This window comes from Trichococcus patagoniensis (genome assembly GCF_003051085.1).
Taxonomy (GTDB): Bacteria; Bacillota; Bacilli; order Lactobacillales; family Aerococcaceae; genus Trichococcus; species Trichococcus patagoniensis.
In genome coordinates this window covers 114082-171752 of sequence record NZ_QAOM01000006.1, presented here as the reverse complement: position 1 = coordinate 171752, position 57671 = coordinate 114082, and the positions used below count along the sequence as shown (strand labels likewise).

The following is a 57671-nucleotide window of genomic DNA, read 5'->3' as shown; positions in this document are numbered from 1 at the left end:
AGTGGCTGCAACGCTACAAGTTCCAAGGCGATTACCGTCTTGCCGGTGCCTTCACGAATGATCTGCAGGCTTTCCAAAGAGTGCATCCTAAAGGGCTGTTCCTCCCGTTGCCGATATCATCAGCCAGTTACGAGGAAAGGGGCTTCAGCCAATGCGAAGAGATGCTGAAACAAGCGGGGATCCGCTACGTGAAATTTTTGGAAAACCAGCACGCCGGCGAAAAACAATCCGAAAAAAACAGGCAAGAACGCCTCCAGACAGCGCAACCATTTTTATTGCTGGATGCGCACAAAAAATATCTTCAGCAGGAAATTATTCTTTTTGATGACGTCTATACTACCGGAAGAACGCTCTACCACGCGAAAACCCTCCTGTGCAAGCAAGGATTCAGGTCGGTGCATTCCATCACAATCGCAAGATAATAAATCATAAACATTGAAATGTTAAGGCGCTTACATTATAATGAAGTTAAAGAAATCCCCTATGAGTGGTCCATAGGTGAGGGTTGTCTTTATCTGACGATGCGTCAGACGAAAGGAGAGAGTGCTATGTTTAAGTATAATGTCCGAGGAGAAAATATTGAGGTTACAGAACCGATCCGCAGCTACGCCGAGAAAAAATTAGGCAGACTGGAAAAATACTTTAGCAACGTGCCTGAAACAACTGCGCATGTCAACTTGAAAGTATATCCATTCCCAGCCGAAAAATCTGCTAAGGTGGAAGTTACGGTTCCGCTACCTTTCCTGGTTTTAAGAGCCGAAGAGACTTCCAACGATCTATACGGAAGCATCGATTTGGTCGTGGACAAACTTGAACGCCAAGTCCGTAAGTACAAGACGAAGATTCACCGCAAATCCAGAGAGAGAGGATTTGATATCGGTAACGAGCCGAATCTGATCGAAGAAAATATCGAAGCCGACGAAAATGCGCTTGAAATCGTCCGTACGAAACGTCTTTCCCTCAAACCGATGGACAGTGAAGAAGCTGTATTGCAGATGAATATGCTTGGACACAACTTCTTTATCTTCGAAGATGCTGAAACGAACGGCACAAGTATCGTGTACCGCCGAAAAGACGGCAAATTCGGTCTGATCGAAACTGACTAAATCCGAAAATAACGTCCCCCGCCCATAATAAACGGCGGGGGGCTTTTTGTTGATGGCGAGTAGTTCACATTAATTAAAAGTAATGATAGAATAGTAGAGATAAAAGAATTATTTTTGCAGCAGCAACGAACGACTTATACACGAACGCATACCCAGTGAAAATGATTGCTGGAACGAAATCAGACAGCAAGAGGAGATATAGAATGGCCAACTTTTTAAAGAAACTCATCGAGAATGATAAGAAAGAGCTACGTTCCTTGGAAGGAGTAGCGGATAAGGTCATCTCCTACGCGGATCGAATGGCCGCTTTGGATGATGAAGAATTGCGCGAACTGACCGAATCCTATAAAGAACGCTATAAAAAAGGGGAGTCTTTGGATGACCTGCTGCCTGAAGCTTTTGCGGTAGTCCGAGAAGGCGCAAAACGCGTCTTGGGGCTGTATCCTTACAAAGTGCAGATTATGGGGGGGATCACCCTGCATAAAGGCAATATCGCCGAAATGAAGACCGGTGAAGGTAAAACCTTGACTGCAACAATGCCGGTTTACCTGAACGCCTTATCGGGCGAAGGCGTCCACGTTGTCACCGTCAATGAATACCTGGCAAGCCGCGATGCTGTTGAGATGGGTGAACTGTACCGCTTCCTGGGGTTGACTGTAGGCTTGAACACAAACGGCAAGTCTTCTGAAGAAAAAAGAGAATCCTATAACTGCGACATCACTTACAGCACCAACAATGAATTGGGCTTCGATTATTTGCGGGACAATATGGTCGTCTACAAAAATCAAATGGTGCAGCGCCCGTTGAACTTTGCGGTCGTCGATGAGGTCGACTCAATCTTGATTGATGAAGCCCGTACACCGTTGATCATTTCCGGACAAGCCGAAAAATCGACAGCACTCTATAACCGAGCCGATTTCTTCATCAAAGGATTGAAAGAGAATGAAGATTATACGATCGATTTGACATCCAAATCAATCGCATTGACGGATGAAGGCATCGAAAAAGCCGAAAAAACATTCCATTTGCCGAACTTGTACGATGTGGATAATACCCGCTTGGTGCATCATTTGGATCAAGCTTTGCGCGCGAACTTCATCATGATTGTGGATATCGATTACGTAGTGGAAGACGGAAAAGTAAAAATCGTTGACCAATTCACTGGCCGGATCATGGAAGGCCGCCGTTACTCGGACGGACTTCACCAAGCCATCGAAGCGAAAGAGAACGTTGAAATCGAAAATGAATCGAAAACGATGGCTACCATCACTTTCCAGAACTATTTCCGTATGTACAAAAAACTGTCCGGTATGACCGGTACGGCGAAAACGGAAGAAGAAGAATTCCGGGAAATCTACAACATGAACGTCATCTCGATCCCTACAAACAGACCGATTGTCCGTAATGACTATCCGGATCTGTTGTATCCGTCCTTGAAGAGCAAATTCAGGGCTGTTGTCGGCGATATCAATGAGCGTCATGCGAAAGGGCAGCCGATCCTTGTCGGTACCGTAGCCGTGGAAACCTCCGAACTGCTTTCGCACATGCTGAGCCAAGAAAAAATTCCGCACCAAGTGTTGAATGCCAAAAACCATTTCCGGGAAGCAGAAATCATCATCGGAGCCGGCCAACCCGGAGCCGTCACAATCGCCACCAACATGGCCGGCCGTGGTACCGACATCAAGCTGGGTAAAGGCGTCAAGGAATTAGGCGGTCTTTGCGTAATCGGCACCGAACGCCATGAGTCACGCCGGATCGACAACCAACTGCGTGGACGTTCCGGCCGTCAAGGGGATCCCGGCGAAACGCAATTTTACCTGTCATTGGAAGACGACTTGATGAGACGCTTCGGATCGGAACGCATCCAGCAAGTCTGGAGCAAATTGAATTTGGATGATGAAGCAGAAGACGTGGTCATCCAAAGCAAAATGCTTTCCAAACAAGTGGAATCCGCCCAGAAACGAGTGGAAGGAAACAACTACGATACCCGTAAAAACGTACTGGAATACGACGAAGTCATGCGCGAACAACGTGAAATCATTTATGGACAGCGACTGGAAGTCATCAATGAAACCGAATCGCTGAAGTTTGTCGCAACAGCCATGATCAAACGTGCGATTGCGCGTGTGGTCGAAACGCATACCATCGGTGAAAAGACAACTTGGAATCTGCAGGGGATCCGCGATTTTGCCGGAGCTGCCCTTGTGCATCCCGACAGCATCAGTTTGGCCGATCTGGAAGGAAAGACGGCGCATGAAATCGAGGAATACTTGGTGGAACGCGCAATGGAAGTCTACAAGACAAAAGAGGCGCAACTGAGCCCGGAACAAATATTGGAGTTTGAAAAAGTCGTCATTCTGCGTGTCGTGGACAGCAAATGGACCGACCATATCGACAATATGGATGAGCTTCGCCAAGGAATCGGCTTGCGTTCATACGCACAGAATAATCCATTGACCGAGTACCAAACCGAAGGCTATGATCGTTTCCAAGAAATGATTGCCACCATCGACTATGACGTTACCCGTATCGTGATGAAATCTGAAATCCGCCAAAATCTGCAACGCCAATCAGTGGGACAAGGCTCGAACATCATGCCGACGCGTGAGACAGTCGCTTCCCAAACGGAGCAACAGGAACAAGCGCGCAGAGCCCAGATCGCCGCAATGAGAATGCAAAAACTGATGGAAATTCAAAAAGCCAAACAAGCGGCTGACGCAGCAGAAAAACAAGAGTCGCCTACCGAAGAATAACCGGGAACGATTCAAGCAATCCAAACTTCAACCAGCAAAACCGAGTCAAACACACACTAATCGGATACAACGCCAATCGAGGAGGGTCGGGATAAAAAACAGTAGCTTGTTTTTATCCCGACCCATCCTTCTTTTGTCGAATCTAGGAGGAAATCAAATGGAATTAAGTGAAATCAAAGCAATATTGGAAAGTTCAGAAACAAAAATCTCAAGCTTCAGGAGGTCTCTTTGACTTAGATGGCCTGGAAACGGATATTGCGGAATTCGACGATCGCATGCTGGATCCTGAGTTCTGGAACAATGCCGAAGCGGCACAGGAAGTCATCAACCAATCGAACCAACTGAAAGTAGTCTACAATACGTTCAAGAGTTTGGAAGCGCAGTATGAAGACCTTGAAGTCTTGTATGAAATGGTGAAGGAAGATGAAGATCCGGAATACCTGGAAGAATTGACCGAAAAAACGACTGAATTTACAGAAGCACTGGAAAAATATGAATTGACGATGCTGTTGAACGGACCGCACGACAAATCCAACGCCATTTTGGAAATCCACCCGGGTGCCGGCGGAACGGAATCCCAGGATTGGGGAAGCATGCTTTTCCGCATGTACACACGTTGGGCCGATAAAAAAGGCTTCGACGTGGAGACGCTGGACTATCAAAGCGGGGATGAAGCCGGAATCAAGAGCGTAACGATCCTCATCAAAGGATTGAACGCCTATGGCTACTTGCGTTCGGAAAGGGGCGTGCACCGTTTGGTCCGCATTTCGCCATTCGACTCGGCTGGAAGACGACACACCTCTTTTTGTTCGATCGACGTGATGCCGGAGATAGCTGCGGACGATACGGAGATAGAAGTGAATCCGGATGACATCCGTGTGGACACGTACCGCGCCAGCGGAGCAGGCGGACAGCACATCAACAAAACATCCTCAGCCATCCGGATTACGCATATCCCGACCGGCGTTGTTGTGGCGAGCCAGGCGCAACGTTCCCAATTCCAGAACAGGGACACCGCTATGGGGATGCTGAAGGCAAAACTGTATCAACTGCAGGAGGAAGAGCGTGAAAGAGAACTGGCCGCGATCCGCGGGGAACAAAAGGAAATCGGTTGGGGTTCGCAGATCCGTTCTTACGTGTTCCATCCCTATTCCATGGTCAAAGACCACCGAAGCAGTTACGAAACGGGTAACGTACAGGCCGTCATGGACGGGGATCTGGACGCCTTCATCGATGCCTATCTGAAAATGACGATGGATCAGGAAGAACTGTAAGATCCGCAACGAAATGGAAAATGGCCAGACATGAACAGGAATAGTGAGGATTCAGCTGGATTTCTGATAATTGGGCGAAAAACTCGCTTCTTCAGAACCTAGATGAAAGCCCATTGGCTCTTTGAGCCAAAATTTACATACACATCTTGCAGCAGTATAATCTATGTGGAGGTGTTGATATGAAACTGAAAGGCATCAAAATCAAACTGATACCTTCCGAAAACCAGAAGGATCAAATTGACATCAATCTCAATCTCCGTCGCTTCGTCAAAAATCAAATGTTGGCCATGCAGCAGACGCGTTATACGTACGGCGGCAAGTATCTCGGGAAATTCGCAATGATATACTGCTTAAAGGGATTGAAATCGGAATTCCCGTTTTTGAAACTAGCCGAAAGCACTTGCTTGGAGTATGCCATTGCCGATCTGGATCAAGCCTACCAACGCTTTTTCAAAGGGCAGAACGATAAACCCAATTTCGAAAGCCGCAAACGGCCACACAACAGCTACAAGTCGAAGGGCATCAACAACAATATCCAGGTGGTGGACAACCACTGGATCAAGCTGCCTAAACTAGGCTTGGTGAAAGCCTATGGCTTGGAACGCATTCAGGGAAAAATCAAGAGTGCCGTGATCCGAAAAGAACCGACGGGTGTTTATTCCGCGACGATTCAAGTCGAACACGAACCGAACTCATGGGCTAAAACCGGCAAACAAGTAGGCCTGGACTTAGGCTTAACGGATTTGGTCAGCCAATCCGACGGATACAAACTCAAAAACAAACAATTTGAACGCGCCATGGCCAAAAAGCGGCGCATCTGGGAACGCAAACTTGCGCGTCGTCGTTTGCAGGCCAAAACAAAAATGGAAGAGGCCCGGAAAGCCGGCGTCGAACTCGAACTTTCGGATTTCAAGAATGTTCAGAAAGCAAAGCAGCAAGTGGCGCGCATCAACAAAAAAATTGCCAACCAACGCGAAAACTACCTTCAGCAGTACACAACCAAACTAGTCAAAGGCTTTGACACCATCGTCATGGAAGATTTGAAAACCAAGAATCTTCTGCAGAATCATCATCTTTCACGTTCGATCGCTGACTCTGCCTGGGCGAAAATCAAGTCCATTCTGACCTACAAATGCGATTGGTACGGTAAAGAATTGATTCTGGTCGCTCCACAATACACCAGTCAAATCTGTTCCGCTTGTGGTGAAAATACGGGGAAGAAACCCCTGCACATCCGTGCCTTCGTCTGCCCACATTGCGGAACCCATCACGACCGGGACATCAATGCCAGCATCAACATCTTGAACAAAGCGTTCGCCTGACGTCAAAAGGCAAAGGTACGGGACAGTCTGCTCACATGAGCAGTAAGCCTTGGTTCATAGGAGAAACCGCTGATAGTCAGAAAAACTGACTGTCAAGTATGCTCTGTTCCCAGAAGCTCTGGTCATTTAGGACCGAGCAGTCCCCGAGAAACTATTGACACATACTTGTAAAGAAACTAAAACAGACATACTTACACAACGTGCTATAATAGGGAAGCATTCTTGCGGCCTCTGAAGCTTTCAGAGCGGCAGCAAGGAAAAAAAGAAAAGACAGGTGATAAAATGATTGAAATGCTGAATGTCTCTAAGAAATACAACAACGGCATTACGGCGGTCAATAATCTGAGCGTGAAGATCGAGCAAGGGGAATTTGTGTATATTGTAGGCCCCAGTGGAGCCGGCAAATCAACCTTTGTCAAAATGATGTACCGCGAAGTAAAACCATCCTCAGGAACAGTTCAAGTAGGCAAATATAATTTAACGACCATGAAGGAAAAGGAAATCCCATTGTTGCGTCGTTTTGTGGGCGTAGTCTTTCAGGATTTCAAACTATTACCTAAACTGACCGTATACGAAAACATCGCCTACGCGATGGAAGTAGTCGAAAAAAGTCCAAAAGTCATCCAGAAGCGCGTATTGGAAGTGCTTGATTTGGTTGGCCTGAAGCATAAAGTCCGGATGTTCCCGAATGAACTTTCCGGCGGTGAACAGCAACGGATTGCGATTGCGCGTGCGATTGCGAACATGCCAGGCGTCCTGATTGCGGATGAGCCGACAGGTAACTTGGATCCGGATACGTCGATGGAAATCATGCGCATTCTGGAAGAAATCAATAACCAAGGGACGACAATTCTGATGGCAACCCATAACAGCCAAATCGTTAATGACATCAAGCACCGTGTATTAGCAATAGAGAATGGCCGTATTGTCCGAGATCAACAAGAAGGAGAATATGGATATGAAATTTAGAACATTTATGAGACACATAAGAGATGCGTTCAAAAGCCTGTTTCGGAATGGTTGGATGTCGATAGCCTCGATCAGTGCGGTGGCGCTGACCTTGCTGCTTGTGGGATCCTTTACCGGCATTCTCTTGAACGTGAACAAATTGGCTTCTGACGTCGAAAATGATGTGAGTGTAAAAGTTTACATCGACCTAGCGGCTGATCCGGCCGCACAGGAAGTTTTGAAGACAGAACTGGAGAACATCGCCAATGTGGAATCCATCACTTTCTCAAGCAAGGACGAGGAATTGGATAAGATCATCGGCAGCTACGGCGATGAGTTCGACCTGTTCGGTGGGGATGCCAATCCGTTGTATGATGCTTACGTCCTGAATACGACGGCTCCGGAGCAGACGAAAGCGGTAGCTGAAGCAGCATCCGCCATGCAGTATGTCACTCAGGTCGAATACGGCGGTGCCACAGCGGATAAATTGTTCGAGACGATCGCAACGATCCGTACGATCGGGCTTGTCATCATCATCGGCTTGCTGTTGGTTGCCGTATTCCTGATTTCCAACACGATCCGAATCACCATCTTTTCCCGCAGCACGGAGATCGAAATCATGCGTTTGGTGGGTGCAAAAAACAGCTTCATCAGATGGCCTTTCTTGATTGAAGGGGCTTTGATCGGTTTGGTGGGGGCTTTGATCCCTACAACTTTCCTAGTTTTCCTTTACCGGTTCATCTTTGATGTGAGCGGAGACTACTTGGCCGGTACAAACTTCGGGCTCTTGACTCCGAATCCCTTCCTTCTCTACATCAGCCTTTTGATGGTGGGCATCGGCATCTTTATCGGAGCATTCGGTTCCGTATTCTCGATGCGCCGATTCCTGAAAGTTTAATCGAGCTTAAAATGAATAGATTGTATTCAAACGGGATTGCCTCACTATGAGGCAGTCCCGTTTTTTTTGGTGCGCCCGGCAGTGAGAGGATAGGTTCCCATAGTTTTCAGCGTTGAACTCCGGCGAACGATGGAGTCGCAGGAGTTCAGCCGGCATTTTTATTCCGAACTCCGATGAAACCAGCTACACCGGAGTTCGCGCTGATCATTAACTGTGTTCTCCGGTGAATGGCCGCCTCACCGGAGCTGTGGTTCGATAACATAGATTTCCGTCGGCGAACACTGTAACGCACTGGTTCATTAATTATTTTCCAATTCGAATATATCTCCAAAAACCGCAATAAATCATATATACAGCGCACTTCCTGGATCCAGTTCATCTGAAAAACAAAAAATACCCGGTGAAATCCGAATTGCCGTTTTCCAACATTTTTAGTATGCTAAAACAGAAAGCGAGTCAATCAGGAAGCTGAGGCGCTTAGAATACGGACATTCGTAAAATACGTGGGATGGCATTCGCCATCCTGGACCCCAATCGGTCAGAGGAGGACACATGAAAAAAGTTTTGCTAGTGGATGATGAACCATCCATCGTTACATTGTTGGCTTTCAACTTGGAAAAAGACGGCTACGAGGTGACAACTGCCACGGACGGAGCGGAAGGCTACCGTTTGGCCATCTCGAATCCCTTTGATTTCATCATTTTGGACCTGATGCTGCCGTCAATGGACGGAATGGATATCTGTAAACGTCTGAGACAGGAAAAATTTGATACACCGATCATGATTTTGACAGCAAAGGATGATGAATTGGAGAAGATCATCGGACTTGAGTTGGGTGCGGATGACTATATGACGAAGCCGTTCAGCCCACGCGAAGTATTGGCCAGGATGAAAGCTATCTTAAGAAGGACGAACAAACCGGTTCCGGCAGAACCGGTTGCGGTGACTCAACCAGACTTGATCGAAGATGAAACGGAAAAAATCGAAGTGGGCGAGATCACTATTTTCCCGCAATTGTATGAAGTTCATGTAGCCGGAAAGCTCATTGAAGTGACGCCGAAAGAATTTGAGTTGTTGCTTTACATGGCGAAGCGTGCCAATCGCATCTTGAGCCGGGAACAGTTGTTGAACGCAATCTGGAATTTTGATTATGCCGGAGAAACGCGCATCGTTGATGTGCACATCAGCCATCTCCGCGAAAAAATCGAAAAAGATACCAAAAATCCGCAATACATCCGTACGGTCCGAGGCTTCGGGTACAAATTCGAGGTAGCTAAGCCATGAAGCAACTGCAATTGCGGATGCTTGCCACATTTTTGCTGATCTTCGCGTTATTCAGTGTGGCTTTCGGAATATTTCTGGAGACAGTGTTAGGGAATTACACGCGGAACTTGCAAAGTGAGCTGCTTGTTGAACAGACCCAAATAGTGGGTACACTGCTCCAAAACAGTACGGAGGGCAGTGAGTGGGTTTTTGTTGAAGAAGAGTTGGATAAAATCGATGCTTTCACGGAAGACAGGATCACTTTGGTCGATACTGATGGGGTCGTGCTTTATGATTCGCAGATCACTACAGTTAATCTGGAGAATCATCTGCGACGGGAAGAAATTCAAGAGGTTCTTTCCGGGGAGGCTTACGGAACAGGTCAACGAAAGAGCGAAAGCACCAAACAGGAGCTGTATTATGTGGCTGTACCCATCTATGATGAGGCAGGCACCATCGTTGCGATTATCCGATTATCCAGACCGCTGAGCGCCTTGACGGTCAGCAAACGCATTGAACAGTCCCTTTACGTTTTTATCCTATTGGCTTTGGTGGTAGCGTTCATACTCACTTATGCTTTGACGAAACGTATCGGCAGACCGATTGATGCCGTTATGGATGTTGCCAAAAATCTTTCTGATCATCAATATGATGCGCGGTATAAAGGCAAAGGCTTCGGCGATTTTCAGAAATTGGGAGAAACCATCAATGAGCTTGCCGAGAGTCTGGATAATCAAATGAATGAAATCAAGCAAAATGATGAACGACTTACGGGATTGATCAACCATCTGGTTATCGGCGTGATGCTTTTGGATGAAAATAAGGAAATCACAATGGTCAATGCTGCTATGCAGGAAATATTGAGCGAAAGCGAAGAATCATTGGTCGGCCAATCCTATGTTGAGGCAGTCAGCAGTTATGGGCTCAGCCATATGATTGAACGAGCGTACAATTACAGAGAGCCGCAGAATGACGAAATTTATTTTTATTATCCGAAAGACAGGGTCGTCGATGCCAATATCGTCCCGATCACAAGCAGGAAGCCGGGCGAAATGAACTTGATCGTCCTCCTTTACGACATAAGCGAAATCCGGCGACTGGAGAAAGTCCGGACGGATTTTGTTGCGAATGCATCCCATGAACTGCGGACACCCGTCACAGCCTTGAAAGGATTCGCTGAAACGTTATTGGATGGCGCAATGGAAGATCCCGTCATCCTGAAACAATTTTTGGAGATCATCTTGGCTGAAAGTACACGACTGAATCTTTTGGTGAATGACATATTGGAACTATCGAAGTTGGAGCAGCGGCAAGTGCCGCTTGCGCTGCAGGAAGTGAACATATCGGAAGCGGTGTTGGCGACGTTCCAGTTGGTCGATCAGAAAGTGAAAGAGAAAAATATGACATTGGAATTGGTGGAAAAGGACTTCGTCACCTTACAAACGGACCCGAACCGTTTGAAGCAAATATTGGCGAACCTGATCAACAATGCCGTCGTCTACACGCAAGCCGGAGGGCATATTACAGTCACTGTCGAGAAGACGGCTGAACAAGTCCGTCTGCACGTTGCCGATAACGGCATCGGGATACCGGAAGCCGATCTGGGAAGAGTTTTTGAACGCTTCTATCGCGTCGACAGAGCGCGGAGCCGAAACTCCGGAGGTACCGGATTAGGCTTGTCGATTGTGAAGTATTTGGTCGAAAACATGAACGGAACGGTGACTGTGGCAAGCAAGCAGGGGAAAGGGACGACCTTTACGGTGACGTTGCCCCTATAAAATAGATTCAAATACGAAAGCTTTACAGGCGAGAAACGCGTCTGTAGAGCTTTTTTGCTAGGATTCTGAGGGCTTGTTTACAAAACATTTACAAAAAAGAGGGCAACTCAACAAAAACTTTACACGAAACCGCAAGGAAATTAACAATGGACCGTTAATATTAGGGTTGTGAACAGGCAATGACGTTCAAATAACCTCAACATAAAGGATGGTAAAAAATGAACTTTGGCAAATTATCTAAATTCGCAATGGCTTTAACTATCGGGGCTACATTGGCGGCTTGCGGCAATGGTGACGGCACAACTACAGAAAGCGGTGCGGAAACGGGAAGCACGACTGCAACCGGAAGTGGCACAGTTTTAGTCGATGGATCTTCTACCGTATTTCCAATCATGGAGGGTGTAGCGGAAGAATTTTCAATCGCTAATCCGGATATAAAAGCAACTATCGGTGTATCCGGTACAGGTGGCGGATTTGAGAAATTCATCGCAGGCGAAACAGACATCAGTAATGCTTCACGTCCGATCAAAGACGAAGAAATCGCCTTGTTGGAAGAAGCAGGCATCGAATATACAGAGTTCCAAATTGCTTTGGATGGCTTGACAGTAGTTGTGAACAGCGATAACGACTGGGTGGATCAATTGACTATCGAAGAATTAGCGATGATCTGGACAGAAGGAACTGGCGTAGAAACATGGGCGGATGTCCGTGAAGGCTGGCCGGAAGAAAAAATCGAGTTGTTCAGCCCAGGTACTGACTCAGGAACGTACGATTACTTTGATGAAGTGATCTTGGATGGCGAACAAATCAACAAAGCGGCTTCATTATCTGAAGATGATAACGTCTTGGTACAAGGTGTTTCCGGATCCGCAAATGCTATCGGCTACTTTGGTTATGCATACTTCCTGGAAAACAGTGACATCGTTAAAGCTGTTCCGATCGTAAATGGTGAGGGCGTTGCAGTCACACCTAATGATGTGACCGTTCAAGATGGATCGTATGAGCCTCTATCTCGCCCATTGTTCATCTACGTGAAGAACGAGTCATTGAAAAACGAGAGCGTCTACGCGTTCACAAAATACACGTTGGAAATGGCAGCCGATATGGCAGCTGAAGTTGGTTATGTAGCACTACCGGCTGAAACGTACGAAGCAGCTTTGACTACGCTGGAAGGCTTGAAATAAACAAAACCAAATAAATAACTAAGGGATGTGAGGGAAGCGAGCGTTTTGCTTCCCTTGCATCTCATCTTTATTAGAGGAGAATCAATATGTCCAAATCTGTCAAAGACTTGATGAACGAAAAAAGTTCACGACAAAAATCTTTGCAATTTACAGAAAAAGCAATGCCTCTTTTTTTTCTGGTCTGTGCGATCATTTCGGTCCTGACGACATTCGGGATTGTGTTCACGTTGGCAAAAGAAACAGTCACGTTTTTCAATGATGTTCCGATCCTGGAATTCCTTACCGGAAGAGAGTGGTATCCTTTCTTCAAAAATGATCCCAGTTTTGGGATTTTGCCGTTATTGAGTGGAACATTCTTGATAGCAGGCATTGCGATGCTCGTAGCCGTACCGCTCGGTCTAGCCTCAGCCATCTATTTGAGCGAATATGCAACCGAACGGACCAGAAAAATCGTCAAGCCGGTTCTGGAGGTTTTGGCCGGAGTTCCTACGGTAGTGTACGGGCTGTTCGCCTTGACGTTCGTTACCCCTTTGCTGCAGACAGTTATCCCGAACTTGCCGATATTCAATGCGCTAAGCCCTGGTATTGTTGTGGGGATCATGATCATCCCACAAATCACGTCCTTATCGGAAGAGGCGATGGGAGCTGTGCCAAATGCTATGCGCGAGGGAGCCTTAGCTTTAGGGGCTACCCGTTTGGAAGTGGCGCTGAAAGTCATTTTGCCGGGGTCCTTGTCGGGGATCATCTCTTCCATAGTCTTGGGAATCTCCCGTGCGGTGGGCGAAACGATGATCGTATCCACAGCTGCTGGCTCCACTCCTAAATTTACGCTTGATGTAACAGAATCCATCCAGACGATGACTTCCTACATTGTTCAGGTCAGCATGGGGGATGCCACATATGGTTCAACCATTTACTACAGTATCTATGCAGTAGGGATGACGTTGTTCCTCTTCACCTTGCTGATGAACCTGTTGGCGAATTATGTGTCTCGTCGTTTTAGGGAGGAATATTGATGAAATTAGTAGAGAAGAACAACAACAGAATCAGGAACCGGCTGATGTTGAATAACGTATTCAAGGGGCTTTTCTTTCTGGCCACGTTTTTTGGGATCGTCGTCTTGGCCATCCTGGTCATGCGGATCGTCTCGCAAGGAGCCAGCTATCTTGATTGGGATTTCCTGAGTAATTACGCCTCCAGAAGACCGGAGGATGCGGGCATCAAAGCAGCTATTTCGGGAACCGTTTGGATCATGGCCATTGTCGCTCCAGTATCACTCATTCTGGGTGTCGGAACGGCGATCTATCTTGAGGAATATGCTCCCGATAATAAATTTACGCACTTCATCGAGTTGAATATTTCGAATCTTTCCGGCGTGCCGTCCATTGTTTTCGGGCTCTTGGGGTTGACGGTATTCGTCCGCTTGCTGGAAATGGGTCGAAGCGTTCTGGCGGGCGGATTGACCATGAGCTTGATGATTTTGCCTGTAATCGTTGTTTCCAGCCAAGAAGCGATTCGCGCCATTCCAAAGGAACAATATGAGGCCTCTTATGCGATGGGGGCCACGAAATGGCAAACAATCCGGACAGTCGTGCTCCCAGCGGCAGTGCCCGGCATCCTGACCGGATCGATATTGGCTCTTTCAAGGGCGGTCGGGGAGACTGCACCGCTATTGATGATCGGAGCGATGACCTTTATCGCTTATGTTCCGGAAAACATATTATCCGGGTTCACGGCAATGCCGATCCAAATTTTCAACTGGGCAGGACGGCCCCAAGAAGAATTCCAGGCAGTCGCTGCAGCAGGAAGTATTGTCTTGATGCTTATGTTGGTCATCATGAACTCACTGGCGATCTATATCCGCAATAAATTCTCGAAGCGTTATTAAATTAGGAGGGTACTCATTTGAATCCAGAAGTGAGCTTAAAAGATAAAAAAATGATTTACAGCGTGAAAGATTTCAACTTATGGTACGGAGATACACACGCCCTGAAAAACATCCAACTTGATATTCCAACGAAAGAAGTCACGGCGATCATCGGACCATCAGGATGCGGCAAGTCCACTTTCATCAAAACCTTGAACCGGATGGTCGAGTTGGTTCCGAGCGTAAAAATGACGGGATCGATCAATTATAATGAACAAAACATTTTTGATCCAAGATACAAAGTGGAACAACTGCGCACGGATGTGGGGATGGTCTTCCAAAAACCGAACCCTTTCCCAAAATCGATCTATGAAAATATAGCATACGGGCCTAAGATCCATGGCATCAAAGATAAAACCATTTTGGACGAGATTGTTGAAAAAAGTTTGAAAGGTGCAGCTCTTTGGGATGAAGTAAAAGATCGTCTGAAGCAGAACGCCTTTGGGTTATCCGGTGGACAACAACAACGTTTGTGTATCGCCAGGAGTCTGGCGGTGGAACCGGAAGTCCTTTTGATGGATGAGCCGACTTCCGCATTGGACCCTATTTCGACGTCCAAAGTCGAAGATCTTATCCAGACTTTGAAAAAAGACTACAGCATCATCATCGTTACCCATAATATGCAACAGGCAGCCCGGATTTCGGACCAAACGGCCTTCTTTTTAAATGGAGAAGTGGTAGAATATGATAAGACGGAAATCATTTACTCCAATCCGAATGACAAACGCACAGATGATTATATCTCTGGCAAATTCGGTTAAGACTGGGCTATAATGGGATAAGAGATGCACTGTGATGCATAATGACATGTAACAGGGGGCGAAAAGATGAGAAAGATTTTTGAAGAAGAATTGCAGGATTTGCACGTACTTTTCTCTGAAATGGGGAAAATGGTGAATGAAGCAATCTACATATCTGTTAAAGGTTTTGTGAATCATGATAAAGAGCTTGCTGCGGAAGTGATAGCGAGTGATATCGCCATCAACCAAAGAGAAGCGGAAATCGAAAAAAGATGCTTTGAATTGATTGCGTTGCATCAGCCGGTCACCGGCAATCTCCGCAGAATCGTTACCATCATGAAGGCATGCGCGGATTTGGAGCGTATGGCAGACCACGCCGTCAGTATTGCGAAGTCTACCATCCGTGTAAAAGGGAACAAGCGCAATTCCGATATCGAGGCAGCGATCGCCGAGCAATCAGAAAAAGTGAAAATCATGGTGGAGGAAGTCCTTACTGCCTACATCAAAACGGACATCGAAAAAGCCAAAGAAGTCGCTCTGAGCGATAAACTGGTCGATCAGGCAGCCGAACATATCTACGGACGCGCCATCGAAGAGATGAAGCTGGATCCGGAACTTGTTCTGGGAGCGACCGACTACATCATGGTCGCGGGCTATCTTGAGCGGATCGGTGATTATGTAACAAATATTTGTGAGTGGATCATTTATTTGGGAACAGGGAAAATCATCGAATTGAACACAAACAACAAATTCGAAGACTGACAGATTTATGAATGCAGGATGAGAAAAGATAACGCCAGGAAGAACGCGCAATCGAACCCGATTGTGCGGCATCTTCCCGGCTTTTTTTGTGCGTTCTTGAATCACAGCAGCCAAATGAAGAGCATTGAAAATACTCATGAAAATGTAATATATATTTCTGCACCAGATATAAGACAAGCGTTCCGCCAATTTGTTATAATGTGGATAATCATAGAGTAAATTTACAGAAAAATAACGTAAACTCAACGTTACAATGTTCCATCAATAAAATATGTGGTGGATTTACATAAAATTTACAAAAGAGATACGAAACATTTACAAAAATTCGTTACGATGGATAAGTATGTGTTCAAGGTAAATACATGGGAGGTCAACAATGAAATTAAGATATGTTTCAGCCATAGTCAGTCTCGCTGCCGTTTTTGCGCTGTCTGCCTGCGGACCTGTAGTCGATGAGGAATCCATCACCGCGGTCGGCTCTTCTGCGCTGCAGCCGTTAGTCGAGGCCGCTGGAGAACAATTCAGTGCGGAAAATATCGGGAAATTCGTCAATGTCCAAGGCGGTGGTACCGGAACAGGCTTGAGCCAGATTGCCGCGGGGGCGGTAGATATCGGCAATTCGGATATTTTTGCCGAAGAGAGGGAAGGAATCGATGCCAGCCAATTGGTGGACCATCGTGTCGCCATCGTCGGGATTACGCCGATTGTGACGCCGGGCGTCGGTGTAACCGATCTTTCCATGGAAGAGTTGCGGGGCATCTTTACAGGCAAATACAGCAATTGGTCCGAATTGGGCGGAAAGAATCTGCCAATCGTCGTATTGAATCGTGCGAAGGGGAGCGGTACCAGGGCGACATTCGATAAATGGGTTCTGGCCGGAGAAGAAAGCATCATTACCCAAGAGCAAGAATCCAACGGAACCGTCCGTCAGATCGTTGCTTCAACACCAGGAACCATCAGCTATGTATCGTTCTCTTACATCAACGAGGATGTCGAGGCGCTTTCCATCGACGGGGTAAAGCCGACACCGGAGAACGTTGCGACAAACGCATGGGTCATCTGGGCCTATGAGCATATGTACACAAATGGCGAACCGACGGGATTGACGAAAGAATTCCTGGATTACATGCTGTCTGAGGATGTACAAGGCAATCTGATCGAAGCGTTGGGATACATTCCTTCGACACAAATGAAGGTCGATAGGGACCTAGAAGGAAACGTCACACCAATTGAATAACAGCAACCGAATATTATTGTGATGAAAGGTGGCCGCCTTTTAGGAGGGCAGCGCCTTTCGTTGCGGCTCAAAGTTTAAGAGGAGGGTTTCTCTTGGAAATGACACCAGGAAACTTAATGAAAAAGTCAAGTAAACGCAGATTGGAATCGTTTGGACGCACCATCAGTCTGATCAGCACAGCGGTCATCGTCTTCATCGTGCTGTCCATTCTATATTTTGTCACCAGCAAAGGGATATCCACCTTTGTTACGGATGGCGTATCACTAGGGGATTTTTTGACGAAAAGCATCTGGAACCCCGGTACCGTCGCTGATGACGGTACACCATTGGTCGGAGCCTTGCCGATGATCGCAGGCTCATTTTTGGTCACTTTGATTTCCGCAGCTTTTGCGACGCCGTTCGCTGTGGCTGCTGCCTTGTTCATGACGGAAATATCACCGAAATCCGGAAAAAAAATTCTGCAGCCGGTCATCGAACTGCTTGTCGGTATTCCCTCGGTCGTGTACGGATTCATCGGCTTGACGGTCGTCGTGCCATTTGTCCGGTCCCTTTTCGGCGGTACCGGATTCGGTATTTTGTCTTCCACTTTGGTCCTTTTCGTCATGATCTTGCCGACGGTGACCAGCATGTCAGTGGATGCTTTGAACGCAGTCCCTCGCCATTACCGGGAAGCTTCCCTTGCTATGGGAGGGACGCGTTGGCAGACCATTTATAAGGTGGTTTTGCGGGCAGCGACACCGGGCCTGCTGACGGCAGTCGTCTTCGGGATGGCGCGTGCGTTCGGAGAAGCTTTGGCGGTTCAGATGGTCATTGGTAATGCGACTTTGATGCCGAACAGCCTGGTGACGCCGGCTTCGACATTGACAAGTATTTTGACGATGAGCATGGGGAACACCGTGATGGGAACCTTGGAAAACAATGTCCTCTGGTCATTGGCGACCATCCTCCTTTTGATGGCTTTATTCTTTAATATTTTGACACGCTACATCGGTAAGAAAGGAGCCGTTAAAAAATGAACATGGATCCCAAAAAAGTAGACAAATTTATGGTCGGCCTGATCTATCTGTTTTCCGGAACGATCATCCTTATTTTGGCAAGTCTGCTGCTCTTTATCTTATGGCGCGGCCTGCCCCAGTTCTCATGGGAATTTCTGACGGCTCCGGCAAAATCCTTCCAAGTAGGCGGCGGAATCGGAATACAGTTATTCAATTCCTTTTACCTCTTGATCCTGACGATGCTGATCAGCACGCCACTAGCGCTGGGAGCGGCGATTTACCTTTCGGAATATGCACCTCAAAATTGGTTTACCGACATCATCCGTACTGCTATCGAAGTTTTGAGTTCATTACCGTCAGTTGTAGTCGGACTCTTCGGGTTCCTGATTTTCGTCATCCAGTATGATTTTGGCTTCTCGATCCTTTCGGGAGCCTTGTCCTTGACCATTTTCAACCTGCCGCTTTTGACGCGTACGATCGAAGATTCCTTGCGGGCGATCCCGTCTTCCCAGCGTGAGGCTGGCTTGGCATTGGGCCTTTCCCGTTGGGAGACAGTGACGCTGATCATTCTGCCGGCTGCTCTGCCGGGTATTCTTACTGGGATGATTTTGGCTGCTGGCCGTATTTTCGGTGAAGCTGCCGCATTGATCTATACAGCCGGACAGAGCGCGCCGGCTTTGGATTTCGCAAACTGGAATCCGCAATCCATCACAAGTCCTTTAAATATTTTCCGGCCTGCCGAAACATTGGCTGTGCACATCTGGAAGATCAACAGTGAAGGCGTGAAACCGGATGGAGCGGAAGTGTCCGCTGGTGCCTCAGCGGTATTGGTGTTGGCTGTCCTCATCTTCAACCTGACTGCAAGAAGTTTGGGCAGAAGGTTGCAGAAAAAGGCTACTTCAGCATAGAACCGGAAAATTGACTTGAAGGAGGGACCCTTGATGGGAAATGAAAACACATTGGCAACGAATATCATCCGGATGCGTCCTGAGGCTGAAGTTGCCCTGAAGACAAATGATCTGCATGTTCATTATGGCGATTTTGAAGCAATCAAAGGCGTGTCCATGGAATTTGAAAAGAATAAAATCACCTCGCTGATCGGACCGAGCGGGTGCGGAAAATCGACTTATCTTCGTTCGTTGAACCGGATGAACGACACTGTTCCCGGCGCAAAAGTGACTGGGGAAATCATTTACCAAGGCATCGATGTGAACGTGCCTGAAGTAGATGTATTCGAAATGCGGAAAAATATCGGGATGGTATTCCAAAGGCCGAATCCTTTCAGCAAATCGATTTATGAGAACATCGCTTTTGCGCTGAGAAGGCACGGCCTGAAGGACAAAGCGACATTGGACGAAATCGTCGAAACCAGCCTGAAACAAGCTGCCCTTTGGGACCAAGTGAAGGACCAGTTGAACAAGAGCGCCTTAGCGCTTTCCGGTGGCCAACAGCAGCGCCTCTGCATCGCAAGGGCGATCGCATTGAAGCCGGATATCCTGCTTTTGGATGAACCGGCCAGCGCGTTGGATCCGATATCGACTTCCCAAGTCGAGGAGACCTTGCTGGAGTTGAAGGAAAAGTATACGATCATCATTGTTACACACAATATGCAACAAGCATCCCGGATCAGTGACTATACGGCGTTCTTCTATTTGGGCAATGTCATTGAATATGATGAGACCAGAAAAATCTTTACCCGTCCGAAGATTCAACAGACGGAAGATTATGTTTCTGGGCATTTCGGCTAGGAGGAAAGCAACGTGAACAGCACAAAACCCATTATTGAAACGCGTGATGTACATTTATATTACGGAAAGAACGAAGCGCTGAAGGGCATTTCGCTTGATTTCCATAAAAAAGAAATCACGGCTCTGATCGGTCCGAGCGGATGCGGGAAATCCACCTACTTAAGGACCCTGAATCGCATGAACGACTTGATTCCGGATGTGACGGTCACCGGGAAAATCAGCTTCAATGATCAGGACATCTACAGTCCTCAGATGGATACTGTAGAGTTGAGGAAAAAGGTCGGAATGGTTTTCCAACAGCCGAATCCATTCCCGTTTTCGGTATTCGACAACGTGGCGTATGGCTTGCGCATCGCCGGAATGAAGGACAAAGAAAAAATCGCCCGGATTGTGGAAGAAAGCCTGAAGAAAGCGGCTGTTTGGGACGATGTCAAAGATAAATTGGACCAGAGCGCCTTATCTTTATCCGGCGGCCAGCAGCAACGTGTCTGCATCGCCCGGGTCTTGGCGATCGAACCGGAAGTCATCTTGTTGGATGAGCCGACGAGCGCGTTGGATCCGATTTCCAGTGCGCAGATCGAACGGATGCTGATGGAATTGAAAAACGAGTACACGATGATCATTGTTACGCACAATATGCAACAAGCATCGCGGATTTCTGATAATACTGCCTTTTTCTTGAGTGGAGAATTGATTGAATTCGGGGAAACGAGCCAAATCTTCACCAATCCAAAAGAAAAACAAACGGAAGATTATATTTCTGGACGTTTCGGCTGATCCGTTGCATAATGAAAAATATTTACAAAGGGGTTGGTTTGTGATGAGACGAGTGTTTGAAGAGGAATTAAAGAGTTTGCACGCTCACTTTTTGAAGATGGGTGTGTTGGTCAATGAAGCAATCCAGAAATCAGTGGATGCTTTTGTCACGCACGACAAAGAATTGGCGCAGCAAGTCATAGATGAAGATGCGGCCATCAATAAACTAGAGAACGATCTGGAAATCGAATGTTTCGAACTGATAGCCTTGCAACAGCCAGTCACTACGGACTTGCGCAAAATCGTGACGGTGATGAAGGCCAGCGCGGATCTGGAGCGGATCGGCGATCATGCGGTCAGTATCGCAAAATCGACGATCAAAGTGAAAGGCAACAAGCATGATGCCGATCTTGAAACGGCTATCGCGGAAACAGCCTTGAAGGTCATGGCGATGGTAAAGGAAGTCCTGGATGCTTACGTCGTGATGGATGCCGATCGGGCCCGCGAGATTGCGGCAAGGGATACAGAAATTGATGCTCAGGCAAAAAATATCTACGAAAGCTGCATCGAGCAGATGAAACAGGACCCGGAAATCGTTTTGGGCGGAACCAATTACATGCGCATTTCGACTTATTTGGAAAGAATAGGCGATTATGTAACGAATATCTCCGAGTGGATCATTTACTTGGATTCCGGCGAAGTCGTAGAACTGAATGTCCACCATAAAATTTAATGCGAAAAGCGTTGTGATGCCCAAAAGGTGCCGCAACGCTTTTTTGTTTCTGCGTCGTTTCGGTACCTAAGCTAAGATAGTTCCCTTGCAGCAGCTTGCCTTTGACAGCAAGGGCAATAGCTTTCATAGAACGGATGAATTTGCTAAAATAAGGATTGAAGGTAAGGAATAGGGGTCTTAGTGAGATGATGTCAGACTTGAATACAGAAACGATACAAGCAGTTACGAAAATTTTCAAATTGATCGGCGATCCGACCCGTTTTTTGATCCTCCATATGTTGGAAAATCGGGAACTGAACGTTAATGCCATTGCAGAGGAACTGGATTTGGAGCAATCCGCAGTTTCGCACCAGCTGAAAAAGCTGCGGGAAGCAAAGTTGGTAAAAAGCAGAAGAAGCGGAAAAAATATCCTCTACAGTCAGGATGATCAGCATGTCTACGCAATTCTGCATTTGGCTGTCGAACATACCGAACACGGTAGGGATGATGGACATAAAGAGGCGGATACAGCCGCAGCAGACAAGAAAGAGACTTGAATATTCGTGCGAACTAGTGTTCTTTTCAACCTTGGATATGGTATACTACAGACAATTAGGAAGCAGACGAAAATCAAAGAATAAGTCAAAGAAGGATCTGAAAACATGGCAAAAGACCAAATCATCGTACGGGGAGCCCGTTCGCACAATTTGAAGAATATAGATGTCACCATCCCGAGAGACAAACTTGTCGTCATGACCGGTCTTTCCGGATCGGGCAAGAGCTCGTTGGCTTTCGATACGCTTTACGCGGAAGGGCAAAGACGTTATGTGGAAAGCCTCTCCGCCTATGCACGCCAGTTTTTGGGCCAGATGGACAAACCGGACGTGGACAGTATCGATGGCCTGAGTCCAGCAATTGCGATCGATCAAAAGACGACGAACCGCAATCCGCGTTCGACAGTCGGTACCGTTACGGAAGTCAATGATTTCCTGAGGCTGCTTTTTGCACGTGTCGGGCATCCGATTTGTCCGAATGACGGCACTCCGATCAGCAGCCAATCCCCCGAACAGATGGTGAATCAGGTTCTTGAGCTGCCGGAACGCACGAAACTGCAGATATTGGCACCGATCATCAAAGGGAAAAAAGGCCAGCACAAAAAAGTGTTTGAAGACATCAAAAAGCAAGGCTACGTCCGCGTTCGTGTGGATGGGGAATTATTTGATGTCTCCGATGACATTGAATTGGAAAAGAACAAAAAACATGACATCGCCATTGTTGTCGATCGGGTGGTCATCAAGGAAGGTATCCGCTCGCGAATCTTCGATTCGATCGAAGCGGCGTTGCATCTGGCTGATGGATACGCCGTCGTTGATGTCATCGGCAGTGAAGAGCTTTTGTTCAGCGAACACCATGCCTGTCCTTACTGTGGCTTTACGATTGGTGAGATCGAACCGCGCCTGTTTTCTTTCAACGCGCCCTACGGAGCCTGTTCCGAATGTGATGGGCTGGGGATGAAATTGGAAGTGGATCCCGACTTGATCGTTCCTGATAAGCAGCTTTCCTTGAATGAGGGGGCTTTGGTGCCCTGGAACCCGATCAGTTCGAATTACTATCCGGAAATGCTGCGCCAGTTTTGTGCTCAGAATGGCATCGATATGGACCTTCCGTTTGCCGAATTGAGCAACGATACCCAGCAGAAACTGCTCTATGGTGCTGGAGGCGACCTGTTCCATTTCCATTATCAGAATGAATTCGGCGGTGTCCGTGATGTCGATATCCCTTTTGAAGGGGTCATCACCAATGTCAATCGCCGCTACAAAGAGACATCGAGCGATTTTACGCGCGAAGCGATGCGCCAATACATGACCGAGTTGCCTTGCCATACTTGCCACGGCTATCGTTTGAATGAGCAGGCCCTATCCGTGAAGGTGGCCCAACACGACATCGGTCAAGTCACGGAGTTTTCCATTGAGAATGCGGTCGCCTTCTTCGAAGAGATTTCTCTTTCGGAACAAGAAAAACAGATTGCGGCGCCTATCCTGAAGGAAATTTTGTCCCGATTGACTTTCCTGAAGAACGTCGGCCTTGACTACTTGACCTTGAGTCGGACAGCAGGCACGCTTTCCGGTGGGGAAGCGCAGCGGATCCGCTTGGCGACGCAAATAGGTTCCAACCTGTCCGGTGTGCTCTACATTTTGGATGAGCCATCGATCGGGTTGCATCAACGCGACAACAACCGCCTGATTGAATCGATGAAAAGCATGCGCGACCTCGGTAACACGCTGATCGTTGTGGAACATGATGAAGACACGATGATGCAGGCGGATTATCTGATCGATATCGGACCGGGTGCCGGTGAACTCGGCGGCGAAATTGTGGCTGCCGGTACGCCCGAGCAAGTCATGAAAAACAGGAAATCCTTGACCGGGAAATACCTGTCCGGGAAATTGTTCATCCCGGTCCCGGAGAAGCGAAGAACGGAAGACAAAGGTGCCGTCAAAGTGACCGGTGCTACTGAAAATAACCTGAAGAATGTGGATGCCGCTTTTCCTTTAGGGAAAATCGTCGCAGTCACAGGCGTTTCCGGTTCAGGAAAGAGCTCACTGGTCAATAATGTCCTGAAGACAGCCCTGGCCAAAGAATTGACCCGTACGAAAGAAAAACCGGGCAAGTTTAAGACAATCAGCGGGTTCGAAGGTCTGGAGAAAGTCATCGATATCGACCAAAGCCCAATCGGACGGACGCCGCGAAGCAACCCGGCAACCTACACCAGCGTCTTCGATGACATGCGCGACCTTTTTGCCAGCACCAACGAAGCCAAAATACGCGGCTATAAAAAAGGTCGTTTCAGCTTCAACGTCAAGGGTGGGCGTTGTGAAGCCTGCCGCGGCGACGGCATTCTCAAGATCGAGATGCATTTCCTGCCGGATGTCTACGTGCCTTGCGAAGTCTGCCATGGCACGCGCTACAATTCCGAAACTTTGGAAGTGCAATACAAAGGCAAGAACATCGCCCAAGTCTTGGATATGACGATTGAGGAAGCTTTGGCCTATTTTGAAGCCATCCCTAAAATCAGGCGCAAACTGCAGACCATCGTTGATGTCGGCCTCGGCTATGTGACATTGGGGCAGCCAGCCACTACTTTATCCGGCGGTGAAGCCCAGCGGATGAAATTGGCCAGTGAACTGCAACGCGTATCAAGCGGAAAGACATTCTACATACTGGATGAACCTACCACTGGGTTGCACACGCACGATATCGCCAGATTGCTGCAGGTTTTGGACCGCTTGGTGGAAGCCGGCAATACGATCGTCGTAATCGAACACAATCTCGACGTGATTAAAACGGCCGATTACATCATCGATATGGGCCCTGAAGGCGGTGCCGGCGGGGGGACCGTTCTCGCAACCGGCACTCCGGAAGAAATCGCCGAAGTGAAGGGAAGCTACACCGGCCAATTCCTGAAACCCATTCTGGAACGGGATAAAGCAAGAAACAAAAAGACAAAATAGATAGCGAAAGGCCAGCCGATTCCGGTTGGCCTTTTTTCCTCGTAATAAGTAGGAAAGTATGTGGTTTTTTGAATCATAAGTGCATCACCTTTGGTGTTCAAATCATTGGCTAGCTTCACGGGTTAGCCCTTCGGAAATTAGATAAATCGTGCCTATTGCGCTCTACGATGCTCAGTCGGCTCGATTTCCTAAATTTCTTTCAGGGCTGAACGAACCCGTTCCGCTTTTCTTACAGTCCTCTAGTCATTTCTGCTGAAGGGAAAATCAATCTTAAGACCTATGACAAGGGAAAAGAAATTGGGCATAATAAGTACATAAGCAACAGATAATCAGAAACAGGCAAACTGTCCCATATCAGTGAATGGATAAATGGATAACCATCAAGGAGGAACTACCATGAATGAAAGAGACCGTATTTTGGCGTTGGTAAGAGAAGGCATCATCACTACAGAAGAAGCCTTGGTGCTTTTGGAAAACTTGGCGAAGCGCGAAGGAAAAGATGCTGTGAAGTTGAATCAGCAGCAAGATTTTACCGATACACCCGATATTGCATCAGAATACACAGAGCAGACTGATCAAGCATCCGCTCAAGAGCGGGAAGACCGCAAAAATTTGGAAAAGATTTTGGATGAATTGGCCAGCGAGATTTCCTATTTCTCCTCTCAGATCGATGGAAAAGGCGAGGCGCTCCAATCGCTGAAAAAACAGATCAACGACAAAGCCGAAAAAAGGCAAGAATTGGCGACAGCCGATGAACTGGGCGATTTGACGGGCGAGCAAGAAATTACCTTGATGCGCTTGGATGAAGAGCTGGAAGGTCTCCGCGGGCAAGCTGCCGCACTGGAAGCCGAAAAAGCCGAGATGGAACAAAAAATGCGCAGCCTCAAGAAAGAGCATGTGGAAAACAGTGTGAAATCTTTTGGCGAGAAACTGGGTAATAAAGAGGACTGGAAAGATACAGCCACCAATTTCACGGATCGCCTCACCAAGGCAGGCGCACAATTAAGCAAATTTTTGACCGATACAGTGCAAACGGTCGTAGAGAATGTCGATTGGAAAGATACAGATTTCAACATCAAGATCCCTGGGTTGATCACCAGCAAATTCCAACATGAATTCACATTCGATAAAAATACAGCGACGATACTTGATTTCCAACTGGCAAACGGCAATGTGACGCTGCAGAGTTGGGATAACGAAACCATTTCGGTCGCCGCGGATGTGAAAATCTATGGGAAAACCGAAGAAGCGACAGCGAAGGAAGCATTCGATGCTCGGAGCACGCTGGTGATGGATGAGGATAAATTCACTTTCCGCGTTCCAAATAAACGGGTGAAATGCGATATCGTCGTGTCCTTGCCGAAACGCGAATACGATTACGTCGCAATCAAGATGTTGAACGGGAATGCGACCCTGAAAAACATTGAAGGAAAAGATTTTTACATCAAATCCACGAACGGCAATATGGTAATCTCAGGTCTCAAGGCAATCATGTTGGAGACGGATGGCGTCAACGGGAACCTGGATGTCTCAGAAAGCACGATTGTTGATGTTCTGGCAAAGACCATCAACGGCAGCCTGACGATGAAGAGTGATGTCATCAGCGCAACTGTTTCCGTTGTGAACGGCGATGTGAAACTTTCCTATCCGGGAACCAACGCCAAACAAATCCAAGCCAGCTCCGTCAACGGGTCAGTCAAGCTGTCCTTGCCTGCTGTCAAAAGCGCAGAAGTGAAAGCCAGCAGCTCTTTGGGGAAAATCATGAACCGGATGGAAAACATTGAAATCATCCGTCAAAAAAATGAACACACCAATAAGTACTTGGAATTCAGACGAATGGACGAGGAAGCGCCGGTTATGGTAGAATTAAAGACAACAACAGGAAACATATTCTTAAAAAATAACTAAAAATAGCGACAATAAATGGCATATATAAGGAGAGAACGAACATGAAAAAATTAACTAAATCTGCTACAGACAGACAAGTCAGCGGTGTTCTGGGGGGTATTTCCGAATACTTCGGCATCGACTCGACGATTGTGCGTGTGGTATTTCTGATTTCCGTATTTGCGGGTGTCGGATCGCCCGTGTTGCTGTACATCCTGATGGCGGTACTGATGCCTGAACCGGGTCGAAATGACAGCGGACAATCGTTCGGCGGAACGTATGGTTCCTCATCTTCCCGCCGCGGAACCGACACTTCGAGATCTGTAAAAGAAGCAAAACCAGTGGAAAAACAAGAAGAGGACGACTGGAGTGATTTCTGATGGGGTTTTGGAAGAAAGCGGCGGTCAACTCGCTGGTGTTCATCGCTCTGGCTTATTTTATGGCACCTTCGTTCTATGTGCATAGCCTTTGGACGGCATTTTGGGCCAGCATCATTTTGGGCATCGTCAACTTTTTGATCAAACCAGTGCTTTCGATCCTCTCGTTCCCGATCACAATCCTTACATTCGGATTGTTCAGCTTCGTCATCAATGGCTTTATGCTGTATCTGACGTCTTGGTTGGTCGGTCCCGGATTCCACTTCACGAGCTACGGCACAGCGTTCCTGGTGGCTCTGATCATGTCGGTCGTGCATATGTTCCTGAACAGGGACGACGCGCGTTAACCAACAGGGTTCTGTTGCGGCACTTAGCTCCAAATAATATAAAGTAAGGCAGTTGAAACGATTGTTTCAGCTGCCTTTTTGTTCTTTCGTATGCATGCATAAAATGTTATGATGGATAGGAATACAATAAACCACAAGCGATTCAATCATTGTTTGCGGCAAGATGAGAATGTAAAAAAATCCTGTCCGATCTGGGTCAGGAAATTATATGATAGAGCGAGGGATAAGAATGGCGAATACAGTCACTGTACAGGAATTAGTGGATTCTTCAGGTTACATTGTACTGAGCGGAGAAGAATTTTTGGGCAACAAGATCACGACCAGCGAAATCTCCAGACCTGGCGTTGAATTGACAGGTTTCTTTAATTTCTACCCGTCAGCCCGTATCCAGTTGTTGGGGAAAACGGAACTGACATTCATCGAGAGGATGACCGCCGAAGAGCGCCTGATCGTCATGAGGCGACTATGCAGCAAAGAGACACCTTGCTTCGTTATCGGACGCAAGCTGCAGGCGCCGGCAGAATTGACGAAAGCCGCGGAGGAAGCCGGCATACCGATCCTTTCGGCGCAGTCCAGAACGACAAGAGTATCCAGTAACATCACCAATTTCCTTGAAGCGCAGTTGGCGGAACGGGTTTCGATGCACGGGGTTTTCGTGGATATTTTTGGGATGGGCGTCATGATTACAGGGGACAGCGGCGTCGGGAAGTCGGAAACGGCTTTGGAATTGATCCAAAAAGGACACCGTCTGGTTGCTGACGATCGCGTCGATCTGTATCAACATGATGAAAATACGCTGATCGGTGAGGCACCGGGCATCCTACGCCATCTGATCGAAATCCGCGGAATCGGCATCATCGATGTGATGACGCTGTTCGGGGCCGGTGCAGTCAAACAGACCAATGAAGTCAATCTGATCGTTAACCTGGAGCTCTGGAGCAAAGACAAGAAATTTGAACGTCTGGGCAGCACGGAGGAAATCGTGAACATTCTGGATGTCGGCATCCCTAAAATAACGATTCCGGTAAAGACAGGGCGAAATCTTGCGATCATCATCGAAGTGGCAGCCATGAATTTCCGTGCGAAAACCATGGGCTACAATGCCGCTGAGACTTTCGAAAGAAATTTGGAAGCCTTGATAAAAGAGAACGTCCAAAAAAATGATTAGGTTTGCATAAAGGAGAATGAAATGAATAATTTGATAGCCGCATTGAACCCCGTCGCATTGTCGTTCGGTGGGTTGGAAATCCGTTGGTACGGTGTCATCATTGCGGCAGGTATTCTCATTGCCATGACATTGGCGACGAGAGAGGCCGACAAAAAAGGGTTGGATCCGGATTTCATTGTCGATATGATGTTCTGGACAATACCGATCGGGATCATCGGCGCCCGCATTTACTATGTATTGTTTGAATTGGATTATTATTTGCAGAATCCAGGCGAAATCATTCAGATCTGGAATGGTGGCATCGCCATTTACGGGGCACTGATAGCCGGTATTTTGACGATTTACTGGTACACAAAACGAAAAGGGATTTCTTTTGCATTGACGATGGATATTTTGGCACCCGCAGTCCTGATTGCGCAATCCATCGGCAGATGGGGGAATTTCATGAACCAGGAAGCGCATGGTGAGGAAGTCAGCCGCGCCTTTTTGGAGAATTTGTTCCTGCACGAATTCATCATTGAACAGATGAATATCAATGGGATTTATTACCACCCGACCTTCTTGTACGAATCACTTTGGTCGTTGGCCGGTTTTGTGCTGATTCTGTTCTTGCGCAGAAAAGAACAGCTATTGCGTGTCGGTGAAGTGATGTTCACTTATGTCATGTGGTACTCGTTCGGCCGCTTCTTCATCGAAGGTATGCGCACGGACAGTCTGTATCTTTTCGGACCTATCCGGGTTTCACAGGCACTGTCCATACTACTGTTCCTCGGAGCGATGGGAGTCTGGGCTTACAGACGCAGAAACAATTATCCGCCTGATCCCTTTTACACGAACATCACCAGAAAGGAAGCATAATTTAAGAATGAATTTCAAAACGGTTTTATTTGATTTTGACGGCACAATTGCCGATACGAACCGGCTCATCAGCGAAAGCCACTTTGTCGTCATGGAGGAAAATTTTCCGGGCCGGTTCAAAAAAGAGGAAATGGTCCAGTTCAACGGTCCCAGTTTAGAGGAAATATACGGGAATCTTGATCAGGGACGACAGGATGAACTGGTCGCCCGATACAGGGAAGTCATGCTGGAGAAACATGATGAAATGATCGGCATGTTTCCGGGCATTAAAGAAGTGCTTGAAAATCTTAAACAGCAAGGCCTCCGCTTGGGAGTAGTTTCAACGAAGCGCAGCGATGTGCTGAAACGGGGTATCGCTATCCTCGGCATCACGGATTATTTTGATACAATCCTCGGCTCTGGCGATTTTTCGCAACCGAAACCTGATCCGGAGTCACTCTTTCTGGCTATGGAGCGTCTGGACGCCGAAAGAGAAACCAGCGTAATGGTCGGGGACAATCACCACGATATAGTCGCAGGCAATAATGCAGGCGTCACAAGCATTTTTGTGGGCTGGTCCGAAAAAACGACTGCCTTCATCCAACCATATCAGCCAACAAAAATAGTCAAAGATCCACAGGAGTTGGAAGAGTACATTCTTTCCGGCGTGAGAGTTTAATGGAGGGGAAGCGAGCAAAATGAAACAAAAAGTCGCCGTATTAGGGGCAGGATCTTGGGGTACCGCCTTATCCATGGTATTGGATGAGAATGGACATGATGTCCGGCTTTGGGGGAATGACCCGAAACAAATCAAAGAAATCAACGAACAGCATACGAATGAGCATTACTTGCCGGGTGCCAAGTTGAGTGAAGCGATTGTGGCGTTCACGGATCTGAAAGCCGCGATCAAAGAAGCAGATGCGCTCTTGTTTGTATTACCGACAAAAGCGATCCGCGTGGTCGCAAAAGAAGTGGCAGCGTTGTTGGACGGCCAAACAAAGCCGCATCTGATCCACGCCAGCAAAGGGTTGGAGCAGGACACGCATAAAAGGATTTCCGTCATCATCCAGGAAGAGATTCCGGCTGAAAAATACGATAGCTTAGTCGTCCTTTCCGGACCGAGCCATGCGGAGGAAGTCGCCAAAAAGGACATCACAACGATCACTGCCGCTTCCGAGGACGAAGAGGATGCAGGTTATGTGCAAAAACTGTTCATGAATCCCTACTTCCGGGTCTACCGGAACACGGATGTCATCGGTGTTGAGTTGGGTGCTGCTTTGAAGAACATCATCGCTGTTGGTGCCGGTGCGCTCCATGGATTGGGTTATGGCGATAATGCAAAAGCGGCTTTGATGACGCGCGGATTGGCAGAAATCAGCCGGTTGGGAATTGCTTTCGGTGCCGATCCCATGACATTCTTCGGTTTGAGCGGGGTAGGCGATCTGATCGTAACCGGAACAAGCCGCCATTCGCGTAACTGGAGAGCCGGGGATCTGATCGGTAAAGGGCACGACCTGGATGAGGTGCTGAACAATATGGGCATGGTCGTTGAAGGCGTGGCGACTACAAAAGCCGCTTATGAATTGGCACAGGAAAAAGGCATCGAAATGCCGATCACGGAAGCCATCTATAAAGTGTTGTACGAGAAAGTTGATGTCAAAAAAGCAATCGAGGAATTGATGCTGCGCGAAGGCAAAGCGGAACAATCTTCTCAAAATGTGGAAAAGGGGAGCCAGTCAATATGAAGAAAGTCAGAAAAGCAGTGATTCCTGCTGCGGGATTCGGAACACGTTTTTTACCGGCAACGAAAGCGATGGCAAAAGAAATGTTGCCGATCGTCGATAAGCCGACCATTCAATTCATCGTTGAAGAAGCAATCGCATCAGGTATCGAGGATATCCTGATCGTAACCGGAAAAAGCAAACGTCCGATTGAAGACCATTTTGATTCGAACATTGAGTTGGAAGCGAATCTGCGCGAAAAAGGCAAAAATGAACTGCTTGAATTGGTGCAGGAAACGACCGGTTTGCGCATCCATTTCGTCCGCCAATCTTATCCATTGGGATTGGGCCATGCGGTTCTGCAGGCAAAAGCCTTTGTCGGGGATGAGCCTTTCGTTGTCATGCTTGGGGATGATCTGATGGAAGACGAAGTGCCGTTGACCAAACAGTTGATGGATGCTTACGAGCGCACACATGCTTCGAACATCGCCGTGATGGAAGTGCCGCATGAAGAAACATCCAAATACGGCATCATCGATCCGGATCAGGAACTGGAACCAGGCCTGTTCAACGTCCGCCGATTTGTCGAAAAACCGAATCCAGAAGATGCGCCGAGCAATTTGGCTATCATCGGCCGCTACTTGCTGACTCCGGAAATTTTTGAAATTCTGGAAAATCAAAATCCGGGTGCCGGCGGAGAAATCCAATTGACCGACGCCATCGATACTTTGAACCAAACGCAGCGCGTCTTCGCAAAACGCTTCGACGGCAAGCGCTTTGATGTCGGAGACAAATTCGGCTTCCTGACGACAAGCATTTCTTACGGTCTGACCCATCCGGAAATAAAGGATAAATTGAAAAATTATTTGGTGGAGCTGGGCGAAAAGTTGGCTGCCGAGGACGAAGGCAAATAGCCATTCAGGCAATCCAAACCAATTGATTGTTGAATAAAAAAATAAGAGAGGCCGAGCCATCAATCGTTCTGCGATTCATGGTTTGGCTTCTTCTCCATTAATTTAGGGCCTTGAGCAGAATTGTGGCACAAAAAATAAAGTCAGAGTAAACTGTATAAGAATCAGGTTTCGGCATTAGCCCGGAACAGACTTAACACCAGAAGGAGATACACTAAACATGGAACAAACTGAAAAAATTTATGACGTCATCGTCATCGGAGCCGGACCAGGCGGAATGACCGCGGCGCTGTACGCATCCCGTTCGAATTTAAGCACCTTACTGTTGGAGCGCGGCATCCCGGGTGGGGAAATGAACAATACCGCTGAAGTCGAGAATTACCCTGGCTTCAAATCGATATTGGGTCCGGAATTGGCTGAAAGGATGTACGAAAGTACCATGCAATTTGGGGCAGAGCACGTTTATGGCGATGTAAAACGCATTGTTGTGGATGGCGATTACCGTATTATTGAAGCAGGCAAAAAATCCTATAAAACCCGCGCCGTCATCATTGCGACCGGTTCCTATCACCGCAAGTTGGGTGTTCCTGGTGAGGAACAGTACAACGGCCGAGGCGTTTCCTATTGTGCCGTCTGTGATGGGGCTTTCTTCAAAGGCAAAAAATTGGCTGTAGTCGGAGGCGGAGATTCTGCCGTAGAGGAAGGGACTTATTTGACGCAATTCGCGGACGTAAACATCGTGCACAGACGTGATGAGTTGCGCGCTCAAAAAATCATCCAGGATCGTGCTTTCAAAAATGAAAAAGTTTCCTTTACTTGGGATTCTTTTGTGGAAGAAATCAAGGGCGACGGACAAAAAGTCACGGGCGTAGTGATCAAAAACAAAAACACCAATGAAATCACCGAAAAAGCCGTGGATGGTGTCTTTATCTATGTCGGCATCTTGCCGCAATCGGATGCCTTCCGTGATCTCGGGATCACGGATGAAGAAGGTTGGATCATCACGAATGAGCATATGGAGACGGCTATTCCGGGCATCTTTGCCATCGGGGATGTGCGCCAGAAACTTCTGCGCCAAATCACGACTGCCGTCGGAGACGGCGGGGAAGCCGGGAACCGCGCTTTTGCTTACATCGAAGACCTGCATGATCGTCTGGCAGCTGCCGAAGCGGCTGCCGAGACAGCTGACTGAACAAACATCAGAGCGACAGTAAATTTGTTGTCACACCGATAAATAGCATCAAAGTTCATGCTCTGATTTCAGAGCGTGAACTTTTTTTGTAGATTCCATGTTTTCGCTCAAATGGCATGTAAATAATGTTATAATATAGCTAAACTAATATGGGAAGGATGATGAAAATGTCTTATCAAGAAACCATCGCACAATGGAATAATTTTGCCTTATTAGAATCTACATTAAAAGAAGAATTAAAGTCTTTGGAGGGAAATGAAGAAGCACTGAAAGATGCTTTTTTTGCTCCGCTGGAATTCGGAACTGCGGGCATGCGCGGTATCCTGGGGGTCGGAATCAATCGGATGAACATCTACACAGTACGCCAAGCGACCGAAGGATTGGCTCGTTTGATGGAGGCGAAAGGTGAAGAAGAGAAAAAACGCGGCGTCGCGATCGCATACGATTCCAGACACCAATCTCCCGAGTTCGCGATGGAGGCAGCGAAGACATTGGGTGCGCACGGCATTCCGGCTTTCGTTTTTGAAAGCTTGCGTCCAACACCTGAATTATCCTTTGCGGTAAGACATTTGAATGCGCTAACGGGCATCATGATCACAGCGAGCCATAACCCGGCTGATTACAACGGCTACAAAGTTTACGGAGATGATGGCGGCCAGATGACTCCTGACGATGCGGATGCTTTGACTGAATATGTAAGAGCAATCGAAAATCCGCTGACGATCGAAGTTGGTGATGAAGCAGAGCTGAAAGCAGCCGGTTTGATCAAAATGCTTGGGGAAGAGATCGACGCAGCTTACCTTGAGCTGGTCAAAACAGTGACCGTCGATCCTGCCCTTGTCCATGAAATGAGCAAAGAAATGAAATTGGTCTTCACGCCTCTTCATGGGACCGGGCAGATGATGGGTGAGCGTGCCTTGCAGAACGCCGGTTTTGAAGGCATCTATCTCGTGCCGGAACAGGCAGTGGCCGATCCGAACTTCTCCACTGTGAAATCACCGAATCCAGAAGAAGCAGGCGCATTCGAATACGCCATCAAACTGGGTACGGAACTGGATGCTGATATTTTGGTCGCGACCGATCCGGATGCAGACCGCTTAGGTGCAGCCGTCCGTAAAGCAAAAGGCGAGTACGTTGTCTTGACCGGGAACCAGATTGCTTCCTTGATGCTGGATTACTTGTTGCATGCCAAAAAAGCGGCCGGCACATTGCCTGTCAACGGAACAGCTCTGAAATCGATTGTATCCAGCGAGTTGCCGACCGCAATCGCAAAATCTTACGGTGCGGATATGGTGGATGTTCTGACCGGATTCAAATTCATTGCAGAAAAAATCAAGCAGTACGAAGAAGACCACAGCAAGGAATTCTTGTTCGGTTTCGAGGAAAGCTACGGCTATCTGGCAAAACCGTTCGTCCGCGACAAAGACGCTATCCAAGCTCTAGTATTGATTGCTGAAGTAGCGGCTTACTACAAGAAAAAAGGCCAAACGCTGTATGACGGCTTGGTCGAAATCTTCGAAACGCACGGCTACTATAAAGAACAGACAATTTCCGTCACGATGTCCGGCATCACTGGAGCAGAAAAAATCAAGGCGCTGATGGCTAAATTCCGTTCTGAAGCACCGGCAGACTTCGCAAGCATCGCCGTATCGATCACGGAAGACTTCGGTAACTCGACGAAGACCTTCCCTGATGGTTCAACTGAGAGCATCGATATGCCGAGCTCGAATGTGCTGAAATACTTCCTGGAAGATGGCAGTTGGATCGCCATCCGTCCAAGCGGAACAGAACCGAAAATCAAATTCTATATTGGTGCCAAAGCGGAAAGCCAATCCGCAGTCGATGAAAAAGTTGCTGCTTTCGAAGCAAGCATCCGCAGCCTGACTGCAGAATAATCCGGATATACGAACTGGGGTGGCTGTCTCAAAAATGAGACAGCCACCCGTTTTTTTTTGCGGATGCTGGCCGGAGGAGCGCTACGGAATGCGTGCGCTCCTCCGGTGAAGGATCCACTCACCGGAGAATGCCGCTAACAATCGTACTTAACTCCGATTAAGCCATTCTAACCGGAGAATACAAACCAGAATGTGGGTTGATCTCCGGCGAAGCCTGCGTTCGCCGGAGAAGAGCAGTTGCGGGTGGTCAAGCAACTGAAAGTGGTCTGCACAGGATGATACCGCATAAAGACGCAACGGGCTGTCTCATTTTGAGACAGCCCGTTGACGGATATATCAGAAAGTTTTGGCCAATTGTTTGGCTTTTTCGATCGCAGCCGCAACGATTTCATCGGCACGGTCCGGGTATGTGTCCATCCCTTCAACGAACAGTTGCGAAATTTCTTCGACTCCCAAGAAACGGAAAATGCTCTTGATGTACTGGCTGGCAGGGTCGCGTCCGTCGAAGATGCCTCCGTTTGCTTGGATATGCAGCAATTTTTTATCCGGGACCATTCCGACCGCTCCGGATTCCGTGTAACGGAATGTCTGTCCGGCGACAGTGATAGTATCGATCCACGTCTTCAGGCGACCTGGCACGTGCATGTTCCACAAAGGATTGGCGATGATGATCTTATCCATGGACAAGAAATCATCGGTGTAGTGATTGAAGAGCGTCACTTTTTCCTGCTGACGGGAAGTCAATTGATCAAACAGTACGCCTTTCGACAATTCTTTCCATGCAGTCAAAAGATCCCGGTCGATTTCAGGGATTGCGACTTCATAAAGATTCATGTCCTTGATGCGATCGTAAGGATTCACAGCTTTGTATTCCTCCAGAAAAGCATCCAAGACTTTCATGGAACGGGAGACGCTGCTGTCGAAAGGATGCGCGCGCACAACTAAAACTCTGGCCATAGAATAACCTTCTTTCCAATTTGTTATACATACATGATACCATTTACACGCAAAGATGAGAAAGCATAACCACTACCTGCAAACGAGAGGAACAGGTAAAAAAGAGAGTTACCCTTGTCGGGCAACTCTCTTTTTTATGTTCAATCAACAATTTTAAGCTACGAAAGCTTCCGCAGACAGAGGCGTTTCATCGATGAAGAAACGTTTGTACCAGACGAGGAAGATGTAGGCAGTCCAGATCTGGCGGCCGTAATCCAATTTCTTCGTATAGTTGTCATCGAGAATCTGCACAAGTTTGTCGGTGTCGAAAAATTCCGCCGCATAGTCTGAAGCGAAAGCTTTTCTGACTTCGTTGTAGAATTCTTCTTCACGCAGCCAGTGACGGATCGGAGTAGGGAAGCCCAACTTCGGACGTTTCGCCCATTCTTCCGGCAGGACATCGGCAGCCGCTCTGCGCAGCACATATTTCGTGTCGATTTCGTTGACGCGGTAATCGGAAGGGATGCGTTTCGCCAATTCCATGACTTCTTTATCCAGGAAAGGTACGCGCAGCTCCAACGAGTGCGCCATGCTCATCTTGTCGGCTTTCAACAGGATATCCCCAGGCATCCAAAGGTTCAGATCAAGATACTGCATCTTCGTCACATCATCCTGGCCTTTGACTTCGTCATAGATCGGTTTGGTGATCGAGCGGATATCCGGGCCGTTTTTGTAAGCCGGTTTCAGGATGTCGACTGCTTCTTCTTCATCCCAGACGATGGCCTGACCGATGAAGCGTTCTTCCACTTTTTGGCCGCCTTTGACCAGGAAGGTCGTCAGCGTATTCTTCGGCAGTTTGTGGGCCAATTTGCCGATGCCTTTTCTCAGGCTGTAAGGGACCTTTTCATAGGTCTCCATTTTCTTGGATGGTTCATACCAAGAGTAGCCGCCGAAAATTTCATCTGCGCCTTCACCCGAAAGTACGACCGTAACATCTTTCTTCGCCAATTCAGCCAAGAAATACAACGGAACGGAAGACGGATTCGATTGCGGTTCATCCATATGGTATTGGATGGTAGGCAGGGCATGGAAAGCTTCCTCAGGCGAGATGTACTTGCGGACATTCTCGATGCCGAGGATGTCGGAAAGGTCGGCAGCCTGGTTGGTTTCATTGAACATTTTTTCATATTCGGAGAAGCCGACCGAGAAGGATTTTTCCGGTTTCATCAAAGCTGTGATCAAGCTGGAATCGACACCGCCGGAAAGGAAAGCGCCTGTCTTCACGTCACTGATTTTGTGGGCGCGGACGGAATCGGCCATCGTTGCTTTGACTTCCTCCACATAGCTTTCCAAAGTGCCGTTTTCGGCATGGAATTTCTTGTCCCAATATTCGACCGTATGGATATCATTGCCTTTCAGCACCATATAATGCGCCGGCTTCAATTTGTGGACGCCTTTGAAGAAGGTTTCGCCCATCGAAGAATATTGCAGCGTCAAGTAAGGGCGCAAAGCATCTTTGTTCACTTCTTTGATGAAAGCAGGGTGAGCCAAAAATGACTTGATTTCAGAACCGAAAAGCAAGCTGCCGTCGGTTGTGTTTGTTGTATAGTACAACGGTTTGATGCCGAAGCCATCACGGGCGATGAACATCGTATCGTTCACCTTATCCCAGATCGCGAATGCGAACATGCCGCGCAGTTGCTTCACGAAGTCATAACCGTATTCTTTGTAGCCGTAGATCAAAACTTCACTGTCCGTTTTGGAATGGAAGATGTGCCCTTTTTGCTTCAGATCTTCGCGCAACTCCTGGAAGTTGAAGATTTCGCCGTTGAACACCAACACCAAATTTCCGTCGGCACTGTACATCGGTTGCTTCCCGTTATCGGAAAGATCGATGATGCTCAAGCGGCGGAAGCCTAACGTTACCTTGTCATCAGAATACATGCCGCCACTGTCTGGTCCGCGGTGGACGATTCTGTTCATCATACCTTCAATCACAGTCTGATGGTTCCATGCAGTCGATCCATGGATATATCCAACAAAACCACACATTTATACCACTCCTTAAGTATCTCTTGCTAGATCAGAATTTCTGTCCGTCTAGAGTCCAATCTATTCTATCACAAATGGAAAATCATTAAAAGAAATTATCCGATCGAGAAGGGCGGCGAAATTTCCAAAAATCAAAAAGACAAGGCGATCCATTTTGTCTGGAACCGCCTTGTCCTTCGATTTTACTGCTTATTTTGTGCGCTCAACGGTTGTGTTTGACTTTGCTGGAGGGATCCAGACGTTTTTCCATCAGACCCAGCAACCAATCGGCCAGAACGGCCATCAAGGCAGTGGGGATTGCGCCAGCCAGGATGATGGCTGTCCCGTTCGTCGCATTGACGCCGCGGGAAATGATGTCCCCCAAACCGCCGGCGCCGATGAAGGTGCCGATGGCGGTGATGCCGATTGCAACGACCAAGGCGTTCCGCAAGCCGGCCATGATGACGGAAAGCGACAACGGCAACTCGATCAGATAAGTCAATTGCATCCGCGTCATCCCCATGCCTTTACCCGTATCCAACAGGGCAGTATCGACATTCCGGACACCGGTATAGGTGTTTTTGATGATCGGCAGCAACGAATACAGGAAGACTGTCGCAATGACGGTATCCGACCCGAGCCCGAGTCCCAGCATCAATATGGACAACAGGGCCAGCGAAGGGATCGTCTGGATGACATTGGCGGCACCGATGATCCAAGCCGCCAGTTTTTTGTGGCGGGCAATCCAAAAACCGAGCGGAATCGCGACAATCGCCGCGAACAGCACCCCGTAAATGGAGATCAGAAAATGGCGGGTGAATTGTTCGAATACATAGCCGGCGTTTTCTCTATAATAATAGAGCAATTGCTGAAGTGTGTTCATTTCACTTAAGTTCATCATTTTCGCTCCTTTAGGGGTGTGACTTCTTTATCTTCAAAATAGTTGTTCTCTTCCAGGAAATTTTGCGCGACCGTTTGGGCTTCCACCAAATCGTTATCGACTTCATAGTTCATCGCCTGCATCATCTCATCCGTCACTGTGCCCTCCAATTTCAGAAGGAGGGTCTCCAGTTCAGGGTAAGCCTCAAGAATCTCTTTAGTGGCAACCGGACTGGCGTCGTATGGCGGGAACAGTTGCAGATCGTCTTCGAGAACAACCAAGTCGTAGCTTGCGATCCGTCCGTCAGTGGAGTAGCCCAAAACGATATCCATTTCGTCCGCCTGCAGGGCATCATAGACGAGACCGACCTGCATCGGATAGACACGCTGGAAGTCAAAACCGTATGTTTCTTTGAAAGCTTCATAACCGTCGCCTTCCCGCTCCATCCAGGAGTTGTCCACGCCGGCTCTCAGATTCGGTGCCAATGCCGCGAGGTCGCTGACAGTATCCAAATTGTTTTCTTCAGCGAATTCACGTGTCACCAAAAAGGCGTAGGTGTTTGCAAAACCGTAGGATGGGAACCAAACCTGATCGAAGTTTTCATCGAAGCCCTTTACGACCGTCTCGAAAGCCAATACGGGATCAGTGAGAGGGTCCATGCCCAACTCACCGGTCAGGGAGGTCCCTGTATAGCGCGCAGCAGAGACGTTCGCATCCCCACCAATCATCGCTTGATGATTCAGTGTCGAGGAGCCGAGATTATTGACCATATCCACGGAAGCATCGGGCAGATAGTGTTCGACCATCCCTCTGACCATATAGCTCAATATTTGCATTTCGGTCGTTGTCCCACCGGTGATGACGATGCCGTCATTGTTTACAGAGGCACCCAAACCAGGCAAGGAACAAGCCGCCAATAAAATTACCGTCAGCGGAAACAGCAACCATTTCCTAATTATTTTCTTCATGATCAGTTCCCTCCTTTTGCGGATGTTGTCTGTGGAGAAACGAATCGCTCAAGCTTTCCGAGAAGGAAGTCAGCCAGCAGAGCCAGAAAAGTAACCGGCAACGTTCCCCAAATGATCATTTCCTGATCGTATACATTCAATCCGTTAAAAATATAATCCCCTAAACCGCCGGCTCCGATATACGAAGCAAGCGTGGCCCAGGCAATGACATAGACACCGGCCAACCGGATTCCGGACATGATGACAGGAGCAGCCAAAGGCAATTTCACTTGCAGGATGATCTGGTTTTCGGTCATTCCCATTCCTTTTGCGGAATCAACAATATTGCTGTCCACATTTGAGATGCCGATGAACGTATTCCTCAGAATCGGCAACAAGGAATAGATGAACAAAGCTACAATCGCGGGAAGTTTTCCAATCCCGAAAAGAGGGATCATCAGGGCCAGCAAAGCCAAGGAAGGGACCGTCTGGAGAATCGAAACAAAACTGATGATGAAACCGGAATAGCGTTTAAAGCGCGTCAAGACGATGCCCAGAGGGACAGCGGCCAGAACGCCAAGCAGCAGGGCCAAGGCTGAAATGTAGAAATGCTCACCTGTTTTAAAGAGCAGCTCGGAACCGTTCGTTGTCAAAAAGTCCATTTTCCATCACCCCTTAACCGTTTCAATATCTGCAGTCGTCTCGATTACCTCTTCAGCCGGCATCTCGGGCTCCATGTCTCCCCAAATTGTATCGTAGACCATGTCCACAATGGAGGTACGCGTGATCAAACCGATCAGATGGTTCTTTTCATCAACGACAGGAATATTCTTGTAACCCAATTTCAGGATACGCTGCAAAGCATCCCGGACGAGTGTGCCTTCGCGGACAAAGGAAGCTTCACTCATGATTTCGCCAGCAGTGACCGGTTTGCGGCGGTTCTGGTTGATTGTTTCGACACTCAATATGCCCAACAAGACATCGTCCACATCTGTCACAAACAAGCTGTCTACACGACGCGTGCGCATCAGTTTGATCGCTTCGGACAGATTTTGATCGGCCGAAACGGATACCGGGCCACGGATCATAATCTGCTCAACTGTGCGGAAATTCGTGCGGGCTTGGCTGAGGCGTTCCTCGCCGAGGAAGTTTTCGACGAATTCGTTCGCAGGGTCCATCAGGATATTGTCGGGAGTATCAAATTGGACGACTTTTCCTTCCTGCATGATGACAATCCGGTCTGCCAGTTTCAAAGCTTCATCCATATCATGCGTGACGAAGATAACCGTTTTGCCCAATTCCTGCTGCAGCTGTTTGACGAGTTCCTGCAGTGAATCACGGGTGATCGGATCCAATGCTCCGAAAGGTTCATCCATCAAAATGATGTCCTGATCGGCTGCCAAAGCCCGGATAACACCGATGCGCTGTTGTTGGCCGCCAGACAGTTCGGATGGGTAGCGTTCCAAAAAATCCAACGGAAGATCTACTTTTTGGATCAGTTCTTCTGCAATTTTTCTTTGTTTTTCGACAGGCCATTTCAATAGTTTTGGGACCATAACGATGTTTTCGAAGATAGTCATGTGGGGCATCAGACCGATTTGCTGGATGACGTAGCCGATTTGGCGTCTCAGTTCCACCGCATTCATGTCCTTGATGTTTTTTCCGTCGATCAGAATTTCACCGGAGGAAGGTTCGATCATACGGTTGATCATCCGCATGGAGGTTGTTTTTCCGCTGCCGCTCGTCCCGATGAAGACAATAAATTCGCCATCGTTGAACGTCAGATTAAGAGAGTCCACAGCGATTTTCCCGCCTGGGAACTTTTTGGTTAAGTTTTTGAATTCTATCATGGGTTTCACCTCATATTTAATTTTTATTTCACAAATCTCTAATTCTACCTTACCCTGAAAGGAAGCGTTTTTGCAAATGATAAGGCTGCAATCTTGTGGAAATCGCTTGTTGTTGGTAGGGTTTCCATCGCTGTGGCAATAGTATATTTATGGCGAATATTTATATTTTGTGATTTGCAACTTCCTGATGACATAAAATTGCTGAAAGGTTGTTAAAATAGTTATATAAAATCCCATACATCAGGAATGGATAAAGAATAATAATTGGGATTCGCTCAAAAAAATGCTAGGATAATGGTGAAGTTAAATATGCGCATATGCGGATTTATGAGAACGTTTTCTTTCTTAACCAAGAAAAAATTTCAAGACAGGGAAGAGGAGTCCAAGTGGAAAAACAATACATCATGTCGATAGACCAAGGAACAACCAGCACACGCGCAATCATCTGGGACAAGAAGGGCACAATCATCTCTTCTTCGCAACGAGAATTGATGCAATATTATCCTGAGCCAGGTTGGGTGGAACACGACGCGAATGAAATCTGGATCAGTGTTCAGTCGGTCATAGCGGATGCTTTGATCAGGGGGGCCATCCGTCCGGAGGAAATTGCGGCAATAGGGGTAACGAATCAGCGCGAGACAACGGTTTTGTGGGACCGCGTTACCGGAATGCCGATCCATCATGCGATCGTTTGGCAATCCCGCCAGACTTCGGAAATCGCCGACAAACTGAAGCAGGAAGGGCATAACGACTTCATCCATGATAAAACCGGACTGATCATCGATTCCTACTTTTCCGCCACTAAAATCAAATGGTTGCTGGATCATATCCCGACTGCTCGTGAACGGGCCGAAAAGGGCGAACTGCTTTTCGGTACCATCGATACGTGGATTGTCTGGAAGCTGACAGGGAAAAAGGTGCACGTAACGGATGTTTCCAATGCCAGCCGAACGATGCTGTTCAATATTTACGACTTGAAATGGGATCCGGAAATCTTGGATTTGCTGGACATTCCGCGAACGTTGCTGCCTGAAGTCCGTTCTTCATCGGAAATATATGGTTATACCGAAGAAAATGATTTTTACGGTTCGCGCATCCCGATAGCCGGAATCGCCGGCGATCAACAAGCCGCTCTTTTCGGGCAGATCGGATTTGAACAAGGGATGGTGAAAAATACTTACGGTACCGGTGCGTTCATTGTTATGAACACAGGCCTTACACCGGTGAAATCGGAGAATGGCCTGCTTACGACGATCGCCTACGGGTTGAACGGCGAAGTGACGTATGCCCTTGAGGGGAGCATCTTTGTGGCTGGATCGGCCTTGCAATGGCTGCGGGATGAAGCGCAATTGATCCGGACCGCTGCGGAATCGGAGGAATATGCTGAATTACTTGAATCGAACGAAAATGTCTACATGGTTCCGGCGTTTGTCGGGCTGGGAGCACCGTATTGGGATCAGGACGTACGTGGTGCTTTCTTTGGATTGACGAGAGGGACTTCGAAAGCGCACCTGATCCGTGCGACGCTCGAATCGTTGGCCTACCAGACGAAAGACGTTGTGGACACGATGCAGAAGGATTCCGGACTGGTCATCACGAACATGCGCGTCGACGGAGGTGCAGCCCACAACAACTTCCTGATGCAATTCCAAAGCAACCTTCTGAACACAACTTTGACTCGCTCCAAAGTGATGGAGACAACCGCACTGGGAGCCGCATACTTGGCAGGATTGGCAGTAGGCTTCTGGAAGGACACCGATGACATCATCAAAAATTGGGAACCCGATTGCGAATTCCATCCGAATATGCCTGCTGAAGTGCGCGAAGACCTCTATGCCGGCTGGCAAAATGCAGTAGCCGCCGCCCGCCACTTCAAACATAAAACAAAAAGAGCGTGATGATTCGCGTTTAGGGGATGAGCACTAAGAGGCTATTACGAGAACGGACGCTTTTTGTCCGTGACGTAATAGCAACTTAGGCGGAATCCCCTGCGAATCAGAACGCGTTTAGAAAGAGCGTGATGATTCGCGTTCAGATACCCGAACGTTGGAGTAACCTGCAGCCGTTTACCTCTTTTGTGAACGACTGCAGGTTGCGAAACGGTAGTAGTATCTGCGAATCAGAACGCGTTTAGAAAGAGCCATGACAAATCCCGACCAGTTCCCAAAAGACCGGAAAACTTAAGAAACACTAAAATATTCAGAAACAGACAAATGATACACCCGGTATGTTATAATGAGTATATATATTTTTGACTGGAGGAATTATAATGGCAGACACTCTCGAATTGGTAGTCATAACGGGGATGAGCGGCGCCGGAAAAACGGTGGCCTTGCAGACATTTGAAGATTTAGGCTATTTTTGTATAGATAATATGCCCCCAAGTTTATTACCGAAATTTTGGGAGCTTGTAAAGGAATCGGGTAAAATCAGCCGGATCTGCTTAGTGATCGATCTGCGCTCACGCGCTTTCTTTGAAGAAATCATGTCTGCTGTGGACAGTTTGGACAATACTTCCTTCATCACAACTAAGGTCATTTTCCTTGATTCAAAGGACGATGTGCTTGTTTCCCGATACAAAGAGACAAGAAGAAGCCATCCCTTGACCCAATCAGGCGGAACCGTGTTGGAAGGGATCCGCAAAGAGAGGGAACTGCTTGAGGACATCCGCAATCGGTCGCAGTTGGTCATCGATACGAGCGAAACAACACCGCGCCAATTACGGGAGCGTCTGCTGGATACTTTCAAAGTGGATGATAAGGATGTTTTTCATATCGAAGTCGTCTCTTTCGGTTTCAAATATGGCTTGCCGATTGATGCCGACATCGTCATGGATGTCCGCTTCCTGCCGAATCCGCATTACGTTGATGAACTGCGTCCGTTGACGGGACTGGATAAGCCTGTCTACGATTATGTCATGAAGCAATCGGAGACGGAAATATTTTACAAGAAATTCATCGATCTGTTGGAATACATCATTCCCGGTTATAAAAAAGAAGGCAAGACCAGCGTGAACATCGCCATCGGCTGCACAGGCGGACAACACCGCTCGGTCGCATTGGCGGAACGCACCAGTGTGCAATTGAAGAGTGCGGGCTATCAAGTGAATACGACCCATCGTGATCGGAATAAACGCAAAGAGACGGTGAATCGGTCATGAGTCAAAACCCGAGCAGAACGAAGAAAATCGTCGTTATCGGCGGCGGAACGGGCTTGCCGGTCATTCTGGAAGAACTGAAGAACCACAACACGGATATCACCGCCATCGTCACGGTGGCTGATGATGGCGGCAGCAGTGGTATCATCCGCGACCATGTCAACATTGTGCCTCCCGGGGATATCCGCAACTGCCTGATTGCGCTCTCTGATATGCCAAAATTGGAAAAGGACATTTTCCAGTACCGTTTCGATTCAAAGGATTCCTTCATTTCTGGGCACGCAATCGGAAACCTCGTCATCGTGGCCCTGACTGAAATGAAAGGGAACATTTTTGATGCCATTCGATTGCTGTCCGTCATGATGGGTGTAAAAGGCAAAATTTATGCCGCAGCTGATGAGCCGCTCTCACTCTACGCAGAGTTCAAGGACGGTACGGTCATCAAAGGCGAGTCGAAAATCGCAAATGGCCGCAAAAAAATCGAACGGGTGTATGTCAAGCCGTTGGATGAAACAAGGGAGGCCGTCGCCTCCCGTCACGTCATCAACAGCATCCTGGAGGCGGATATGGTCGTCATCGGCCCGGGAAGCCTGTATACGAGCATTTTGCCTAACTTGATGATCAGTGACCTGGGGCAAGCGGTCATCGAGACCAAAGCCGAGAAAGTATACATCTGCAACATCATGACGCAATTGGGCGAGACAGAGGGCTTCAGCGATGCCGAGCACATCAAGGTATTGCATGACCATCTGAAAGCGAAATTCATCGACACCATCCTGGTGAACACGGAAAAAGTGCCGGATGAATACCTCAATCAACAAGCCGACGAAGAATATCTGTTGCAGGTACGCCATGATTTCAAAGGATTACGCGAAGAAAACTGCCGTGTCATTTCTGCGGATTTCCTGGATATGAAGAACGGTGGCGTGTACCACGACGGCAAAAAAGTCGTTTCGGAACTGATCAATCTGATCTCTAATATCAAAACTATCTGTTGACCTTTTTTCTGATCGAAAGAAGCTGTCGGAAAGGAGGCATATATGTCTTTTGCATCTGAAGTAAAAAAAGAATTAACAACATTGGAAGTGCACCGCGAACATGCGAAAGCCGAATTGACCGCGTTGATCAGGATGAGCGGATCGGTCAGCATCTATAATCAGTCATTTGTCCTGAATGTCCAGACAGAAAATGCGGCAATCGCCAGACGGATGTACATTCTCTTGAAGGATCACTACTCATTCGAAAGCGAATTGTTGGTGCGTCGTAAAATGAAGCTGAAGAAGAATAATGTCTATATTGTGCGCCTGAAGCAGGGCGTCACGGAATTGCTGAGTGATCTGAGCATTTTCGACGGGCTGTCCTTCAAGACGCAAGTTTCCGAGGATATCATGAACAATAACCAGAAGGAACGCTCTTATCTGCGCGGCGCATTTATGGCAGGGGGTTCGGTGAACAGCCCGGAAACGAGCCGTTACCATCTGGAAATCTATTCCAACTATGAAGACCACAACCAGGACATCTGCGATATGATGAATCACTTTGACCTGAATGCGCGGACGATCGAGCGCCGCAACGGATTCATCACTTATCTCAAGGAAGCCGAGAAGATTGCCGATTTTTTGGCACTGATTGGTGCCCATAATGCGATGATGAAGTTTGAGGACGTGCGGATTATCCGAGACATGCGCAATTCTGTCAATCGCCTCGTGAATTGCGAAAACGCGAATATGAACAAGACGATTGATGCGGCGGCAAAACAGATTGCCAACATCGAATTCATCGAAGCGACGGTAGGCCTGGGGAGATTGCCCGACAAGTTGAAGGAAATCGCCGTGATCCGCTTGGAAAATCCCGACATCAGCCTGAAGGAACTTGGTGAAATGATACCGAGCGGAGTCATATCCAAATCCGGCATCAACCACCGTTTGCGAAAAATAAACGACTACGCCGATTCTTTGCGGATGGGGAAAGCCGTCCGCTAATAAAAAAACCTGGAGACAAAGAAAAGTCTTTAGGTTTTTTTTACGGTAAAAAATCATGCCTCCTTTTTTGCGGATATTATAGGCAGTAAGTCAATCTGAAGGAGGAATGGAAGGATGAATCAAGTATCGTTAATCGGGCGGCTGGTGCGGCCCATCCAAGTGCAACAGGTCAATGGCGAAAGGCAAGTCTGCAACAATACGTTAGCTGTGCAGCGTTTAAGGAAAGCGGATGAAGGCCAACCGCAGGCGGATTTCATCCCTGTAGTTTTTTGGGGAGCGACCGCAAACTTGGTGGAGCAGTATTGCGCCAAAGGCAACCAGATTGGTGTCAATGGCCATTTGGTTTCGCGTTCTTATGTGAACAAGCAGGAACAGCACGTCTATGTGGTCGAGTTGGTCGTGGAAGAATTGTATTTCGTGGAAGCGAAAAGAGAACAGGAAGCAGTCTGATGCTTCTGCCGTAAAGCCCCGTAATCCGGGGCTTTTTCTGTCGAGAACAGCGATTTCCTTATTTAATCACAGAAACTTCAAAGGTATATGGTATCGTATGCTGGAAATGATGCCGCTTATCGGAAAAAAAGATATAATGTAGGAAATGAAAAGGAGAGTCGCTATGGAAATTTTGATGATAGAAGACAATGAAGCCGTCTGCGAAATGATGGCGATGTTTTTTGAGAACGAAGGCTGGCTAGCCGCATTCAAACATGACGGGAAAGAGGGCTTGGAGGCATTCGCGGCCGATGACAGAAAATGGGATATGATCATCCTTGATCTGAATCTGCCAAGCATGGATGGGATGCAGGTCTGCCGTGAAATAAGGAAAATTTCCCAGTTTGTGCCGATCATTATGCTGACGGCGCGCGATTCGGAAAGCGACCAAGTCATCGGTCTGGAAATCGGTGCGGATGAATATGTCACGAAGCCGTTCAGTCCGCTGACCCTGATAGCCCGCATCAAAGCGATGCACCGTCGCGCTAAGGTTGATCATTCGCAGGTGCAGGCTACGGACGATTTCGATGTGCTCACCGATCATGTCAAAATCAGCACGATCACACGTGAAGCCTATCTTGACGGGAAACAAATCGAAAGTTTGACGCCGAAGGAATTCGAACTTTTCGCATTGTTAGCCGAACACCCGAAACAAGTGTTTTCGAGGGAACATCTTTTGACCCGGATCTGGGAAGATCCTTATTACGGGGATGAACGCACAATCGATGCCCACATCAAGAAATTGAGGCAAAAAATAGAAGCGGTCGGACCGCAAGTGATCCAAACGGTTTGGGGAGTAGGCTACAAATTCGACGACAGCGGAGTAGATGAAAAATGAAGTACGTTTATCAACAAATCCTGGCTTTTTTCGCATTGATTCTAATAACTGTCAGTACGACCGGCGTCCTGATCATCCAATACGTCACCGGTAATGTCTACGACGAGAAAGAGACACAGCTGTATGGATATGCCGAATCGATCATCGATCAGAACATGACAATCCAGCAACTGGAAAGCGGTTCGACTTTGGTGTCCAACCAGGACGTCTCGTTTGCCATCTTTGATGCAGAAGACCATATGGTTTACCCGCAAGCGACGGATCTGTATACGAGCGGGATCAGCATGGAGGATTTTGAGCGGCTCTCGGAAGGGGAACGGATTTCTTTGACGGAGCGGGATCGCGGCTTCCTGAACGAAAAAAAACGCTTCTTGACGGTTTATCTCCCGCTTTTTAATGCGACTACGGCCGAGTTCACAGGCTTCATAGCGGTAGGCTCGCCGGTAAAAGGGATCGAGGACGAAATCAATGAAGTTGAACACAATCTGCTTGTGGCAGTGCTGACTTCCGGGGGCATCGCGATCGTCTTAAGCCTCGGCATCGCCAATTATCTGACAAGGCGCATCAAGCGCATGCGGAGGGCCACCCATGAGATTGCGTCAGGCAATTTTGATATCTCGTTGGAGAATCACCACAAGGATGAATTTGATGAGCTGTCGGAGGATTTTAACCAAATGGCAAGGTCTTTGAAAGCCTCCAACGAGGAAGTGGAACGCCAAGAAAATTTAAGGCGTCAGTTCATGATGGACGTAGCCCATGAGATGCGCACGCCGCTCACGACGATTAACGGCATCCTGGAAGGGATTCAGCACCACATGATTCCCGAAGGACGTCGGGACCGGAGCATGCAACTGATGCAAAAAGAAACCAAAAGGCTGATCCGTTTGGTGAATGAAAACCTGGACTATGAAAAAATCCGTTCCAATCAAATCATTTTAGTGAAGCAGGAGTTTTCTGCTAAGGAAGCGCTGGAGAATGTCGCGGAACAGATGCGGGCAAAAGCGCAGGAGAAGGATGACCTGATCATCGTTCATGTGGATGCACCGCACCGGATCTACGCGGATTATGACCGTTTTATCCAGATCATGGTGAACCTCACACAGAACGCTATTCAATTCACGAAAAACGGAACGATTACCTTGTCATCGTTCCGGGATGGCGAGCAGCAAATCATCCAAGTCAAGGACACAGGAATCGGTATCGAGAAGAAGGATATCACGAGCATCTGGGAAAGGTTCTACAAAGTGGATGTTTCCAGAAAGAACACGAAATTTGGTGAATCGGGAATCGGTTTGGCGGTGGTTCAATCCTTAGTGATGAACCACAAAGGGACTGTCGACGTGGAGAGCAATCCAGGCGAGGGAACGACCTTCAAGATTACACTGCCCACCAAAGCAGCGCTCGAAAAAAATAGTTAAAAAAATAGCTGCCGGAATTTTAAATTCCGGCAGCTATTTTGGTTATTCAACTGTTTCTGTCTGTTCTTCTGCTGGGACTTCCTCAGTAACGGGTTGTTCTTCCGTTACGGTTCCTTCAGCAGCTTTGTTGGCAGTCAACTCAGGGGCATCCGTCTGATAAAGCGGAACGCTTGAGACACCGTTGTTCGTGTAGTACAAGGAACTGTTCAGATCACCCAATTCCGCGATGTCCTCTTCCAATTCGGCTGGAGAATCCACATAGCTGTGCAGGCTCTTGTCAACAGGCACGAATCCGTCCGGTGTGTAGAAGCGAAGCAAGTCGCCATTGATGATCTGATCCGAAATAGCCAGCTGCAGTTCAGCTTGCGCCCGGATTTCAGCAACCTTTTGGATCACTTCTTCGGTCTGATAAGCAAGTGTACCTGTTTGCGTATGATAAACAGTATTTCCTAAAATGGTGTATTCACTCGTTACGATGCTTCCGTTACGGAAAACAACGATGCCCTCATTTTGCGCCGACAACAGATCCTGTCCAAGTTGGACATAGGCCGAAGTATCGACACCCAGAAGATGCATCACAGTAGGCAAGATATCAATCTGGCCGCCATAGACATCACTGATTTGTCCGGTACCGGAACCAGGGTTATGGATGATGAACGGGACTTTTTGCATCATGGTGTCATCATAGGCACCCCACAAGTCTGCATTCGCTCCGATGAGCGGAGCCAACGTTTCGTTGCGCGAACTGGAAATACCGAAATGGTCGCCATACAATACGAAAATCGTATTATCATAAAGTCCTGCATCCTTCATATATTGGAAGAACTCAGCCAAAGCCTCATCGGCATAATGGACGGTATTGAAATAACCGTCAACCGTTTCATCGCCGGTATCCAAAGTGAAAGTGTTGTTCAGCTCGTCTTCAGGGAACGGGAAATGGTTCGAAACAGTTATGAACTTCGCGTAGAAAGGCTGCGGCAATTGTTCCAGGTATTGAGCCGATTCCTGGAAGAACAATTTATCCTTCAACCCATACTCGACTGAATTTTCATCCGTCAGCGTGTAGCTGCTGTCGGCATCGAAGAAATAATCATAATCAAAAGATTTGTAAACATTATCGCGATCCCAGAAAGAGCCGACATTGCCATGGAAAACAGCTGACGTGTAGCCAAATGTTTCACTCAAGATGGCCGGTGCCGATTGGAACGTGTTGTCCGCGCCGATCTGTGTGAAGGCTGATCCTTGCGGCAATCCGAACAGGGAATTATCCAGCATCAGTTCGGCATCACTTGTTTTTCCTTGTCCGGTCTGGTGGAAAATGTTGCTGTAACTGTAGGAATCATTGCTGTGGTACAAGCTATTCAGGAACGGCGTCACTTCTGCCGTCGTGCCTGTTTCATCTGTAAGTGACAAATCAATCAGGAACTGTTGCATACTTTCCAGATGGATGTAGACGACATTTTTTCCTTCTGCTTGGCCGAAGTACGTTTCGTTCGGCTCGGCGTAATGTGCACCCAAGTAATCAAGAACAGTAGCCATATCTGAGCTATCCGCGCTTGCACGCACTTGGTTGGCTTGGGCTGTCTTGATTCCATCATAGAGAGTATAGACATTGATACCCAAGTATTTTACGATATAGTTGCGGTCAAAAGTTCTCGTCAGCAACTGCGGGCGGCTGATTTCAGCCAGACCTAAGTTAGCGGCAAAAAGAGCGATTGAAGCGGCGACTGTCGCAAATGCCCATCTTTTCTTGAAGATGCGTTCGTCGCGGTTTTTGCTGACGAATTTCTTATAGACGTAGACGAGCACGAAAGCATCGATCCAGTAGAACAGGTCGATCGGCTGCATCATGGCGATGACGCCGGAACCTAGATTTTTAGTTGCATTGGCAGAACCGAAGATGGTCTTGATCGTCAAGAAATCCGTAAATTCGCGGTAATAGACGATGTTTGCGAACAACAGGATCGAATTCAGCATGTACAGAGCAAGCAAGCTTCGGTAACCTTTTTTAGGATTCTTCACAAAAAGGGAAATTCCCAGAATCAATAAGGTCGTTGCGACCGGGTTGATAAAAAGAATCAGCTGCTGGAACCAGCCGTCTACGCCTAAAGAGAACGCTGTGTGGTAAGCGAAATAGGTCTTCAGCCAGAAAAGGACGACGGCGAACAGGAAAAATCCGAATCGCGTCTGCAACTGTTCAGTTAATTTTTGTTTCAAAAAAGAGACCTCCTATGATATCTTGTGGAACACATGTAAATTTCATGTGAATTTTTAAAGGTAATGTGTGCTATTTGTGAATTTTATGTAAAATGAGCTAGTGTCATTATATTCTGAATGCTTTTGATAGTCAATCGAAGCACCGTAAAGTTTTTCCTAAGTTTTTATCAAGAACGGTTGCTTTTTTTATGATTTTTCGAGAAAATGGGTCTTTCCATGTATCTGATCAAAGGAACAAAACTGACAAAGGTGAGCATAGATTATGATATTTTTACAAGGACCGTATGAGTGGGTGGCTGCTTCTCTGGAATCATCCGTCAATCATTTTCCGCTCATACAATTAGTTTTCAACAGCGTGGACAAGACCATTCTGTATTATTTGATTTGGCTGGTCCTGCGGGCGGCCTATCTGCTGCACAGACATCGCAAGACGGGCAAAAAAATCCCCTTATATAAGGAAGGATTGCTGCATGCTCTGTTTATCTACATCGTGCTGCTGCTTCAACTGACGGTTTTCCGCAACGAAGAGACCTTCTGGACCGTCGAGTATCACAAGATCGATTGGTCGGCGATCCATTGGGTGCCATTGGTGGATACGGTCAAACTATTTTACGGGGACTCCGGGTTTTCGGCCTGGTATAATTCGTGGGGGAACGTCGTCTGGTTTATGCCGTTGGGCTTCGTGGGTCCTTATCTGTTCAGGAAAAAATGCAGTTTCCTCAAAGTGACAGCGATCGGCTTTCTTTTTTCCGCCATGATCGAGTTCCTCCAGCTCATCTTTCAGACGGGCGTGACGCATATCGATGATGTCTTCTTCAACACGTTGGGTGCTGCAATCGGCTACGGCATCTGGGTATCTTCAAAAAAACACAGTAGTGCAGAACGGACAATTGACTATAAAGGAAGAAAACAATGAAAAAAATAATCATTACGCAAATAAGCGAAAAAAAAATTAAGGCGGGCAATCCCTTGCTGCAGTTCGAGGATTTTCCAAATGAACTCAGCTTCGCTGAGGGCGAAATCGTCGAACTTGTCGATTCTCGCCAAGCGTTCGTCGCAAGAGCCTATTTGGCCAAGCAGAACAAAGGCGTCGGGTGGGTATTTTCGTTGGATAACGCGGATAATTTCGATGAAGCGTTCTTCAAAAACAAGTTCGAAAAAGCGAAACGCAAGCGCACGGATCTGCAATCGGACCCTGAAACGACTGCCTATCGGATTTTCAATGCGGAGGGTGACGGCATTCCTGGTGTCACCATCGACCTTTATGACGGATTTGCGGTGGTTTCCTGGTACAGCGGAGGCATTTTCCGCTATCAAGCCGCCATCATCGGTGCTTTTCAAGCGGTCTTCCCGGAAACGAAGGGCATCTATGAAAAATTCCGTTTCCAACGGAAGGACAGCTTGATCAGCCGCTTCGTCACGGGTGAAGCAGCCCCGACGCCTCTGATCGTGAAGGAGAACGGCATCAACTATGCGACATATCTGGACGATGGGCTGATGACGGGCATATTCCTGGATCAGCGCGACGTACGCGGTGCTCTGACGGAGCATTATGCGGCAGGCAAACGGGTATTGAACACCTTCAGCTACACGGGTGCTTTCTCGGTCGCTGCAGCCATGGGCGGAGCAATCGAAACAACAAGTGTCGATGTTGCAAACCGTTCGTTGGAACGCACCAAAGAACAATTCGCCGTCAACAATCTGGATGTCGAGGCGCAAAAAATCTATGTCATGGATGTCTTCGATTTCATCCGCTATGCCATCCGCAAAGAATTGCAGTATGACGTGACCATCATCGATCCGCCGAGCTTTGCCCGCACCAAAAAACGGACTTTCTCGGTCACAAAGGATTACACTCAGTTGTTGGAGGAGTTGATCCAGATCACCGCACCGGATGGTACACTGATCGTTTCTTCGAACGCCGCCAACTACAAGGAAAAGAATTTCAAACAGGATATCGACCAAGCCTTCAAGAACAGCCATTGTGACTACCGTATCCTGGAAACCTTCCATCTGCCGAGCGACTTCGCTGTTCCGGCAGGCAGCAAGACCAGCGATTACCTAAAAGTCTTCGTCATCAAGAAACTGGCAAGATAGGCCGAAGGAACCGGGAATATCCGTATCCCTTCGCCCCTCAGTGCCCCATAAACCAAAAGAAAAAAGAGAACGGAGCCGCCTCAAAATGAGGTGGCTCCGTTCTCTTTACTGATGAATGCTGTTATTCGTGCAGATTTGCAGCGGCATGCTGCCCAGCTGTGTGCCCTGTAACAAAGGCGCCGGTGATGTTGTAGCCGCCTGTGTAGCCGTTGTAGTCGATCAGTTCGCCGCAGAAATAAAGCCCCTGCGTCAGTTTGCTCTCCATCGTTTTCGGATTGATTTCCTTCGTGGAGACGCCCCCGCCGGTGACAAAGGCTTTATCCAATGGATGCGTGCCGTTCACTTCGAAGGAGAAACTTTTGCAGAAGTCGGCGAAAGCTTTGATTTCCTTCGGCGTCAATTCCTTCAGGGACTTCTGGGGATCGATAGCGGCCTGGCTGCAACCGAAAAGTAGGTAACGCTCCGGCATCAAGTCTTTCCAGCCGTTTTTGACGCTCTTTTCCGGTTGGGCCTTGATGAGTTTCTGCAACTGTTGCTCGACGGCACCCAATGAAAGTTCCGGCAGGACATCCAAGGACATCTTGACGGTCTCGGTTTTATCGCGCTTCATTGTCTGGTGGACAAACATCGAACAACGTAAAGCGGCGGGACCTGATACGCCGAAGTGTGTGAAAATCATGTCCATCTGGTGGGACACGACTGTTTTGCCTTTTTTATTTTTAATGCTGAGGGCAACATTGCGCAAGGAAAGTCCCTTCAGTTCGCTTGAACGGATGAAGTCCGCATCGGATGTGATCGGCGCTTCGGTCGGGTACAATTCCGTGATGGTATGTCCAGCTGCCTTGGCGAACTTATAGCCATCGCCTTTGGATCCTGTGCGCGGAAGAGCCTTTCCTCCAGTTGCCAGAATGATCCGATCCGCCGGGAGGATTTCGCCATTATCTAAAAGGACACCGGTCACCTGACCATTTTCGATCAAGATGCGTTCCACTTTTATGTTGGTCCGAATCTGGACCTGTAGCCGCTTCAGTTCCTCGATGAATGCTTCGAGGATAGTCCGGGCTTTGTCCGTGACAGGGAACATACGGCCGTGATCCTCTTCCTTCAGGGCGACTCCGCGTTCGATAAAGAAGGTCATGATGTCATATTGACTGAATTGGGTAAAGCTGCTGTGCAGGAATTTTCCGTTTCCGGGAATGTGCCGGATGATTTCCTCTTCGGGACGATTGTTGGTGACGTTGCAGCGTCCACCGCCTGTCAAAAGCAATTTTTTCCCGAGACTTGGATTTTGTTCGAGGAGCGTCACTTCAGCTCCTGCTTCGGCAGCGGTGCAAGCCGCCATCAGACCGCTCGAACCTCCACCGACAATAATGATGCGTGTTTTCATATTATTTAATTTCTCCGATCTTTTGCTGCACTTACTTTATCACAGATCTGTCTATCTGAAAACGGCTTTCTTCGCAACATGATCACTAAAAAATAGGCTTTCCTTCATTAAATATTCAAATATCACGGCTATACTATGTTCATACCCAAAGATAATCGTTTCTTTTTCCTCTTCTGTACCCGCAGAAGAACACCTCCCTCTTGGACGGAAACGGGGCTTTGATTGCTGAACAGCTAAGCAGCGATCGTGCAGAATGATTTTTTTCTGTAAGCCTTGATTTCCGTTCATTTTTTGTGCCCGAAAGGGTATAATAGCCATAGAGTACAGTTAATTTTGAAGAAGTGAGGGAAATGAAATGGATTTTATGAAAGTAATGCATACGAGACAAACAACACGCAGCTTCCAAAAGTTCGGGCTGTCACAGGGGCAAGTGGAACTCATGCTGCAAGCCGGGCAAAATGCACCGATCAGCCGCGGCCGTTTTGAGGATTACCATATCACAGTCATAAAAAATCCGGAAATTTTGGCAGCGATTACATCTATGGCGAAGGAAGTGACCGGCAATACGGACAGAGATCCCTTGTACGGAGCATCTGCCTTTTTCGTTGTTTCCGCCAAGGAACCGGCTAAACCAGGCAGCATCGCAAGCGCAGCCGCAATCGTAGAAAATATGCACCTACAGGCAACCGCTGAACTGTTGGGCAGTTGTTTCGTGATGGGAATCATCATGGACGGCACGCTGGATGCTGAAGGGATCCGCGGAAAAATGGGGATTCCGGAAGGATTCACGCCTGTCGCCGGAATGGTGGCGGGCTATCCGCATGGCTATCTGCATGACCGGCCACGCACTTTGGATAAAATCGCCAACAACATCGTTGAATAGGACTGTTTAGGCACTGAAAAACGACCTCAGGAGAAACGTTCAGGTTTCCCGGGTCGTTTTTTGCATACACATCTGAGGTGGGCTTAACCAAAGATGAGGACTCTGATTGCATTTCTGCGCTCTTTTGTATACGATTGTAGTATTATAATAGGTAAATATATTGCGGATAATTTTTTCGGAAAGCTTCGAAATACAAATCAATCCAGAAATGAAGGGATACAGAATGGCATACATTTCCTTAAAGAATGTCAGCAAATTTTATCAGATGGGCGAGACCAGAATCACAGCCAACGACAAAATCAGCTTCGACATCAACGAAGGGGAGTTCGTAGTGATATTAGGGCCCAGTGGAGCCGGGAAATCCACTGTTTTGAATATTCTCGGCGGGATGGATGATGCCGATGAAGGTCACATCAGCATCGATGGGGTGGATATCTCCCAGTTCACTTCGAAGGCCTTGACGACCTACAGAAGGCGGGATGTCGGTTTCGTTTTCCAGTTCTACAATCTGGTGCCTAACTTGACCGCGAAGGAGAACGTCGAGCTGGCCTCGCAGATCTCCCCACATGCCCGTGACGCTGCCGAAGTCATGCGGGAAGTAGGTTTGGGTGAGCGCATGGATAACTTTCCAGCGCAGCTCTCCGGAGGCGAACAGCAACGCGTGGCCATTGCCCGCGCCTTGGCGAAGCAGCCCAAGCTGTTGCTTTGCGATGAGCCGACAGGTGCGTTGGATTACGAAACGGGCAAACAAGTGCTCAAATTACTTCAAGATACGTGCCTAGACACCGGAACGACCGTCATCGTCATCACGCACAACCAAGCCATCGCAGCCATGGCTAACCGGATCATCGAAATCAACAATGCCAAAGTGCGGGCTGTCCATGAAAATCCGAACCCTAAACCAGTATCTGAAATCGAATGGTAGGAGGGGAAGACGATGAAGAAAAAAGCGCTATGGAAAGACATTTGGATAGAGATAGGCAAGAGCAAGGCGCGCTTTCTAGCGCTCTTGGCCATCATCACCTTGGGCGTGGCCTTCTTTGCCGGCATCAAAGCGGCGGGTCCGGATATGCTGGATACCGCCAACCAATATTATGAAGAAAATAACCTGTATGACCTGAAGGTTTTGTCCACTTATGGCTTGGAAGAAGCGGACATCGCCATTCTGGCTAAAACGGCCGATCTGGCTGTCCATCCGATGCGAACGGTGGATATCGAAATGGAAGGCAGTGACTTCCTCGTAAAAGTCTTCCCGCTGCAAAGCGGTGCGGATCCGGTCAATGAATATGCGGTCGTCGACGGCAGGTTG

52 protein-coding genes (2 of these 52 only partly in view) are annotated in these 57671 nt (G+C 47.8%); 44 read left to right on the top strand and 8 right to left on the bottom strand.

The window, feature by feature from the left end; all coding sequences use genetic code 11:
* From C8U37_RS05665 to C8U37_RS05510, 32 genes are all read left to right on the top strand, one after another.
* On the top strand, positions 1–422 hold the 3' portion of the coding sequence (locus C8U37_RS05665; protein ID WP_108032283.1) for a ComF family protein. The gene continues 268 nt to the left of window position 1, outside the view; 422 of the gene's 690 nt are visible here — the last part of the coding sequence; the start codon falls outside the window, past its left edge; its stop codon occupies positions 420–422.
* 126 nt (positions 423–548) lie between these two features.
* Positions 549–1106: a ribosome hibernation-promoting factor, HPF/YfiA family gene (gene hpf, locus C8U37_RS05660; RefSeq protein WP_108032282.1), complete on the top strand. Its 558-nt coding sequence runs from the start codon at positions 549–551 to the stop codon at positions 1104–1106.
* A 203-nt stretch (positions 1107–1309) separates the two neighbouring features.
* Positions 1310–3859 carry a preprotein translocase subunit SecA gene (gene secA, locus C8U37_RS05655; protein ID WP_108032281.1) on the top strand — a complete coding sequence of 850 codons (2550 nt, stop codon included), beginning with the start codon at positions 1310–1312 and terminating at the stop codon, positions 3857–3859.
* 157 nt (positions 3860–4016) lie between these two features.
* Positions 4017–5133, top strand: a protein-coding gene (gene prfB / locus C8U37_RS05650) for a peptide chain release factor 2 (RefSeq protein ID WP_108032280.1) whose coding sequence is annotated in 2 segments (ribosomal slippage) — positions 4017–4088 and positions 4090–5133 — 1116 coding nt in all. Because the reading frame shifts where the segments join, the coding sequence is not laid out codon by codon here.
* Positions 5134–5312: 179 nt separating this feature from the next.
* The gene (locus tag C8U37_RS05645) at positions 5313–6455 is read left to right on the top strand and encodes an RNA-guided endonuclease TnpB family protein (protein ID WP_108032279.1); all 1143 of its coding nucleotides are present in this window, start codon (positions 5313–5315) and stop codon (positions 6453–6455) included.
* A 282-nt stretch (positions 6456–6737) separates the two neighbouring features.
* A complete protein-coding gene (ftsE, locus tag C8U37_RS05640; protein WP_086629500.1) occupies positions 6738–7424 on the top strand; it encodes a cell division ATP-binding protein FtsE in 687 nt (228 codons plus the stop codon).
* Complete coding sequence (gene ftsX / locus C8U37_RS05635) at positions 7414–8301, top strand: permease-like cell division protein FtsX (RefSeq protein ID WP_108032278.1); 888 nt, start codon at positions 7414–7416, stop codon at positions 8299–8301. Before ftsE ends, ftsX begins: the two co-directional genes overlap by 11 nt.
* A 552-nt stretch (positions 8302–8853) precedes the next feature.
* Positions 8854–9585 carry a response regulator transcription factor gene (locus tag C8U37_RS05630; protein ID WP_108032277.1) on the top strand — a complete coding sequence of 244 codons (732 nt, stop codon included), beginning with the start codon at positions 8854–8856 and terminating at the stop codon, positions 9583–9585.
* Positions 9582–11342, top strand: a complete 1761-nt coding sequence (gene pnpS / locus C8U37_RS05625; RefSeq protein WP_108032276.1) for a two-component system histidine kinase PnpS — start codon at positions 9582–9584, stop codon at positions 11340–11342. The genes C8U37_RS05630 and pnpS overlap by 4 nt, the downstream gene beginning before the upstream one ends.
* 218 nt (positions 11343–11560) lie before the next feature.
* A complete protein-coding gene (locus tag C8U37_RS05620; protein WP_211306136.1) occupies positions 11561–12526 on the top strand; it encodes a PstS family phosphate ABC transporter substrate-binding protein in 966 nt (321 codons plus the stop codon).
* 86 nt (positions 12527–12612) lie between these two features.
* Entirely contained in the window at positions 12613–13542 is a 930-nt protein-coding gene (gene pstC / locus C8U37_RS05615) for a phosphate ABC transporter permease subunit PstC (protein WP_108032275.1), read from the top strand.
* Positions 13542–14414 (top strand): phosphate ABC transporter permease PstA, encoded by an 873-nt coding sequence (gene pstA, locus C8U37_RS05610; protein WP_108032274.1) that lies wholly within the window; start codon positions 13542–13544, stop codon positions 14412–14414. The genes pstC (C8U37_RS05615) and pstA (C8U37_RS05610) overlap by 1 nt, the downstream gene beginning before the upstream one ends.
* Positions 14415–14464: 50 nt before the next feature.
* Positions 14465–15214, top strand: coding sequence for a phosphate ABC transporter ATP-binding protein PstB (pstB, locus tag C8U37_RS05605; RefSeq protein WP_106449387.1), 750 nt, complete (start codon positions 14465–14467; stop codon positions 15212–15214).
* A 66-nt stretch (positions 15215–15280) separates the two neighbouring features.
* Positions 15281–15955, top strand: a complete 675-nt coding sequence (gene phoU, locus C8U37_RS05600) for a phosphate signaling complex protein PhoU (RefSeq protein ID WP_108032273.1) — start codon at positions 15281–15283, stop codon at positions 15953–15955.
* A 376-nt stretch (positions 15956–16331) separates the two neighbouring features.
* On the top strand, positions 16332–17192 hold the full coding sequence (locus C8U37_RS05595; RefSeq protein WP_108032272.1) for a phosphate ABC transporter substrate-binding protein PstS family protein: 861 nt from the start codon (positions 16332–16334) through the stop codon (positions 17190–17192).
* Between the two features lie 98 nt (positions 17193–17290).
* The gene (pstC, locus tag C8U37_RS05590) at positions 17291–18208 is read left to right on the top strand and encodes a phosphate ABC transporter permease subunit PstC (RefSeq protein WP_108032310.1); all 918 of its coding nucleotides are present in this window, start codon (positions 17291–17293) and stop codon (positions 18206–18208) included.
* A 2-nt stretch (positions 18209–18210) separates the two neighbouring features.
* On the top strand, positions 18211–19095 hold the full coding sequence (gene pstA, locus C8U37_RS05585; RefSeq protein ID WP_108032309.1) for a phosphate ABC transporter permease PstA: 885 nt from the start codon (positions 18211–18213) through the stop codon (positions 19093–19095).
* 33 nt (positions 19096–19128) lie between these two features.
* The gene (pstB, locus tag C8U37_RS05580) at positions 19129–19935 is read left to right on the top strand and encodes a phosphate ABC transporter ATP-binding protein PstB (RefSeq protein WP_108032271.1); all 807 of its coding nucleotides are present in this window, start codon (positions 19129–19131) and stop codon (positions 19933–19935) included.
* Positions 19936–19947: 12 nt separating this feature from the next.
* Complete coding sequence (pstB, locus tag C8U37_RS05575; protein WP_108032270.1) at positions 19948–20712, top strand: phosphate ABC transporter ATP-binding protein PstB; 765 nt, start codon at positions 19948–19950, stop codon at positions 20710–20712.
* Positions 20713–20755: 43 nt separating this feature from the next.
* Positions 20756–21424, top strand: coding sequence for a phosphate signaling complex protein PhoU (gene phoU, locus C8U37_RS05570; RefSeq protein WP_108032269.1), 669 nt, complete (start codon positions 20756–20758; stop codon positions 21422–21424).
* Between the two features lie 188 nt (positions 21425–21612).
* Entirely contained in the window at positions 21613–21960 is a 348-nt protein-coding gene (locus C8U37_RS05565; RefSeq protein WP_108032308.1) for an ArsR/SmtB family transcription factor, read from the top strand.
* A gap of 105 nt (positions 21961–22065) precedes the next feature.
* The gene (gene uvrA / locus C8U37_RS05560; protein WP_108032268.1) at positions 22066–24915 is read left to right on the top strand and encodes an excinuclease ABC subunit UvrA; all 2850 of its coding nucleotides are present in this window, start codon (positions 22066–22068) and stop codon (positions 24913–24915) included.
* 396 nt (positions 24916–25311) lie between these two features.
* Positions 25312–26823: a daptomycin-sensing surface protein LiaX gene (gene liaX, locus C8U37_RS05555; protein WP_170100198.1), complete on the top strand. Its 1512-nt coding sequence runs from the start codon at positions 25312–25314 to the stop codon at positions 26821–26823.
* 41 nt (positions 26824–26864) lie between these two features.
* A complete protein-coding gene (locus tag C8U37_RS05550) occupies positions 26865–27182 on the top strand; it encodes a PspC domain-containing protein (RefSeq protein ID WP_108032266.1) in 318 nt (105 codons plus the stop codon).
* Entirely contained in the window at positions 27182–27526 is a 345-nt protein-coding gene (locus C8U37_RS05545) for a phage holin family protein (protein ID WP_108032265.1), read from the top strand. Before C8U37_RS05550 ends, C8U37_RS05545 begins: the two co-directional genes overlap by 1 nt.
* Before the next feature lie 229 nt (positions 27527–27755).
* Entirely contained in the window at positions 27756–28694 is a 939-nt protein-coding gene (gene hprK / locus C8U37_RS05540) for an HPr(Ser) kinase/phosphatase (RefSeq protein ID WP_108032264.1), read from the top strand.
* 21 nt (positions 28695–28715) lie between these two features.
* Positions 28716–29552, top strand: coding sequence for a prolipoprotein diacylglyceryl transferase (gene lgt, locus C8U37_RS05535; RefSeq protein ID WP_108032263.1), 837 nt, complete (start codon positions 28716–28718; stop codon positions 29550–29552).
* 7 nt (positions 29553–29559) lie between these two features.
* Positions 29560–30210, top strand: coding sequence for an HAD-IA family hydrolase (locus C8U37_RS05530; protein ID WP_108032262.1), 651 nt, complete (start codon positions 29560–29562; stop codon positions 30208–30210).
* A 19-nt stretch (positions 30211–30229) separates the two neighbouring features.
* Positions 30230–31276: an NAD(P)H-dependent glycerol-3-phosphate dehydrogenase gene (locus C8U37_RS05525; protein WP_108032261.1), complete on the top strand. Its 1047-nt coding sequence runs from the start codon at positions 30230–30232 to the stop codon at positions 31274–31276.
* Positions 31273–32166, top strand: a complete 894-nt coding sequence (gene galU / locus C8U37_RS05520) for a UTP--glucose-1-phosphate uridylyltransferase GalU (RefSeq protein WP_086629367.1) — start codon at positions 31273–31275, stop codon at positions 32164–32166. The genes C8U37_RS05525 and galU overlap by 4 nt, the downstream gene beginning before the upstream one ends.
* 217 nt (positions 32167–32383) lie before the next feature.
* Positions 32384–33355, top strand: coding sequence for a thioredoxin-disulfide reductase (gene trxB / locus C8U37_RS05515; RefSeq protein ID WP_108032260.1), 972 nt, complete (start codon positions 32384–32386; stop codon positions 33353–33355).
* A gap of 167 nt (positions 33356–33522) precedes the next feature.
* Positions 33523–35250, top strand: a complete 1728-nt coding sequence (locus C8U37_RS05510) for a phospho-sugar mutase (RefSeq protein WP_108032259.1) — start codon at positions 33523–33525, stop codon at positions 35248–35250.
* 336 nt (positions 35251–35586) lie between these two features.
* Here the strand turns inward: C8U37_RS05510 and C8U37_RS05505 are convergent, their stop codons facing one another.
* From C8U37_RS05505 to C8U37_RS05480, 6 genes are all read right to left on the bottom strand, one after another.
* On the bottom strand, positions 35587–36207 hold the full coding sequence (locus C8U37_RS05505; protein WP_108032258.1) for an NAD(P)H-dependent oxidoreductase: 621 nt from the start codon (positions 36205–36207) through the stop codon (positions 35587–35589).
* A 153-nt stretch (positions 36208–36360) separates the two neighbouring features.
* On the bottom strand, positions 36361–38238 hold the full coding sequence (asnB, locus tag C8U37_RS05500) for an asparagine synthase (glutamine-hydrolyzing) (protein ID WP_108032257.1): 1878 nt from the start codon (positions 38236–38238) through the stop codon (positions 36361–36363).
* 202 nt (positions 38239–38440) lie between these two features.
* Positions 38441–39118, bottom strand: a complete 678-nt coding sequence (locus C8U37_RS05495; protein WP_281257487.1) for an ABC transporter permease — start codon at positions 39116–39118, stop codon at positions 38441–38443.
* On the bottom strand, positions 39115–40065 hold the full coding sequence (locus C8U37_RS05490; protein ID WP_211306135.1) for an osmoprotectant ABC transporter substrate-binding protein: 951 nt from the start codon (positions 40063–40065) through the stop codon (positions 39115–39117). Before C8U37_RS05490 ends, C8U37_RS05495 begins: the two co-directional genes overlap by 4 nt.
* Positions 40066–40067: 2 nt before the next feature.
* On the bottom strand, positions 40068–40706 hold the full coding sequence (locus tag C8U37_RS05485; protein ID WP_108032254.1) for an ABC transporter permease: 639 nt from the start codon (positions 40704–40706) through the stop codon (positions 40068–40070).
* A 6-nt stretch (positions 40707–40712) separates the two neighbouring features.
* Entirely contained in the window at positions 40713–41894 is a 1182-nt protein-coding gene (locus C8U37_RS05480) for a betaine/proline/choline family ABC transporter ATP-binding protein (RefSeq protein WP_108032253.1), read from the bottom strand.
* A 386-nt stretch (positions 41895–42280) separates the two neighbouring features.
* Between C8U37_RS05480 and glpK the strand changes: the two genes are divergently transcribed.
* The 7 genes from glpK to C8U37_RS05445 all read left to right on the top strand — a co-directional run bounded on the left by glpK (position 42281) and on the right by C8U37_RS05445 (position 49778).
* Complete coding sequence (glpK, locus tag C8U37_RS05475) at positions 42281–43792, top strand: glycerol kinase GlpK (RefSeq protein ID WP_108032252.1); 1512 nt, start codon at positions 42281–42283, stop codon at positions 43790–43792.
* Between the two features lie 371 nt (positions 43793–44163).
* Complete coding sequence (rapZ, locus tag C8U37_RS05470) at positions 44164–45054, top strand: RNase adapter RapZ (protein WP_108032251.1); 891 nt, start codon at positions 44164–44166, stop codon at positions 45052–45054.
* Positions 45051–46049: a gluconeogenesis factor YvcK family protein gene (locus C8U37_RS05465; protein ID WP_108032250.1), complete on the top strand. Its 999-nt coding sequence runs from the start codon at positions 45051–45053 to the stop codon at positions 46047–46049. Before rapZ ends, C8U37_RS05465 begins: the two co-directional genes overlap by 4 nt.
* Before the next feature lie 42 nt (positions 46050–46091).
* A complete protein-coding gene (whiA, locus tag C8U37_RS05460; protein ID WP_108032249.1) occupies positions 46092–47033 on the top strand; it encodes a DNA-binding protein WhiA in 942 nt (313 codons plus the stop codon).
* A gap of 114 nt (positions 47034–47147) precedes the next feature.
* Entirely contained in the window at positions 47148–47483 is a 336-nt protein-coding gene (locus C8U37_RS05455) for a single-stranded DNA-binding protein (protein ID WP_086943731.1), read from the top strand.
* 163 nt (positions 47484–47646) lie between these two features.
* On the top strand, positions 47647–48360 hold the full coding sequence (locus tag C8U37_RS05450) for a response regulator transcription factor (RefSeq protein ID WP_108032248.1): 714 nt from the start codon (positions 47647–47649) through the stop codon (positions 48358–48360).
* Entirely contained in the window at positions 48357–49778 is a 1422-nt protein-coding gene (locus tag C8U37_RS05445) for a sensor histidine kinase (RefSeq protein ID WP_108032247.1), read from the top strand. Before C8U37_RS05450 ends, C8U37_RS05445 begins: the two co-directional genes overlap by 4 nt.
* 42 nt (positions 49779–49820) lie before the next feature.
* On the opposite strand, the gene C8U37_RS05440 is transcribed toward C8U37_RS05445, so the two are convergent.
* Complete coding sequence (locus C8U37_RS05440) at positions 49821–51995, bottom strand: LTA synthase family protein (RefSeq protein WP_108032246.1); 2175 nt, start codon at positions 51993–51995, stop codon at positions 49821–49823.
* Between the two features lie 262 nt (positions 51996–52257).
* Between C8U37_RS05440 and C8U37_RS05435 the strand changes: the two genes are divergently transcribed.
* Together C8U37_RS05435 and C8U37_RS05430 are read left to right on the top strand one after the other, a co-directional pair.
* On the top strand, positions 52258–52911 hold the full coding sequence (locus tag C8U37_RS05435) for a VanZ family protein (RefSeq protein ID WP_108032245.1): 654 nt from the start codon (positions 52258–52260) through the stop codon (positions 52909–52911).
* Complete coding sequence (locus tag C8U37_RS05430; RefSeq protein WP_108032244.1) at positions 52908–54092, top strand: class I SAM-dependent rRNA methyltransferase; 1185 nt, start codon at positions 52908–52910, stop codon at positions 54090–54092. Before C8U37_RS05435 ends, C8U37_RS05430 begins: the two co-directional genes overlap by 4 nt.
* Before the next feature lie 121 nt (positions 54093–54213).
* On the opposite strand, the gene C8U37_RS05425 is transcribed toward C8U37_RS05430, so the two are convergent.
* Complete coding sequence (locus C8U37_RS05425; protein ID WP_108032243.1) at positions 54214–55479, bottom strand: BaiN/RdsA family NAD(P)/FAD-dependent oxidoreductase; 1266 nt, start codon at positions 55477–55479, stop codon at positions 54214–54216.
* Between the two features lie 355 nt (positions 55480–55834).
* On the opposite strand from C8U37_RS05425, the gene C8U37_RS05415 reads away from it, so the two are divergent.
* The 3 genes from C8U37_RS05415 to C8U37_RS05405 all read left to right on the top strand — a co-directional run.
* Positions 55835–56362, top strand: coding sequence for a nitroreductase family protein (locus C8U37_RS05415; protein WP_108032241.1), 528 nt, complete (start codon positions 55835–55837; stop codon positions 56360–56362).
* Positions 56363–56585: 223 nt separating this feature from the next.
* The gene (locus C8U37_RS05410) at positions 56586–57287 is read left to right on the top strand and encodes an ABC transporter ATP-binding protein (protein WP_086629329.1); all 702 of its coding nucleotides are present in this window, start codon (positions 56586–56588) and stop codon (positions 57285–57287) included.
* Positions 57288–57299: 12 nt separating this feature from the next.
* Positions 57300–57671, top strand: the beginning of a protein-coding gene (locus C8U37_RS05405) for an ABC transporter permease (protein ID WP_108032240.1). 3444 nt of this gene lie beyond the right edge of the window; the window shows 372 of its 3816 coding nt (coding positions 1–372); it begins with the start codon at positions 57300–57302; its stop codon lies off the right edge, out of view.

Bases quoted from the DNA above. Each gene is read 5' to 3' on its own strand.
- C8U37_RS05620 (WP_211306136.1), top strand. From the start codon at position 11,561: ATGAACTTTGGCAAATTATCTAAATTCGCAATGGCTTTAACTATCGGG.
- C8U37_RS05455 (WP_086943731.1), top strand. From the start codon at position 47,148: ATGAATCAAGTATCGTTAATCGGGCGGCTGGTGCGGCCCATCCAAGTG.
- C8U37_RS05465 (WP_108032250.1), top strand. From the start codon at position 45,051: ATGAGTCAAAACCCGAGCAGAACGAAGAAAATCGTCGTTATCGGCGGC.
- pstB (WP_106449387.1), top strand. From the start codon at position 14,465: ATGATTTACAGCGTGAAAGATTTCAACTTATGGTACGGAGATACACAC.
- C8U37_RS05630 (WP_108032277.1), top strand. From the start codon at position 8,854: ATGAAAAAAGTTTTGCTAGTGGATGATGAACCATCCATCGTTACATTG.
- C8U37_RS05565 (WP_108032308.1), top strand. From the start codon at position 21,613: ATGTCAGACTTGAATACAGAAACGATACAAGCAGTTACGAAAATTTTC.
- C8U37_RS05480 (WP_108032253.1), bottom strand. From the start codon at position 41,894: ATGATAGAATTCAAAAACTTAACCAAAAAGTTCCCAGGCGGGAAAATC.
- C8U37_RS05510 (WP_108032259.1), top strand. From the start codon at position 33,523: ATGTCTTATCAAGAAACCATCGCACAATGGAATAATTTTGCCTTATTA.
- C8U37_RS05545 (WP_108032265.1), top strand. From the start codon at position 27,182: ATGGGGTTTTGGAAGAAAGCGGCGGTCAACTCGCTGGTGTTCATCGCT.
- C8U37_RS05425 (WP_108032243.1), bottom strand. From the start codon at position 55,479: ATGAAAACACGCATCATTATTGTCGGTGGAGGTTCGAGCGGTCTGATG.
- C8U37_RS05550 (WP_108032266.1), top strand. From the start codon at position 26,865: ATGAAAAAATTAACTAAATCTGCTACAGACAGACAAGTCAGCGGTGTT.
- phoU (WP_108032269.1), top strand. From the start codon at position 20,756: ATGAGACGAGTGTTTGAAGAGGAATTAAAGAGTTTGCACGCTCACTTT.
- pstA (WP_108032274.1), top strand. From the start codon at position 13,542: ATGAAATTAGTAGAGAAGAACAACAACAGAATCAGGAACCGGCTGATG.
- C8U37_RS05595 (WP_108032272.1), top strand. From the start codon at position 16,332: ATGAAATTAAGATATGTTTCAGCCATAGTCAGTCTCGCTGCCGTTTTT.
- pstB (WP_108032271.1), top strand. From the start codon at position 19,129: ATGGGAAATGAAAACACATTGGCAACGAATATCATCCGGATGCGTCCT.
- pstC (WP_108032275.1), top strand. From the start codon at position 12,613: ATGTCCAAATCTGTCAAAGACTTGATGAACGAAAAAAGTTCACGACAA.
- uvrA (WP_108032268.1), top strand. From the start codon at position 22,066: ATGGCAAAAGACCAAATCATCGTACGGGGAGCCCGTTCGCACAATTTG.
- asnB (WP_108032257.1), bottom strand. From the start codon at position 38,238: ATGTGTGGTTTTGTTGGATATATCCATGGATCGACTGCATGGAACCAT.
- C8U37_RS05495 (WP_281257487.1), bottom strand. From the start codon at position 39,118: ATGATGAACTTAAGTGAAATGAACACACTTCAGCAATTGCTCTATTAT.
- C8U37_RS05485 (WP_108032254.1), bottom strand. From the start codon at position 40,706: ATGGACTTTTTGACAACGAACGGTTCCGAGCTGCTCTTTAAAACAGGT.
- hpf (WP_108032282.1), top strand. From the start codon at position 549: ATGTTTAAGTATAATGTCCGAGGAGAAAATATTGAGGTTACAGAACCG.
- ftsX (WP_108032278.1), top strand. From the start codon at position 7,414: ATGAAATTTAGAACATTTATGAGACACATAAGAGATGCGTTCAAAAGC.
- C8U37_RS05645 (WP_108032279.1), top strand. From the start codon at position 5,313: ATGAAACTGAAAGGCATCAAAATCAAACTGATACCTTCCGAAAACCAG.
- C8U37_RS05445 (WP_108032247.1), top strand. From the start codon at position 48,357: ATGAAGTACGTTTATCAACAAATCCTGGCTTTTTTCGCATTGATTCTA.
- C8U37_RS05410 (WP_086629329.1), top strand. From the start codon at position 56,586: ATGGCATACATTTCCTTAAAGAATGTCAGCAAATTTTATCAGATGGGC.
- ftsE (WP_086629500.1), top strand. From the start codon at position 6,738: ATGATTGAAATGCTGAATGTCTCTAAGAAATACAACAACGGCATTACG.
- pstA (WP_108032309.1), top strand. From the start codon at position 18,211: ATGGATCCCAAAAAAGTAGACAAATTTATGGTCGGCCTGATCTATCTG.
- C8U37_RS05435 (WP_108032245.1), top strand. From the start codon at position 52,258: ATGATATTTTTACAAGGACCGTATGAGTGGGTGGCTGCTTCTCTGGAA.
- C8U37_RS05505 (WP_108032258.1), bottom strand. From the start codon at position 36,207: ATGGCCAGAGTTTTAGTTGTGCGCGCGCATCCTTTCGACAGCAGCGTC.
- C8U37_RS05490 (WP_211306135.1), bottom strand. From the start codon at position 40,065: ATGAAGAAAATAATTAGGAAATGGTTGCTGTTTCCGCTGACGGTAATT.
- liaX (WP_170100198.1), top strand. From the start codon at position 25,312: ATGAATGAAAGAGACCGTATTTTGGCGTTGGTAAGAGAAGGCATCATC.
- whiA (WP_108032249.1), top strand. From the start codon at position 46,092: ATGTCTTTTGCATCTGAAGTAAAAAAAGAATTAACAACATTGGAAGTG.
- phoU (WP_108032273.1), top strand. From the start codon at position 15,281: ATGAGAAAGATTTTTGAAGAAGAATTGCAGGATTTGCACGTACTTTTC.
- hprK (WP_108032264.1), top strand. From the start codon at position 27,756: ATGGCGAATACAGTCACTGTACAGGAATTAGTGGATTCTTCAGGTTAC.
- pnpS (WP_108032276.1), top strand. From the start codon at position 9,582: ATGAAGCAACTGCAATTGCGGATGCTTGCCACATTTTTGCTGATCTTC.
- C8U37_RS05415 (WP_108032241.1), top strand. From the start codon at position 55,835: ATGGATTTTATGAAAGTAATGCATACGAGACAAACAACACGCAGCTTC.
- C8U37_RS05450 (WP_108032248.1), top strand. From the start codon at position 47,647: ATGGAAATTTTGATGATAGAAGACAATGAAGCCGTCTGCGAAATGATG.
- galU (WP_086629367.1), top strand. From the start codon at position 31,273: ATGAAGAAAGTCAGAAAAGCAGTGATTCCTGCTGCGGGATTCGGAACA.
- C8U37_RS05430 (WP_108032244.1), top strand. From the start codon at position 52,908: ATGAAAAAAATAATCATTACGCAAATAAGCGAAAAAAAAATTAAGGCG.
- pstC (WP_108032310.1), top strand. From the start codon at position 17,291: ATGACACCAGGAAACTTAATGAAAAAGTCAAGTAAACGCAGATTGGAA.
- trxB (WP_108032260.1), top strand. From the start codon at position 32,384: ATGGAACAAACTGAAAAAATTTATGACGTCATCGTCATCGGAGCCGGA.
- C8U37_RS05530 (WP_108032262.1), top strand. From the start codon at position 29,560: ATGAATTTCAAAACGGTTTTATTTGATTTTGACGGCACAATTGCCGAT.
- lgt (WP_108032263.1), top strand. From the start codon at position 28,716: ATGAATAATTTGATAGCCGCATTGAACCCCGTCGCATTGTCGTTCGGT.
- rapZ (WP_108032251.1), top strand. From the start codon at position 44,164: ATGGCAGACACTCTCGAATTGGTAGTCATAACGGGGATGAGCGGCGCC.
- secA (WP_108032281.1), top strand. From the start codon at position 1,310: ATGGCCAACTTTTTAAAGAAACTCATCGAGAATGATAAGAAAGAGCTA.
- C8U37_RS05525 (WP_108032261.1), top strand. From the start codon at position 30,230: ATGAAACAAAAAGTCGCCGTATTAGGGGCAGGATCTTGGGGTACCGCC.